This window comes from Ruegeria sp. L11, assembly GCF_056531755.1.
In genome coordinates this window covers 1-57,671 of record NZ_JBQFMI010000014.1, presented here as the reverse complement: position 1 = coordinate 57,671, position 57,671 = coordinate 1, and the positions used below count along the sequence as shown (strand labels likewise).

The 57,671-nt window shown below is 55.3% G+C and carries 44 protein-coding genes and 4 pseudogenes (1 of these 48 running past the window's edge); 23 read left to right on the top strand and 25 right to left on the bottom strand.

Going from position 1 to position 57,671, the window contains the following annotated elements:
- Window positions 1-156, bottom strand: partial view of a MipA/OmpV family protein gene (locus ACR0CE_RS16950; RefSeq protein WP_480535156.1) — the start only. The gene continues 600 nt to the left of window position 1, outside the view; the window shows 156 of its 756 coding nt (coding positions 1-156); its start codon is at window positions 154-156; its stop codon lies off the left edge, out of view.
- A 484-nt stretch (window positions 157-640) separates the two neighbouring features.
- Between ACR0CE_RS16950 and ACR0CE_RS16945 the strand changes: the two genes are divergently transcribed.
- The 5 genes from ACR0CE_RS16945 (at window position 641) to ACR0CE_RS16925 (ending at window position 8,509) form a co-directional block, all read left to right on the top strand.
- Window positions 641-1,498: a LytTR family DNA-binding domain-containing protein gene (locus ACR0CE_RS16945; protein WP_480833271.1), complete on the top strand. Its 858-nt coding sequence runs from the start codon at window positions 641-643 to the stop codon at window positions 1,496-1,498.
- A gap of 37 nt (window positions 1,499-1,535) precedes the next feature.
- Window positions 1,536-2,222 (top strand): Crp/Fnr family transcriptional regulator, encoded by a 687-nt coding sequence (locus ACR0CE_RS16940; RefSeq protein WP_480833270.1) that lies wholly within the window; start codon window positions 1,536-1,538, stop codon window positions 2,220-2,222.
- A gap of 348 nt (window positions 2,223-2,570) precedes the next feature.
- Entirely contained in the window at window positions 2,571-3,608 is a 1,038-nt protein-coding gene (locus ACR0CE_RS16935) for a zinc-binding dehydrogenase (RefSeq protein ID WP_480535159.1), read from the top strand.
- Window positions 3,609-4,312: 704 nt separating this feature from the next.
- Entirely contained in the window at window positions 4,313-5,425 is a 1,113-nt protein-coding gene (locus ACR0CE_RS16930; RefSeq protein ID WP_480596595.1) for an efflux RND transporter periplasmic adaptor subunit, read from the top strand.
- Between the two features lie 21 nt (window positions 5,426-5,446).
- Window positions 5,447-8,509, top strand: coding sequence for an efflux RND transporter permease subunit (locus ACR0CE_RS16925; RefSeq protein ID WP_480833269.1), 3,063 nt, complete (start codon window positions 5,447-5,449; stop codon window positions 8,507-8,509).
- 293 nt (window positions 8,510-8,802) lie between these two features.
- Here the strand turns inward: ACR0CE_RS16925 and ACR0CE_RS16920 are convergent.
- The 4 genes and pseudogenes from ACR0CE_RS16920 to ACR0CE_RS16905 all read right to left on the bottom strand — a co-directional run bounded on the left by ACR0CE_RS16920 (window position 8,803) and on the right by ACR0CE_RS16905 (window position 12,623).
- Window positions 8,803-9,486 (bottom strand): annotated as a pseudogene (locus ACR0CE_RS16920) (IS6 family transposase).
- A 123-nt stretch (window positions 9,487-9,609) separates the two neighbouring features.
- Window positions 9,610-10,869 (bottom strand): DUF6522 family protein, encoded by a 1,260-nt coding sequence (locus tag ACR0CE_RS16915; RefSeq protein WP_480833268.1) that lies wholly within the window; start codon window positions 10,867-10,869, stop codon window positions 9,610-9,612.
- The gene (locus ACR0CE_RS16910; RefSeq protein WP_480596589.1) at window positions 10,862-12,028 is read right to left on the bottom strand and encodes a P-loop NTPase; all 1,167 of its coding nucleotides are present in this window, start codon (window positions 12,026-12,028) and stop codon (window positions 10,862-10,864) included. The genes ACR0CE_RS16915 and ACR0CE_RS16910 overlap by 8 nt, the downstream gene beginning before the upstream one ends.
- Window positions 12,015-12,623: a MarR family winged helix-turn-helix transcriptional regulator gene (locus tag ACR0CE_RS16905; RefSeq protein ID WP_480833267.1), complete on the bottom strand. Its 609-nt coding sequence runs from the start codon at window positions 12,621-12,623 to the stop codon at window positions 12,015-12,017. The genes ACR0CE_RS16910 and ACR0CE_RS16905 overlap by 14 nt, the downstream gene beginning before the upstream one ends.
- A gap of 80 nt (window positions 12,624-12,703) precedes the next feature.
- Here ACR0CE_RS16905 and ACR0CE_RS16900 point away from each other — a divergent pair, with 80 nt between their 5' ends.
- Complete coding sequence (locus tag ACR0CE_RS16900) at window positions 12,704-13,567, top strand: sigma-70 family RNA polymerase sigma factor (protein ID WP_480833266.1); 864 nt, start codon at window positions 12,704-12,706, stop codon at window positions 13,565-13,567.
- Window positions 13,568-13,794: 227 nt separating this feature from the next.
- Here ACR0CE_RS16900 and ACR0CE_RS16895 read toward each other — a convergent pair.
- From ACR0CE_RS16895 to ACR0CE_RS16880, 4 genes and pseudogenes are all read right to left on the bottom strand, one after another.
- Window positions 13,795-14,555: pseudogene (locus ACR0CE_RS16895) on the bottom strand (IS5 family transposase).
- Window positions 14,556-15,053: 498 nt separating this feature from the next.
- The gene (locus ACR0CE_RS16890) at window positions 15,054-16,100 is read right to left on the bottom strand and encodes a TniQ family protein (protein WP_480833265.1); all 1,047 of its coding nucleotides are present in this window, start codon (window positions 16,098-16,100) and stop codon (window positions 15,054-15,056) included.
- Between the two features lie 4 nt (window positions 16,101-16,104).
- Window positions 16,105-16,980, bottom strand: coding sequence for a TniB family NTP-binding protein (locus tag ACR0CE_RS16885; RefSeq protein ID WP_480833264.1), 876 nt, complete (start codon window positions 16,978-16,980; stop codon window positions 16,105-16,107).
- Between the two features lie 4 nt (window positions 16,981-16,984).
- Window positions 16,985-18,604: a transposase gene (locus ACR0CE_RS16880; protein ID WP_480833263.1), complete on the bottom strand. Its 1,620-nt coding sequence runs from the start codon at window positions 18,602-18,604 to the stop codon at window positions 16,985-16,987.
- Between the two features lie 155 nt (window positions 18,605-18,759).
- Between ACR0CE_RS16880 and ACR0CE_RS16875 the strand changes: the two genes are divergently transcribed.
- The 7 genes from ACR0CE_RS16875 (at window position 18,760) to ACR0CE_RS16845 (ending at window position 25,565) form a co-directional block, all read left to right on the top strand.
- Entirely contained in the window at window positions 18,760-19,815 is a 1,056-nt protein-coding gene (locus tag ACR0CE_RS16875; protein WP_480833262.1) for a tyrosine-type recombinase/integrase, read from the top strand.
- Between the two features lie 364 nt (window positions 19,816-20,179).
- The gene (gene repA / locus ACR0CE_RS16870) at window positions 20,180-21,364 is read left to right on the top strand and encodes a plasmid partitioning protein RepA (protein WP_037317392.1); all 1,185 of its coding nucleotides are present in this window, start codon (window positions 20,180-20,182) and stop codon (window positions 21,362-21,364) included.
- Window positions 21,364-22,332 (top strand): plasmid partitioning protein RepB, encoded by a 969-nt coding sequence (gene repB / locus ACR0CE_RS16865; protein WP_480833261.1) that lies wholly within the window; start codon window positions 21,364-21,366, stop codon window positions 22,330-22,332. The genes repA and repB overlap by 1 nt, the downstream gene beginning before the upstream one ends.
- Window positions 22,333-22,508: 176 nt before the next feature.
- Window positions 22,509-23,570 carry a helix-turn-helix domain-containing protein gene (locus ACR0CE_RS16860; RefSeq protein ID WP_480833260.1) on the top strand — a complete coding sequence of 354 codons (1,062 nt, stop codon included), beginning with the start codon at window positions 22,509-22,511 and terminating at the stop codon, window positions 23,568-23,570.
- Between the two features lie 129 nt (window positions 23,571-23,699).
- Window positions 23,700-23,984, top strand: a complete 285-nt coding sequence (locus ACR0CE_RS16855) for a hypothetical protein (protein WP_170456398.1) — start codon at window positions 23,700-23,702, stop codon at window positions 23,982-23,984.
- The gene (locus ACR0CE_RS16850; RefSeq protein ID WP_480833259.1) at window positions 23,981-24,262 is read left to right on the top strand and encodes a type II toxin-antitoxin system RelE/ParE family toxin; all 282 of its coding nucleotides are present in this window, start codon (window positions 23,981-23,983) and stop codon (window positions 24,260-24,262) included. Before ACR0CE_RS16855 ends, ACR0CE_RS16850 begins: the two co-directional genes overlap by 4 nt.
- Window positions 24,263-24,405: 143 nt before the next feature.
- Window positions 24,406-25,565, top strand: a protein-coding gene (locus ACR0CE_RS16845; protein ID WP_480833258.1) for an IS3 family transposase whose coding sequence is annotated in 2 segments (ribosomal slippage) — window positions 24,406-24,655 and window positions 24,655-25,565 — 1,161 coding nt in all. Because the reading frame shifts where the segments join, the coding sequence is not laid out codon by codon here.
- Between the two features lie 237 nt (window positions 25,566-25,802).
- Here the strand turns inward: ACR0CE_RS16845 and ACR0CE_RS16840 are convergent.
- The 4 genes and pseudogenes from ACR0CE_RS16840 to ACR0CE_RS16825 all read right to left on the bottom strand — a co-directional run.
- Window positions 25,803-25,991, bottom strand: a pseudogene (locus ACR0CE_RS16840) (Tn3 family transposase); the annotation flags it as partial.
- Window positions 25,992-26,044: 53 nt separating this feature from the next.
- On the bottom strand, window positions 26,045-26,728 hold the full coding sequence (locus ACR0CE_RS16835; protein WP_480833257.1) for an IS6 family transposase: 684 nt from the start codon (window positions 26,726-26,728) through the stop codon (window positions 26,045-26,047).
- Between the two features lie 515 nt (window positions 26,729-27,243).
- On the bottom strand, window positions 27,244-28,170 hold the full coding sequence (locus tag ACR0CE_RS16830) for a nucleotidyl transferase AbiEii/AbiGii toxin family protein (RefSeq protein ID WP_480833256.1): 927 nt from the start codon (window positions 28,168-28,170) through the stop codon (window positions 27,244-27,246).
- Window positions 28,160-28,981: a type IV toxin-antitoxin system AbiEi family antitoxin domain-containing protein gene (locus ACR0CE_RS16825; protein WP_480833255.1), complete on the bottom strand. Its 822-nt coding sequence runs from the start codon at window positions 28,979-28,981 to the stop codon at window positions 28,160-28,162. The genes ACR0CE_RS16830 and ACR0CE_RS16825 overlap by 11 nt, the downstream gene beginning before the upstream one ends.
- Window positions 28,982-29,828: 847 nt before the next feature.
- Between ACR0CE_RS16825 and ACR0CE_RS16820 the strand changes: the two genes are divergently transcribed.
- The 6 genes from ACR0CE_RS16820 (at window position 29,829) to ACR0CE_RS16795 (ending at window position 38,329) form a co-directional block, all read left to right on the top strand.
- A complete protein-coding gene (locus ACR0CE_RS16820; protein WP_480545681.1) occupies window positions 29,829-30,878 on the top strand; it encodes a sugar ABC transporter substrate-binding protein in 1,050 nt (349 codons plus the stop codon).
- Between the two features lie 167 nt (window positions 30,879-31,045).
- Complete coding sequence (locus tag ACR0CE_RS16815) at window positions 31,046-32,578, top strand: sugar ABC transporter ATP-binding protein (RefSeq protein ID WP_480481486.1); 1,533 nt, start codon at window positions 31,046-31,048, stop codon at window positions 32,576-32,578.
- Between the two features lie 12 nt (window positions 32,579-32,590).
- Window positions 32,591-33,751, top strand: coding sequence for a sugar ABC transporter permease (locus tag ACR0CE_RS16810; protein ID WP_480833254.1), 1,161 nt, complete (start codon window positions 32,591-32,593; stop codon window positions 33,749-33,751).
- An 83-nt stretch (window positions 33,752-33,834) separates the two neighbouring features.
- Window positions 33,835-34,902, top strand: coding sequence for a substrate-binding domain-containing protein (locus ACR0CE_RS16805; protein ID WP_480486020.1), 1,068 nt, complete (start codon window positions 33,835-33,837; stop codon window positions 34,900-34,902).
- Window positions 34,903-34,962: 60 nt separating this feature from the next.
- On the top strand, window positions 34,963-35,946 hold the full coding sequence (locus ACR0CE_RS16800; protein WP_480481482.1) for a carbohydrate kinase family protein: 984 nt from the start codon (window positions 34,963-34,965) through the stop codon (window positions 35,944-35,946).
- A gap of 34 nt (window positions 35,947-35,980) precedes the next feature.
- Window positions 35,981-38,329 (top strand): glycoside hydrolase family 65 protein, encoded by a 2,349-nt coding sequence (locus tag ACR0CE_RS16795; RefSeq protein ID WP_480486019.1) that lies wholly within the window; start codon window positions 35,981-35,983, stop codon window positions 38,327-38,329.
- Between the two features lie 51 nt (window positions 38,330-38,380).
- On the opposite strand, the gene ACR0CE_RS16790 is transcribed toward ACR0CE_RS16795, so the two are convergent.
- A complete protein-coding gene (locus tag ACR0CE_RS16790) occupies window positions 38,381-39,538 on the bottom strand; it encodes a sugar-binding transcriptional regulator (RefSeq protein WP_170451110.1) in 1,158 nt (385 codons plus the stop codon).
- 137 nt (window positions 39,539-39,675) lie between these two features.
- Between ACR0CE_RS16790 and ACR0CE_RS16785 the strand changes: the two genes are divergently transcribed.
- Window positions 39,676-40,338 (top strand): HAD family hydrolase, encoded by a 663-nt coding sequence (locus tag ACR0CE_RS16785; RefSeq protein WP_480833253.1) that lies wholly within the window; start codon window positions 39,676-39,678, stop codon window positions 40,336-40,338.
- Window positions 40,339-40,803: 465 nt separating this feature from the next.
- Here the strand turns inward: ACR0CE_RS16785 and ACR0CE_RS16780 are convergent, their stop codons facing one another.
- Window positions 40,804-41,436 (bottom strand): tyrosine-type recombinase/integrase, encoded by a 633-nt coding sequence (locus ACR0CE_RS16780; protein ID WP_480833252.1) that lies wholly within the window; start codon window positions 41,434-41,436, stop codon window positions 40,804-40,806.
- Window positions 41,437-41,510: 74 nt separating this feature from the next.
- Here ACR0CE_RS16780 and ACR0CE_RS16775 point away from each other — a divergent pair, with 74 nt between their 5' ends.
- A complete protein-coding gene (locus ACR0CE_RS16775; RefSeq protein WP_480833251.1) occupies window positions 41,511-43,262 on the top strand; it encodes a tannase/feruloyl esterase family alpha/beta hydrolase in 1,752 nt (583 codons plus the stop codon).
- Window positions 43,263-43,785: 523 nt separating this feature from the next.
- Here ACR0CE_RS16775 and ACR0CE_RS16770 read toward each other — a convergent pair.
- From ACR0CE_RS16770 to ACR0CE_RS16740, 7 genes are read right to left on the bottom strand one after another with little or no spacing between them, the layout of a single operon-like run.
- The gene (locus tag ACR0CE_RS16770; protein ID WP_480833250.1) at window positions 43,786-45,171 is read right to left on the bottom strand and encodes a M20 family metallopeptidase; all 1,386 of its coding nucleotides are present in this window, start codon (window positions 45,169-45,171) and stop codon (window positions 43,786-43,788) included.
- 12 nt (window positions 45,172-45,183) lie between these two features.
- Complete coding sequence (locus ACR0CE_RS16765; RefSeq protein ID WP_480833249.1) at window positions 45,184-46,590, bottom strand: amidohydrolase; 1,407 nt, start codon at window positions 46,588-46,590, stop codon at window positions 45,184-45,186.
- A gap of 20 nt (window positions 46,591-46,610) precedes the next feature.
- Window positions 46,611-47,615 carry an ABC transporter ATP-binding protein gene (locus ACR0CE_RS16760; RefSeq protein WP_480833248.1) on the bottom strand — a complete coding sequence of 335 codons (1,005 nt, stop codon included), beginning with the start codon at window positions 47,613-47,615 and terminating at the stop codon, window positions 46,611-46,613.
- Window positions 47,612-48,589, bottom strand: a complete 978-nt coding sequence (locus ACR0CE_RS16755; RefSeq protein ID WP_480833247.1) for an ABC transporter ATP-binding protein — start codon at window positions 48,587-48,589, stop codon at window positions 47,612-47,614. The genes ACR0CE_RS16760 and ACR0CE_RS16755 overlap by 4 nt, the downstream gene beginning before the upstream one ends.
- Window positions 48,586-49,509 (bottom strand): ABC transporter permease, encoded by a 924-nt coding sequence (locus ACR0CE_RS16750; protein ID WP_480833246.1) that lies wholly within the window; start codon window positions 49,507-49,509, stop codon window positions 48,586-48,588. Before ACR0CE_RS16750 ends, ACR0CE_RS16755 begins: the two co-directional genes overlap by 4 nt.
- Complete coding sequence (locus tag ACR0CE_RS16745) at window positions 49,506-50,483, bottom strand: ABC transporter permease (RefSeq protein ID WP_480833245.1); 978 nt, start codon at window positions 50,481-50,483, stop codon at window positions 49,506-49,508. Before ACR0CE_RS16745 ends, ACR0CE_RS16750 begins: the two co-directional genes overlap by 4 nt.
- Window positions 50,484-50,543: 60 nt before the next feature.
- Window positions 50,544-52,124, bottom strand: coding sequence for an ABC transporter substrate-binding protein (locus tag ACR0CE_RS16740; protein WP_480833244.1), 1,581 nt, complete (start codon window positions 52,122-52,124; stop codon window positions 50,544-50,546).
- 180 nt (window positions 52,125-52,304) lie between these two features.
- On the opposite strand from ACR0CE_RS16740, the gene ACR0CE_RS16735 reads away from it, so the two are divergent.
- Window positions 52,305-53,216 (top strand): LysR family transcriptional regulator, encoded by a 912-nt coding sequence (locus tag ACR0CE_RS16735; protein ID WP_170387145.1) that lies wholly within the window; start codon window positions 52,305-52,307, stop codon window positions 53,214-53,216.
- On the opposite strand, the gene ACR0CE_RS16730 is transcribed toward ACR0CE_RS16735, so the two are convergent.
- A complete protein-coding gene (locus ACR0CE_RS16730) occupies window positions 53,213-54,754 on the bottom strand; it encodes a M81 family metallopeptidase (protein ID WP_480833243.1) in 1,542 nt (513 codons plus the stop codon). The two genes, ACR0CE_RS16735 and ACR0CE_RS16730, sit on opposite strands and share 4 nt — an antisense overlap.
- 67 nt (window positions 54,755-54,821) lie before the next feature.
- Here ACR0CE_RS16730 and ACR0CE_RS16725 point away from each other — a divergent pair, with 67 nt between their 5' ends.
- A complete protein-coding gene (locus ACR0CE_RS16725) occupies window positions 54,822-55,406 on the top strand; it encodes an RES family NAD+ phosphorylase (protein ID WP_480492790.1) in 585 nt (194 codons plus the stop codon).
- 217 nt (window positions 55,407-55,623) lie between these two features.
- On the opposite strand, the gene ACR0CE_RS16720 is transcribed toward ACR0CE_RS16725, so the two are convergent.
- Window positions 55,624-57,183 (bottom strand): acetolactate synthase large subunit, encoded by a 1,560-nt coding sequence (locus ACR0CE_RS16720; protein WP_480833242.1) that lies wholly within the window; start codon window positions 57,181-57,183, stop codon window positions 55,624-55,626.
- Between the two features lie 121 nt (window positions 57,184-57,304).
- A pseudogene (locus tag ACR0CE_RS16715) lies at window positions 57,305-57,490 on the bottom strand (hypothetical protein); the annotation flags it as partial.
- Window positions 57,491-57,671 lie beyond the last annotated feature (181 nt).

The following is a 57,671-nucleotide window of genomic DNA, read 5'->3' as shown; positions in this document are numbered from 1 at the left end:
GACCTGCGTTCCTTCACCGATATAGGGGTTGTTTGCGACACCGGCGATTACACCGATCTGCCAACCATCTGGCGGACCGCTGTCCTGCGCGGCACCGGAAGAGGCCAAGGCGGCAACGGCCAACGGGGATAGGAACACTGCTCGACAGTTGATCACGGAATCTTTCCTCTGCGTGAGATTCAATTTTTGGGCGTTTGTGTTGACCGATCTTCTGTGCCGGCATCGAACGTGGTCCAGACTCAAGCAATCGGTCGAGGGGTAGAGAACTCTAAAGTGGTGGGTTTGGCGACATAAATGACAAACGGTCAGATCCAAGTTGAACCACCCGACAAATGCAAAAACTCAGCCCGGGTATTCGAAGACTAATTTTCATCTAGATTAACCTTGTTTTGGCACAAAGACCTGCGAGTGCGCGTCGTCAGCCATCGCCGCGTTGAGTTGTTTAGTTCTTGGCGTCAGCTAGTTGCATCAAATACTCAGTGCACGTGCAAGTTCGTCAACACGCGCCAAATATACGCGAATGGTCTGTGGTATTCGTAAGCGGTATGTGTGCAACCGTTGGCGATTAGGTGCGTTGTTTTCCTGTTTCGCAACACTTAAATATTCACGCTGAGACTCTTGATCCAGATCCAGCGATTCCATGACAAAACCCGTTCAACTCTACGGCACTTTACCTCAGACCGTTCAAAACGCGTTGATTTCAATCGTGTCGTTTGAGGGTTTGACAATTTGGAAGCTCATCCACTTCGTGGGCTGGTTCGTGGGCGGCATGGGTCTTCTTTTGACAGTGTTCGAGACTGGGCCCTATTCAGATTTGCAGATGTGGGCGGCATTCCTGATGTGGTCGGCGCTGCTGTTTGCAGGCAGTGCAATTTTGATCGGGGTCGCCGTTGCCAGCATCCTTGCCGGCCTTAGCATGCCCTGGCCTTTAATCTGTGCGGTGCTTTTTCTACCTTTGTTGCTGGCCCCCTTTTCTCTGCTGATTGGTCTCATGTCGGGAACAGATCGGCTTTCCGGCTCTCTTTCCAATGGTATTGTGATCAGCCTGCTTGACGAAGCCACCAATCTGGCGCTGCCATCAGTATTCCTGTCCTCAGCGCTTTGTGTGTTTGCTGTCTGGTTCGGCAAACTTCTGCAGGCCAATAGTGACAATAGCGGTGAGAAGTCAGAGGAAATCGTCCAACGACCGCGTCTCAGAGAAGCAATCCCGACTTTGCCAACCCGCCTTGGTGAAGATATTGTTCGGGTCGAAGCGCAGGACCACTATATCAGCGTGTTCACATCATCCGGACAAGCGACGTTAAAAATGTCGTTCTCCGATTGTGTTGACCGATTGCAGGATTTCAGCGGTGCGCAATGTCACAGATCGCATTGGGTCAGTTTCAGCCATATCCAGGAAATCCACCGCTCAGGAAGCGCTTATACCTGTATCCTACGCGACGGAACCAGCATACCGGTCAGCCGCAGACGCCGATCTGCACTAAATGTTTCGCCTTAATTTTGTAAGCTCTCAAAACATCTGTTGTTTGTCGGGCTTGTATGCCGCTTTCTGCGCGGATCCAGGCAGCCCGGTGTGGATTCTGCATCTGGCGCAGGCCGTCGCCATCATCCTCTTTGAAACTCTCTTTCCTTATCGTATGTTGAAAGGTAACTACCCACGCTTTGAAAGAAGACAGCGAAGAATGCGAATTTCGCCAGATATACGGACGAAATATCTCCAATCGCTTCGTCGCATTGAAGTAGGCAAAAAGGAAACTCTTCTTTTGCAGGGGGAAATTAGCAATCTTGCCTACATCGTTGAAGAAGGGTGCCTACGTATTTGGCATAACAATGATGGGACGGATGTTACGCTTCAGTTCTTCTTTGAGAATGATATTGTTTCTTCGCTTGAAAGCTTTTTTCACGGTCGCCCGAGCAAATTCGGGATCGAGGCCGTTACGCCGACGGTTGTCAGAGCTATTGAGCGAACCACATTTAATAAACTGATGGCCCACTCGACAGAGTTCAGAGAGTTCATGTTCCGCGCGCTCGTTGATCGCCTTACTGACTACCAAAACCTTTTCCTCAATCGGATTATGGATAACCCAGAAAACCGATATCGCCACCTTTTGGAACACTCTCCTGAGCTTTTGGAAACGGTGCCGCTGCACTATTTGGCATCGTATCTGGGGATCACTCCAGTATCACTCAGCAGAATCAGAAAAAAGGTTGGCTTTCCTTAACAAATGATAACGCGGGTCGGGTTGAAATTTGGCATATTCCCTTAGTCGGAGATTTTAGATCTGACTATTTGGACTTGCACTCACTTGTAAACTGAAGAGCAAAACATGCATGAGCCCATTCAGCATGCGAAGCAGCTAAAGTTCCCGGAAAGAGGCATCTCATTCAGTGCGACAATTAGGATCGTCGCCTGTAGCGCATCGAAGTTGTTCACACGGTATCGCACCGGGGGGCGGGGATACTTGGTATGGTCAGCCTTTTCCTCTGTTTCTCGCGTGAAGCCTGAATCCGTCTCGTGCCAAACGTCATAAAAAATCACACGTGAACTTTCTTGTAGGAGACTTCATAGCATGAACACCATGCATGCATGGGTTGCCCGTTCTTACGGCGAGCCAAAAAATGTTCTTAACCTCGAAGAGGTGACAATACCCGAACCTAAGGGGAACCAGGTTCTTGTGCGAATTCTGGCATCCTCGCTAAACCCTATCGACCTGAGAATGGTACAGGGTTACGGATCACGGTTGCGGCGCCTGGCCGCGCCGGAAGAATTTCCCTTTATCGCCGGTCGTGACATCGTGGGAGAAATCGTTGCCATGGGTCCGGAAGCAATCAAGTTCAAAGTCGGTGACAAGGTCGCTGGGGTAAATGATATCAAGGAATCCGGCGCCCACGCCCAGTTCTCTGCAATCACCGAAACTTGTTTGGCGGCGGCACCGTCCAATGTTTCTCCTACCGAACTGGCTTCAATTCCGTATGTTGCCATGACAACCTGGAGTGCCTTGGTGGATCGGCTGAAACTCGATCCCCAAAACGCATCCGATAAACATCTGTTTGTCCACGCGGGTTCAGGTGGCGTTGGTAGCTTTGCAATACAATGGGGAAAATCCCTTGGAATGAAAGTTTCGACGACTTGTGGACCCTCCAACATTGGCTGGGTCAAAGGCCTGGGCGCGGACGTTGTTGTTAACTATCGCACGCAGGACTATCGCGAAATCGTCAAAGACGTAGACTTTGCCTATGACACGCTCGGCGGGTCATATGAAAAGGACACAGCAGCCCTGGTTAAGGAAGGTGGCGGTTACGTTTCCATCGTACACCAGCTTATGCCCTATACAGACCGCAGCGGGCTCGTTATCGGCGGGCTGCATGCTCTAGGGCGAGTTTTGAGCAAGAAAGTTCGCTATGGCCTGTCAGGTAAAAAATACGCTTGGTCCATCGCACAGCCCAATGAAGAAGGTATCGAGCATATAATGACTAAGGTAGCTAGCGGCCAAATAAAGCCTGTAATTGATCGCGAATTATCGATGGCGGATATCATTGACGGCTACGAGCACCTTGGCACTGGTCGCGCCAAAGGAAAAACCGTTTTGAAATGGCAGTGTGCCTGACGCGGTCCGCTCTGAGCTGACACTCTTTACGCTGCGGACAATGGCTCTTCTCTTCCGCGGGGCCATTCCTATACCGGTGGTCTCCATTCGATGGATAATCCCACCCACCAAAAAGTTTCAGAATGAGCAGTCAAACCCTTAAGGAGCAAAAGACCACCAACTGATCTTCCTACACCATTGCATAAAAGGGGGATCACCATCGATTCTATTTGATCTTGGTGCCGGAGCCATCGCCCGAAGTGAAATCGTCAATGCATCGCGATACTTGGACTGCGATGTTTGGCAACGATGGATCGGATAAGACCGCCGACGCCGTGTCGTGCGCCAGATAGACTGTACCATGTCACTCAGGCAGTCACTTCCGGCGAGAGGCTTTGAAAGGTAAGTTGCAGAAACCCAGATTCGGGATGCCCTCATAAACAATTCCCTGATCTTTGGTAAACCTGTCACCTTGGCTTTCGTCTGAGAAAAGAGGCAATCGGCCGGTCAACGGCTTCGCGCAACAAAGCCGTTTCAGTTGAAAATTCAAGAAATTTACAATTGTTAATGTTGCACTCTTTCATCTCTGCTAGCGCAGTTTTCGAACTGCGACGTTTCAATGCGCTGAAGCGGCCGGGTGAATGCAGCCTGCCCTAATAGAACTTACCGGAGCAGAACAACTGCAGCTGCTCACTTACAACACTCAACAAGGGATCACTCATAAAATGGTGCGCTACCTCAAACTTGTACCCATTCTCACCCTTGCCGTTCTGTCTGCCTGTAAAGAAGAGGAAGTGGACCAAAGCGCCATTGTTCGCGGGGTAAAGACCTTTCTGGTCACCGACACACAGTCAACAACCGCACGCCACTATCCCGGTGTTCTGGAGCCTGCCACGATCACGACCCTGTCCTTCGAGGTCAGCGGAACGCTTGAAGAGATGAACCTGTCGATCGGTCAAGCGGTCGAAACAGGCGATGTGCTGGTCGAACTGGATCCGACCCTGCTGCGCATTCGGCTTGAAAACGCACAAGCCGCCGTCGAGCAGGCCGAGGCGCAGTTCACCAATGCCGAACGGACACTGAAAAGGCAGCGCAGCCTGCTGGACCGTGGGGCAGTAACGCAGGTCTCGGTCGACAATGCCGAAACTGATTTCCTGGCCTCAAAAGCCTCGCTGGCACAGGCGAAGAAGGTTGTCGAGGCGGCGCAGGAAGACCTGACCAAAACCACGATTCACGCCCCCTATTCCGGGAACGTCAACTCGGTCGACGCGGATTCCTTTGCCACAGTCAGCGCGGGAACGCCTGTCGCCTCGATCTATGCTAGCGACAGTTTCGAGGTCTCGTTCTCGGTTAATTTCGAAGCTGCCAGCCAGATCGAAATCGGCGGGCCCGCAATCGTCAAACTGGTGGACCGTCCCCGGGTCAAGCTTGAGGCCGTCGTGACAGAAATCGGCAGCAGGGCCGACGTTGTTTCGGCCTATCCGGTCGTCGTTTCCGTGACCGACAATAACCCGATCCTCAAGGCCGGTATGGCCGTTGAAACAACGCTTGAATTCCCGCTGCCCGAAGCCGTTGGATATCTGGTTCCGCTGACGGCGGTCAGCACGGACCTGACCAACCTTGATCACGACGCAAACGAACAGACCGAAACGCTGGTCGCCTTCGTCTATGACGAAGACAGCGGCACGATCCGGCAACAGGAAATCGTTGTTGCGGGCCTTCGGGATAACTCTCTGATCGTCATTTCAGGGCTGCAGCCCGGTGATCGAGTGGCCTCGGCCGGGGTGTCCTTCCTGCGCGACGGGCAGCCCGTCAAACTTATTGACAGCAAAAATTAATTGTAAGGCGAGGGTTTTCCCATGGGGTTCCTGACTCGGTTCGGCATTGAAAAGTCGCGACTGACTGTACTGGTCATGATCGGGGTGCTTTTGCTTGGGGCAATTTCGTATATTCAACTTCCCAAACGCGAAGACCCCGAAATCTCTCTGCGCACGGCGATTGCGGTGGCCCAGTATCCCGGCATGTCGCCGGAACGGGTCGAAGAGCTGATCGCAGAACCGCTGGAACGCGCGGGCCGCGAGATCGAAGAAGTCGAAACCATCGTCACGCTGATCACCCGTGGCCAAGCCGAGCTGAAGTTCGAGGTCTACGACTCGGTCCCCAATTCCGAGCTTGAGCGGGTCTATCAGGACATCCGCAACAAGATGAACGACTCGATGGGTCAGTTGCCGCAAGGCACAATTGGCCCGTTTGTGAACACCGATTTCGACGCGGTGGCCATCGCCACAATCGCCGTTACCGGCGAAGGGTTCACCTATGAAGAGATTTGGGATGCGGCGGAAGACCTGCAAAAGCAGATCTATACCCTTAGCGGGATCACCAAAGTTGCCATTGAAGGCCGTCAGGAAGAACGCATCTGGCTGGAGATTGACACCCGCAAGCTTGCCTCGGTCGGGGTACAACTGGATCGCCTATTGTCGGACCTGAGCGCCCAGAACGTCATCGTTCCTGCGGGCAATCTGGATGCAAATGGCGTCAACATCATGCTTGAGGCCAATGGCGATCTGAAAACCGTTCAGGACATCCGCGAGGTTCTGACCAAGGTTCCTGGGTTAAGCGGGCTGGTCCGTTTGCAGGACCTGCTGACCGTTCGGCGCGGCTATGTCGATCCGCCGGATGCTCCGATCTATTTCAACGGTGAACCGGCGCTATTGCTGTCGGTCGAGATGGATAACAGCCGCGATATCCAGACCATCGGCGATGACCTAAAGCAGCGCCTGCCCGAGTTCGAAGCGACGCAACCCATCGGAATTCAGTTTTCGATTTCGACCTTTCAGGAAACTAACGTCACCCAGGCCATCAATGGGGCGCTGACAAATGTCGGTCAGACCTTTCTGACCGTCTTTGTGGTCATGCTGGTGTTCCTCGGGCTGCGTCCTGCGTTTGTGGTGTCCTGCATCGTGCCATTTTCGGTGATGTTCTCGCTGATCCTGATGTCACGGGCAGGAATTCCGATCGAGCAGGTCTCGATCGCGGCCGTCATCATTTCGCTGGGTCTGCTGGTTGATAACGGCCTTGTCGTGATCGAAGAGATTCAAAGCAGGCTGGATGCGGGTGAGACCCCGAGACGCGCAGCTGAAAAAGCTGGCACCCAGTTCTTTATTCCGCTGGCCGTGGCCTCGGTCACCACAGCGTCAGCCTTTATCCCGATGCTGATCCTTGAGGGTGCTGAGGGGGACTATGCCTTCTCGCTGGGTGCCGTGGTCGCCTTTATGCTGCTTGGGTCGTGGATCACCGCCCATTACATTCTGCCCTATCTGGCGACCTATCTTCTGCGCCCGTCGAAAAAGGCGCAGGCCGCGGAAGAAACCTGGCTGATCCGCTCCTACGGCAATCTGACCCGTTTCCTGCTGCATAAGGGCCTTTTGGTTGCCGGGGTGATTTACGGGATCATCCTTGCGGGCACGACAGTGTTTGGCTCGCTCAAGGGTGAGATGTTCCCTCTGGCCGAACGGGCCGAGTATCTGATATATCTTGAGATGCCACGTGGCACAGCGGTCACCGCCACGCGGGACGAGGCGCTGGCGGTTGACGCATGGCTGCGCGATCCTGAACGGAACCCCGAAGTCGTCAGCACCACCCTGTTTGTGGCCAGCGGCGGTCCCCGGTTTTTCCTGACACTGGACCCGGCAGATTCTGATCCGGCTAATGCCTTTTTCGTGGTCAATACCAAGGATTTCGAAAGCGCCGTCGCTGCGGCCGAACGCGCGCGCAACTATCTGGTCACCCAGCGCCCTGCCGCCAGCTATCGCATCACGCGCCTTGCCATGGGCGGCGAGGAATCGGGCATTGTGGATGTTGAAATCACCGGCCCTGACGCCGATGTTCTGGTCGGCCTTGCGCGCAAGGTTCAGGATGCGTTCGACACGGTGCCCGGCGCAATTCTGAACAAGAATGACTGGGGCAACAAAACCCTCAAATTCACTGTTGAGATCGCCCAGGACAAAGCGCGTGAATTTGGCGTGACCTCAAAAGATGTCTCGGAAGTCATGGAGGTCTATTTCTCGGGCGTTCCCTATTCCGAGTACCGCGATGGCGCCGATTCCATCCCGATTGTTGTACGTGCGCAAGAACCGTTCCGGGACAGTCTGGAAGACCTGGAAAACCTGTCGATCCCGGCGGATGGTCGGTTGATTTCATTGGCGCAGATCGCGGATTTCGCGCCCAAGTTCGAATTCTCTCAGCTGCGCCGGGAAAATCAGGTGCGCAAGATCACGGTATCGGGCAAAAGCGCCTATCTGTCCGCCGCCGAGGTCGAAGCATGGGTGGCCGAGGATCTTTCGGAGCTATCACTACCGCCGGGATATCGTCTCAACCTGGGTGGGGAGACAGAGCGTAGCGCCGAGATCAACGGGCTGCTGCTGGCGGGCATGCCTGCGGCTTTGCTTGTGATGCTTGCTGCACTTATGTTCCAGTTCAATTCGGTCCGACGGGTTACGCTGACGTTTCTGACAGTCCCAATGATCCTGATCGGTGCACCTACAGCTTTATTTCTAGCTTCACAGCCGCTGTCATTTTTTGCGATTCTGGGGCTGATCTCTTTGATGGGCATAATAATCAACAACGCAATTGTGTTGATCGACCAGATCGACATTGAACGCGAAACATTGGCTCTGGACGACGCGATTGTGGTCGCTGCAAAGAAAAGGGTCACGCCGGTGATGCTGACATCGCTGACCACAACCCTCGGTCTCGTGCCGATGGCGCTCAATGGCGGCGCCCTGTTCGAACCGATGGCAACACTGATGATCGGCGGCTTAATCGTCGCTTCACCACTGACCCTGATGTTTGTTCCATCTGTGTACCGACTAATGTTCGCCATGGATGAGCGGAAAAGGGTAGCTGCAGCAATGACGTCTTGATCCACAGCTGTAATTTTGCTGCCCTGGCTTACTCTCGGCCAGAAAGATGAAGAGTAAGATCGTTGAAGTCAAAATCGGGCACGGTGTTTGGGGCTGCACAAGCTTTCAGTTTGGACAAAGCAGCTAGGGATCTTTTACGAAGTTTCTTTCTGCGCAAAGAGTTTACACCGAACTTACGGCCTACGCCGCCAGTTCTGCAAATTGACGAAAACGGACAGATTCCGAGCGTGAGTGGTTGTGTCGCAATTTTCTGAAACGACCAAAGTCCGCGATCTGGTCTAAAATGGGCGCATTTATCCTGCGATCTCAACAAACATCCGAAAGCCCGAGGTCGTAATGCTAAAGAATTGCAGTTTTCGGATCATGTTAGCCACTTCAATATCATTCAATGTGGCTGAGGCGGATTCGAATGACTTAATCTCACACATGTGCCGAACACGCCGCTTGATGAACCGATGATCCTGTTTGATCATGTTGTTCAGATACTTGGACCTGATTGTCTGTACTTTGGCCGGGCACCCGAAACGCCTCAGAATTCTGTTCGCTTCTCGAGCACCGGCCGCGTTAGCGCCGCTTTTGTCAATGACGATCTTGCTCGGGGTTCCATTTGACGACAGCGCTCTGGCAAAGTATCAGGCTGCTGTTGGACGGTTCCTTCGCTCAGACGGCTTGAAATCAGGGGTGTTTCCTGCTTTGTCGACTGCTCGATAGAGATACTACCATTTGCCGCGAACACGTATGTAGGTCTCGTCCATGCGCCAGGATTTCTGCGTTGGGCGTTTCTTCGATTGCGCTTGCGCGGCGACCTTGGGCGAATATTTGACAACCCATCTGTTGAGAGTAGCGTGGTCAACCTGCACACCACGTTCGGCCATGATTTCTTCTAGATCCCAATATGACACCGTGCACCGCAGATAGAAGCATATTGCGCACAAAACCGCATCCTGGTGGAAATGGCAGCCTTTCAGTGTGATCATACTGAAACCTGTATGAGAACCATACGCAAAATCAAACGTCAAAAACCGCGTGCCCGTCAATACAAGCCTAAAGCTTGCGACACATCCGTTCGCGATCCTGTTTCAAGTCGCCCGGTTGTTTGCTCATTCCGCATGGCTGTCACCATCAACAAGTGTTTGATTTAGCTCACTAAGCTCCCGGTCATGAAACGCTCGGTCGCTTTCGTCGTCTCGCTTTAGCCGTTTCAGGTTTTGAGCCAGCGTAAAAAACCCGGCTGCTGGCAGTTTGTTCCGACCACGGCTCACTGCTCGGGCGGCGATGAATGGACGATCAGCTGCGACGTCCTCCCGCATCGTTGCTTCAAGCGCCCGCGTAGTACGGCCCACCGATCCCGGCGCCCATAGACCGAGGGCTCGTGCCAATGCCCCATAGGTGATGGGCACCTGATCCGGTGCAAGGCCTGAAAGATAGGCCCGCACCCGCATTACCAATTCGCGTTCACGGCCCAGTGCGTCACCAGCTTCCCGCGGCGGCGGGATCTCTCGTGCCGCGCCGTCAGCCAGAATCTCGGCTGCCCAAGCGCGCGTCGACGAACGCATGACGACCCGTGTCTTGCCAATGTCCGCGTCTTGCCCGACTTCAGTGACGCCGATCACATCCCCGAGGCGCAGTCCGGTCCGCAACGCGTCCACTGTAAGGCCAAGTTTCGGTGCGAGATAGTCTGGATCGATAACGACCTGGTCCTGTTCCCAACTGATCACATCCCTTGGCACCATTCGGTTCAGAAGCGGAGACTGGCTGCTATTCCTAGAATAGAAAGGGTTGCTGCCCTCCGCGTGATTGGTCACATCCACGATCTCGCGAATTTGTGGAAGTGCCGCCCGCAGCATCCGCTCGACCCCGTTGCGAAGCGTGACTGACGACGCGGCGCAACCCTGGCATCCGCCGGACATGCGCAAATAGACGCTGCCGCGCTCAACTTTGTCTGCTGAAATCTGGCCGCCGTGCGCTGCCACTGAAGGGTTGATCTGCCGGTTGAGCAGATCGGTCACCGCCATAAGCAACTCTGCATCGGGATCGTCCTCTCGACCCTGACCTGCATCTAATCCAAGCGGCGCCTCGGTTTGGTCAAGAACCTGACGGATCGCAGCCGCGACCGTGGGTTTTAGGACGGCCCAGTCTGCCTTTGCCAGCTTCTTGACCCAAATGGTGTTTCCGTTCACCTCGACCCGGCTAATGCCGTGAATTGAAAGCAGCCCGCGCGCAAGTGGCGCCTCTCCGGCTTCGTCGAACCGGACGGAAGCGCCTTTTTGCACCGGTTCATCCAAGAGAAATCTCACAATATCGGTGTCATGCGTCGAACTCTGCGCCCGGATGCGTCGGCGCGTCGGCACTTCAGACATCTTCCAGCTCCGTACTTTGCATCGCACGCAATGCCTTGAACGTGTAGATGCCCGTCCCGTGGCCATCTGTGAAAGACAGACCCAATGCATAGTTACCGACACTCCAGATACGGGTGATTGAAATATCCAGAGGCACTGTTCCGGGATCAAGCAATGCTGCACCCGTCATCTCATCGCGGCATTGTGCGCAGCGGCAGGCAAGACGCAAATCGCGCGGAGAAAGGCGTTGTTCGACGCCATCCGCCCAACGCAAGGTCAAACCGCTATCATCGTGATCGAGTGCCGCCAACTTGTCATCCGCGCCACCGTCGACAGGGGGAACGGGTGCGGGTTTGCCGGTTCCGCCTTCGATGGTCCATGCAAACGGCGTGCTGATACCGCCGCCGTCGCCTGCGGTCTGCGCCAATGCGCTCGCGATTTGACGATAGGCCATGGCCGCCGGACTACCCGGGTCTGCATCGACCAAAGGTTTACCGTCATCGCCGCAATCCACCACGGCCGGGTCAAGGGGGACTTTTCCCAGAAAGGACACGCCAAGTTCCGTTGCAATGGCTTCCCCGCCGCCCTGATGGAAAATATGGGTTACCGTTCCACAGGATGGGCAGGTGAAACCGCTCATGTTTTCAATTACGCCCAGAATGGGCACGTTCACCTGTTCCATCATCCGCAAGCCACGGCGGGCAATCTTGAGGCTCACGTCCTGTGGCGTGCTGACGACAACAGCACCCGCAAGGGGGAAGGCCTGAGCCAATGTCAGCTGGATATCTCCTGTTCCGGGCGGCAGGTCCAACAACAGGACATCCAGCGGCCCCCAGTCCACCTGACGGACGAACATCTGCAGGTATTTCGTCACCATTGGTCCGCGCAAAATCGCTGGCTTATCGTCATCGGTGAGCATACCCATCGAGATGACCTTGACACCATGCGCTTCCGCCGGGATCACCTTTTCATCCGGAGTCATCGTAGGCTTTGCGCTGGCGATCCCCAGCATACCCGGAATGGACGGGCCATAGATGTCTGCATCGACAACGCCAACGGACAACCCAGCCTCGGCCATGGCAACGGCAATGTTGGCCGAAACTGTTGACTTGCCGACCCCACCCTTGCCGCTGCTGATTGCGATCATGCGGGGGGGTGCGGCTTGCTCAGGCTTGCTCATCCCGTTGTCCTTCTGTCCGAGTATCCATGATTGGTTTTCGATAGCTTGCGCATAGCTTGTCTATTTCATCTGTGGCCAGCTGGGCCGAGATACAGGCGCAATAAGATGTGCCGCCATCAGATGAGAAATGGCTGCAGTCTCCGCAGGTGCCGAACGATGGCACCTCTCTCAAGACTGCAAGTGCCGTGGCCAGGCGCGACAAGGTAACGAGGAAACGATTGCGTTCTTGCTGTCCGAGCGCTTCGATCACGTCCATCAGATCACACAAGGGATCCTTTGCCAGCGTCTCCTGACCAAGTTCCGTGAGGTCGAAGCACACGCTGCGCCCGTCCGTTTCCGAGCGGCGTCGAACAATCAGGCCCTTGTTCTCAAGCGTTTTAATGATCTGAGATGCAGTGCCGCGCGTGGTCGCCTGGAAGCTGGCGAAGCTTGACGGAGTGCGCGTATTGCCGTTGGCTCGCGCAAAAAAGCGCAGGCAGGTCCACTGGGCGGCCGTCAGTTCCGAGCGCCCGTCCTCGCTGCGCGTGGCGCGACCCACGTGGACAAGCAACTCGGCAATTCGATCCGGTGTATTTTGAATGTCGTTCATACTCATTTGATATAGATTCGAAATTACTTTGACAACATTAGATCGATCTGTTTAGTTTCGCGTCGACACTAAAAGAGCCTGAATCGATGAACAAGCCTCTCCCCAGTTTCGGACGCCGTCCGCGTCGCACACGTACAGCCGATATGCTTTCTGCAGAGGAAGAAAGACATCTAATCCGCGCCTGGCAGTGTCGCGGAGACGTGCGCGCACGGGACAGGCTGATCCAGGCATTTGCCCCTCTGGCTGCATCGGTTGCCAAGCGTTTTAAACCCGGGCCTGGTGAGGCCGACCACGATCTGCTTCAGGAGGCCAATGTCGGTCTAATGAAGGCCGCCGATCGCTTTGATCCCGAACGCGAGAACCGCTTTTCCACCTATGCCGTCTGGTGGATCAGAGCGGAGGTTCAAGCCTACTCGCGGGCCAATTCCTCGATTGTCCGCCGCCCCAATTCGGCACAGGCGCGCAAAACCGCCACACAGATCGCAGCCCTCGACGAGGAAATTAAAGCGGACCCAAAGATCGATCGCGCAGAGGTCGAAGCGCATCTTGCGGAGAAGATCGGCGTAAGTATTGAGCGACTATCGGAACTGCGCGACCAGACCATGGGCAGGGACTATTCGCTGAACACACCGGCGCTGGGCGACTCGGGTGAGGAACGGATTTCCTTGTTGGTTGATCCGAACAGCCTGGACGATTCGGTCCCTTTGCGGGAACTGGAAGCTGAGGTCCTGCGCCGCGAATTGGTCGAAGCCTTGTCGATCCTGCCAATTCGCGAACGAGATATTTTGATCGCGACCCAACTGCATGACCCTCCTGCAACGCTGGAGCGTCTTGGAGAGGGGTATGGTATTTCGAAGGAAAGAGTTCGGCAGCTGCGCGAACGTGGCTTCGAACGGCTGCGTGAGAACATTTCCCTAAGAAATCTGAGCGAAAGCTATTTCACCTTATGACCCATCCCTTGGCTGTATGCCCTTTCGACCAACCCGACAACTCGGTCGACGGGCTGGTTTATGCCGCTATCTTTTGACATCACAATTGGACAGCGCTTCAATCATTCGGTGGGTCGGAAACGCGAACGCCGAAATTAGACCACCATGCCTGCCCTAAATTACACAGACTTGGACAGCAGATAATTCACTTGGAAAGACAACATGCCAAAGAACCCTGTACTGCTAGGTCATGTTGACAAATGGCGGATCCAGAGGCGGATCGAAGTGATATCTACGAAGCCGAGGAAGCTTTCGGCTGTTTTATCATAGCGGGTTGCCACGCGCCGAGCGTTCTTCAGTTTGTTGAAGCATCTCTCGACCAGGTTTCTCAGCCGGTAGAGATGCCAATCCAACCCAAGGCGCCTCTTTCGGGACTTTCGCATTGGGATCACCGGTTGAATGTTTCGGTTGTGCAGTTCGGCGCGAATGCGGTCGGCATCGTAACCTTTGTCGGCTAGCAGCACGACTGGCTCTGGCAGGTTGTCGTCCATGACCCGATCAAATCCAAGATAGTCCGATGTCTGGCCGGGTGTGATGTCAGTTCTCATAGGCAGCCCGGCGGCATTTACCCTGAGGTGGATCTTGGTCGTGAAGCCGCCTTTTGAGCGGCCAAAACCCTGTCGCGGAGTCCCCCTTTTGCGCCCGCTGCCTGATGATGGGCACGAACCACGGTGCTGTCGACCATTTGAAGGGCATCAGGAACGATCCTGCTCTCGGTCAGGGCTTCCAGAATCTGTTCCCAGAGCCCCGCGAGGGTCCAGCGCAGGAACTGTCGGTAGACACTCGACCACTTCCCAAACTCCTCAGGCAAGTCTCGCCAAGGGGCACCTGTACGTGCAATCCAGAAAACGCCATCAAGAACAAGGCGGTGGTTGGTCGGTTTGCGCCCGTTCGGGGCGCGAACTGAAAGGATGAGCCGTTCAAAAAACGCCCACTCCTCGTCCGGCATTAGGTTTCGTGCCAAGCTGGTCTCCATCGCAGATACCGGCTTGAATCACGATCGACGGGCGCTGTGAATCTCTTTTGTCAACACGACCTAAGCGTAACATTTCTGGAAACCGGCCTGGACATAGGCAGAGTCTAAACCAGTTGCGCAGCAGGTGCCCGCGAAATCTCCTTGCTCGTGGTTTTCTGCAAAACAACAGAACATGTTGGGTTGAGGCACCGCTGCCCCGTTGGGCTGAATGGCAGGTGTCAGATGTCATACCAATGTGATGGGAGGCGCTACCAGATTAATTCGAACTAGTCTCAGATAGGGCAATGCGACGCAACTCAAGTTCTATTGTCACGCAAGTTCCCTACTCGCTTAACACGCAAAATTCGAAACTTTTGATCGTTACTTTTATCTCTTGTTCAAATCACCATCACTTCTGATAAGTATCCCTTATCATGATTGATTGATTTCGCCGGAAAATGCGCACAGAATGTGCCTCATTGTCGGTTTTCCTTAACCACTGGACTCGCGACTGCATTGGTCCAAAACCCGTAGATTCCTGCCCTGCCCGACACTCTGCTTCCGCAAAATCTGATCTGCCCGTCGCCGCAGTGCTTTAGCTGTGACCGGTTGGCCTTGAGCCGTCAAATCTGTGCGGGCTTGCGCAAGGGCCTCCACTACGCGGTCCTTCAGCCCGTCGAGAACAGAGACCGGCTGCGGAGGTTTTGGTGTCACCATGGCTGTGCGCGCCTGTACCACAGGTGCCCTGCCCTGGGTTGGAGACGCCTCGCGCGCCGCCAAGACCGGCATATTCGCCAGCCCAACGTTTCGTTCCGAGGCCGCGATTGCACAGGCTTCCAAGGCCGCCCGCCAGTCTCGAACGGATGTGCCTGCCGCAAGGTGATGTCCGTATTGCCCGGCCAGTTGTCCCAGCGCGGCCCAATCCAGAGCCCCGGTCATCGCCCGGACCCGTGTCCGATCAGGGTCCGACACGATCTTCACGATACGCCGATGGATCGAGGCCAGGCACGCCATTGCCCTGGGATCGACCGGATCGACCGGGGTGACGCGGTAGGGCGTGGCACAGCGGGCACAACAGGTAAGTGGCAGGCCGGTCACAGGCAAGGGCTCCTGGCAGTGGCTGCACGCCCGCTCAAGCCACACGTGATGCGTCAGGCACACCGGACCGCCCATGCGCCAGTGCAGTGGCCATAGCGGCGTGGCCGCGGCCAGACACAGGGGACAAAAGCGCCGGGTGCCATCTAACAGCCGGAACGGCCCGATCCGCCATGGAGCAGCTGTGACCCGAAGCCGATCCGCAAGCCTGGGCGCCTCCTCGACCCACGGCAAAACCATTGCAGATAACCGCGCAACATCGATGCCATTACACCGAGCCAGCGCCTCCAGGTGGTCGCGATCGGGACGATCGCTATCCGTGGGACCGTTTTGCAGCCCCATCCACCGCCACATGCGCCGTTCCGTCCCGAAATACAGTGCCACCAGTTGACCCAGCCAGCCCGACAGGCTCTCCCCCGACCGCGGGGCCGGGACAAATGGCAAACTGTCAAGCAAAGGCCTGCCATTCCCCGGCAGCTGCGGCTTCGAGGCCCTGTGACGTGATACGCTCTTCGCCCCCGACGGCTGTTGCCGCGGCCGTCGTCAGCAGATGGAACACATCCCCCGTGATACCCCCCGACAGGGCCACAAGCGCCCGCATCACAGCCCTGTCCTGCACCGGGCTTGGGGCGCGCAACGGCATTGCAGCCACGATGCTGCACACCAGATCCGCAAATGCCTCATTATCTCGCCAGACCCGCAGGTCATGCTTGTCAAACCGGCTGTCGACCTGGGTGTCCAGCTTCAGAACATGCAGGGAGGCATCGGTGCCAAAGGCGATCACGGGCATTTCAAGCTCGTTGGCCAGAAACTTGATCAGGTTCAGCAGCGCCTGAACATCCCGAACCCCTGATGCCCCCACATGCTGGAACTCATCCAGCAGAAGCGCCGCCGGCTGTAGGTGCCGCAACAGCCGAATGGCGGCAATCTCGATCTGGTCCAGCGTGTCCCGCGGGCGCGCAGGGGCGCCCAGCCGGTCCAGAAGATGTGCGTAAAACCGCCGCTCATCGGGTCGGGCCGGCAGTTGCATCGATACCAGCGGATGCGGCCTGTCGCTGCCCGGCACGGCAAAGCCGTCCGCATGATCCCGTTCCAGTTTGCGCCGGATCAGGGTTTTGCCCATGCCGGACGGGCCATGGATCAACAGCGAGCGCATTCGTGACACCCTGGGCCGCTGCAACAACTCCTCGACCCGCCGCACCGTCTGCATTGCCAGCGGGTAGCTTACCCAACGATCAGACCGGATAATCCGCCTGCGCTCCGCGTCGCCCAGAGCCGCCAGCGGGCGTATTGCGGGCGGTAAATGCGTGAAAGATGCGTTCATGGCCTCACCAGAGTTCGGAATCGTAGATTTTCGGCACATAACCCGGGTTTGGCGCATCGGTCCCAGCACCGGATTCTGGCGCTTCCAGCCCCTCATGCGCATCGGTTCGGCGCTGCTCAGCCCGCCGCGCCGCCCGGCTCTTCCCGGCGGCGGCCGACACCAGATGGCGGCCTGCCTCAATGGCGTCGAACACAGCGGCCTCATTTGCCGTTCCCTGCCCCGCCTCGCGCAAGACAGCAAGGGCCACCCGGTGCTCCCAAAGGGTGATTGGTGGGTGATCCGCATGTTTGGTGGTTAACCGCTCCAACCGCCCTTCCGGCGTCTCAAGCCAGACACAGGACAAATCCCGGGGATCATAGCGCACCGGCAGTTTACCGGGCTTTGACGCCGCCCAGACCGCCATTTCCGGATGCCAGTAAGCGATATTGAACAGCTGCAGCCCATCTCGGCGTGGCGTGCGGTATGCGAAGGGCAGGAAATCGAGCAACACCCGGTCCGGATCTTTTGGAGTTCTGGGCACCCACCCTGTTGCCTCGGCCGCTCTCCAGGCGCTCAACGGCGTGCGTCCAAGCGCCGTATGTACCCGGTTGTGGTAGACACCGGTGATCCGGCCCGCGAGCCAGGTTTCCAGCTCAGCGCGCGTCATGACGGCTCGGGCCTCGCTGTCATACGCCCCTTTTTCGACCGGATTGGAGAACGTCGTGCCTGGCAACAGATGGCATTCGGTCATCAATGTGCCCATCAAGCGCTCGATATGGCCACCCCACCAGGGCGCACCCGGCGGGCGGAAATCCAGTGCCATACCGTATTGTTCGCACCCGCGTTTCAATGCAACAGCCCGAAACTCTGCCGCGTTGTCGAGCTTGATCGTGTCAAAAAGCCCTGTACAGGGCCAAATATGTGCGAGATTGCGATCCGCCAGCCATTCCGCTTTGTCCCCGACAGCCTGCGCAATCGCCAGCGCGACCGACAGGCGGGACGGCGGGTCCAGCGAGACGACAAACCCCAGCACCATGCGGGTGGCAACATCCAGGACCAGCGTCAGCCAGGGCCGGCCGATCGGTTTGCGCCGAATATCATCGACCAGTTGGACATCAACAAGCGTATGATCAATCTGCACGACACTCAGGGGCATAGTGGCCTGGAGAGACCCTCTGGACGGCCCGACCTTTGACTGAGCAGCCCTGTACCCCTCCCGTGACCGTGTCAGTTTGACCTGATTCAGGCGTAAGGCACGGGTTCTGACCGACTTTAAACTCGGTGGCTTCAAACCCTGCGCCTTGCAAAGCCTCGAAATCTCCCGGTGTACGGCAGACAGAACCGGCTTTTGTCGTGACGCATAAAACCTTTCCAGCTGATCGGCGATGATGACCTCAACCGCATCCGAGAGCAAACGATGCCCCTTTGGACGACCACCTTTTGCAGGGACCAGTGACACCGTCCTGGGATCTTCCGAATATCTGTTCAGCAGCCGGTACACCCAGGCCACGGAGAGGTTCAGCCGTCGAGCCGCCCGTGCAACCTCGGCCCGGTTGCCCCGTCGCTGACTCAGGGGGCGGATTTCCCGCTCACGCCGCACGGCCTCCGCCCAACGAGCTTCGTCAATCGCCTCAACACCACCCATTCGTCTCCGCCGCGCTGAAATCTGCAATTTTGTAAACAAGTATTGGCACAAATCCAGTGCGAGTCTACACTTAAAGGACCAGCACAGCACAAGGCCAACCATGAAAAATGGTCGAAACAAGCAAGAGCAGTCTACAGGTTTGGGAAAATCGACACATGAAGCCCCCTGCCCCATACCTCCCTGCCGCCGCCCCTACCCTTTCGGAAACAGATCAGGAGGCGCTCACTGATCTTTATGTGCGCGGCACACCGGAAAACACATTGCGGGCATATGAACGGGATCTGCTTTATGTCACCGCCTGGAAGTCCGCGCGGTTCACAGAGACGCTGAACTGGCCGGAATCCGAGGCCACTGCGCTGGCCTTCATTCTCGATCACGCCCGCGATCTGAATGACGCACCAGAAACGGATGTGGCGCGCGAAGCCGCGGAAGCGCTGATTGCTCAGGGGCTGCGCAAGTCCCTCGCCTGCCCGGCCCCATCAACGCTGGATCGGCGCATCGCCTCTTGGCTGGCGTTTCATCGGATGAAGAACCTGAACAGCCCCTTCGGCGCGCCCCAGGTGAAACAGGCCCGCGCCAAGGCGCGCCGCGCCGCCGCCCGGCCCCCGGCCCCGAAATCCGCCCATCCCATCACCCGGGACGTGCTGGAGCAGCTGCTGGCCACCTGCCGCGGCAGCCGCCGGGATTGCCGCGACCGGGCGCTCCTGATGCTGGGTTGGGCCTCGGGCGGGCGGCGAAGGTCCGAGATCACCGGGTTGATGCGGGAAGATGTGTCCTTGAAAGAGTTCGAGACCAAGGGCCTAGTGTGGATCTCACTGCTGGAAACCAAGACCACCCAAAAGGGGGAAACACCGCGGCTGGTGCTCAAGACCCGCGCGGCACAGGCGCTGGTGCATTGGATCGAGGTGGGCCAGATCGGGGATGGGCCGCTCTTCCGCCCCATCTCCAAGGTGGATCGGGTGCTCAAGCGCCGGCTCAGCCCGGATGCGATCTACCAGATTGTTCGGCACCGGTTGAAACTGGCGGGACTGCCCGAAGGCTTCGCCTCGCCTCACGGGCTGCGCTCGGGGTTTCTGACGCAAGCCGCGCTGGACGGTGCCCCGATCCAGGCCGCCATGCGCCTGTCCCTGCACCGCTCCATGGCACAGGCGCAGAAGTATTATGACGATGTCGATATTGCGGAGAACCCGGCAGCGGATTTGTTGGGGTGAATTTACACTCATTTGCTTCAGGTAGCCCCCTACCCTTTCCCACTGCCTGTCGTGTAACGCGAGCCGCTACTTTTTTGTACCAACTGCTCGCTATGAAAGCTCAACTCGAGGCGGAGCATTCAGAAGAGTTCTGTGCGCGTGCCTACTTTTTGCGCGGCAGTACTTCGTCGGCTATAGTGGCCCGAGAACTGCATCAATAAGGTTTACAGCTGTAAACCACTTTGCTCTGACGCAAAGCGTATGTAGTTTGAAGCTTTGCAGAACCCACAATATAAGCGAATATCCTTGACTTAGGGCAGTGAATCACGGCTGTTTGTCTCAAGTGGCGCGAAAATGACCACATTCTTTAATTTGAGGCAACTACATGATTCCCGTGACACCACTTACGGCAGATCGACCATCGGCACTCGCCACGGAAATTTCCGAGAGATTGAACTCGGCTATCCGAGAGCATCTTCTTGCTGCCTTTGCACCTGACAACACCAAATCGTTACGCACATTCGCAGCACCAGAAGCGGCCGAACTTTTGGGCGTCTCAGGTCAATTCATGCGCAAGGTCCACTCAGAAGGTACAATTCCTGAACCAAAAGACGTGCGCAGCGGTCGACGTTACTATACCGCCCAAGAGCTTTGGGAGGCACGCGAAACGCTCGAGAAGACGTCGCGCAAACAAGGACGCTACATCCCTCGCCGGACGGAAGGAGAAAAACTTCAAGTCTGGCAATTGATGAACTTCAAAGGTGGCAGCAGCAAAAGCACTACAACGATTCATCTGGCTCATTTTTTCGCGCTTCGCGGGTACCGTGTGCTGGCCGTTGACCTAGACCCCCAAGGCTCGCTTACATCCATGTGCGGCATTAGCCCTGAAATCGAGTTCGATGGGCTAACGATATACGATGCCATTCGCTATGAAGACCCAGTTAATATGGCAGATGTCGTTCTTCCGACATACTTCCCCGGATTGTCTGTGGCACCGTCACGGCTTGTTCTTTCTGAATTTGAGACGGAATCCGCCGTCCACTCAAACCCCGACCATCCGTTTTTTACTAGAATACGGAATGCCTTGGCCCAAGTGGAAGACGATTTTGATCTTGTACTGATTGATAGCCCACCTCAACTCGGATTCCTGACCATCGCGGGAATGGCTGCCGCCAGTTCGTTGCTCGTGCCACTAACACCTTCCATGTTGGACGTGTCTTCGACAGCTCAATTTCTCGAACTTGCTGGTGCTTATATGGCTGTCATTGAAGACGCCGGCGCCACTCTCGAATACGACAGCTTCAAGTTCCTGATAACACGTGACGAACCTACGGACGTTCCGTCACAACAGCTTGCCTCGTTTATGCGAGCGCTATTCCAGGATCGCGTTATGTCAGCAACAGCTCTGAAGAGCACTGCAATTAGTGACGCCACAATGCTCAAGCAATCGATCTACGAGGTTGTACGTTCGGAAATGACACGCGCTACCTATGACCGGGCAAAGAACTCAATGGATGCGATCGGCTCTGAGGTAGAGCAAATGATCCACCAAGCATGGGGACGTAGCTAATGGCTAGAAAATCGCTTCAAGAGATGTCTGGTATTGCGAACACGATTGCGCGTTCTGGAGTTAAGACTGTAGACAAGCCGGTAAAGGCAAACGCCCCTGCCCTCGGCGCGCTTCAAGGATCCCTTGCCGCAATTAGAGAAATTGATCCGGCTCTTATAGACGATTGGGGACCGATCGATCGGCTTAGTGAGTTTACAGCTGTAAACCATGATGAAGATGACGATAGTTTTGAAAGCTTGATGTCGAGCATACAAGACGGTGGCCAACAAGTTCCCATTCTTGTCAGAAAATCGAAATCCGACGGTCGATACGAGGCAATTTATGGGAGGAGAAGACTCAAAGCCTGTCGTGAACTCGGTATTAAAGTCCGCGCTAATGTTCAGGATATCGACGATGCTTCAGCGCTTCTCGCCAAGGGGCTTGAGAATGCTGCGAGACGCAATCTTTCCTTCTACGAGAAAGCACGTTTCGCCGAGGCGATCCTGACTTCAGGGCATGACACTGCAAAGGTACGACAAGTATTGAACCTTTCGAAATCAGGGCTGTCCCACCTGACAAAAGTTACGCAACATGTTCCTGCAACGATTGGTGACTTGATAGGTGCAGCCCCAAAATCTGGCCGCCCAAAATGGACCGTGCTTGCAGAACACTTCATTGCAGGCAAGCTGGCGGAAGATGAAGCGGCAAACCTGCTTGAAACCATTGAGCCATCGATGTCGTCAGATGATCGGCTGGAAATGCTCCTTAAAGCAGCTGCCAAACGTGGTGCACGACAAAGAGAAGGTGCAGCCGAAATCAGCCCAATCGAAGGCGTTACAATCAAATCCTCCAACGGATCACTAACTGTTTCGGTCAAAAGGACCGGAGCTAACGCTGGCTTCGCTAGCTGGTTGGACAAAAACATGGCTGAAATCATCAAGCGCTCACACGCTGAGTTTACAGCTGTAAACGCCAAGAAAAAGAACTGAGGACGAGCAGAAAGGAGGAAGGCAAACAAAAAAACCCCCGAAACCGGAGCTTCGAGGGCTGCCGCGCAAAGCGCAATTCTTAGATTAGACACCTAGAATCTAGCAGCACCCGAATCGCCACACAAGAAAAAACGCTCTTGAGCGAACGGGTAATTTTTGTCTGCCGATAGATAATCATGAAAACAGTAACAGCATTAGCTCCAAATGGAGCGACCTTGTCGGCAACGGCAGGGCAGGGGAGTAGTACGCCCAAAAAATGGAACCTTCTTCGCGCCGTTGAAGAGGCCAGAGAACCTCTTGGGTTAAAATCCACAACTCTCAATGTCCTGAGAGCGATGATTTCCTTTGTGGGCAGTGATCAGATTGCTGCGGACCAAGATGATCATCACATCTGCTTCGCTTCCAACGCGGCGATCGCCAAACGAACGCATGTCAGCGTGCAGACAGTTGAGCGTCATATCTCGATGCTGGTTGAGCTTGGACTTATCCGCCGCGTCATGAGCGCAAACGGCAAACGATGGGCGCGTCGGGATCGACAGGGCAGGGTGGTCACCGCAACTGGGCTCTCCTTGATGCCATTGTCTGAACGGCACGCTTTGTTCATTCAGGAAGCCCAGAAGCATGCTGATCGAGTTCTGGAGTTCACAGTACTCCGCGACAAGGTTTCCGCCGCTCTGGCGCGCCTTAGGGACCTGGTGGCAGACGACACCACAATCTCTGATTTGATGGTCACCGTACGCAATGCTCTGCGTCGCAAACCAGATGCAATTGTATTAGACGAACTCCTGGCAGAAATCTCTGTGGAAATTTCCCAGATAACACAGGCAGATACAGAAAATTTGAGGGCCAATGACCATGAAAATGAGGGGCACAAAGAGGACTCTTCGAATCCGATAGTTAAGAATGAAAAACATTCTCAGATTCAAGTTTCTCCAGATCAAATGGAGCGCAGCTTTCCACGTTTGTGCTCGGAACTTCGCTTTGCCCGGGATCAGACGCATTGTGACCGTCTTATGGACGATATCGCCGAATACCTACGATTTGGTCAGACCTGGTATGCTATGAAATCGACACATAGCCCAGCTCTCCGTTTCGTTGTTTTGGGATATATTTTCCAACGCGCGGAGAACATAAAATCTCACCAAGCCTATTTGATTTCTCTGACTGCGAAAATCGATCGGGGAGACATACAGCCAACCGCATTGTTGACGCAAAATTCAAAGCAACCGAAAAAGTAAAGGCCATACCTATGATATCTCGTCTTGCTCATGAGCTCAGAGCAACAGATATAGTTCATGCCATCGCTCTATTGTGATTAGAATGCGGATGTATTACATTGTACTACACAGCGGAAACAGGTGATTGCGATGAGTACCAGCCCATATTCAATCCGTCTCGATGAAGACTTGAGAAAGTCCCTGGAACGAGAAGCCGCGATAGAAGATCGGCCGCCTGCGCAGCTCGCTGTACGGGCAATTAGAATGATGTTGGAATCCAAGGCCGCAAAGCGTGCAGCCATTGATGCAGCTGTCGAAAAAGCAGATCTAGGTAAGTTCATCACGGCAGACGAAATGAATGCCTGGATAGACAGCTGGGATACCGAGAATGAGCTCTCGGCTCCGGTCGCAAGCGGGCAATCCAATAGCCAATGAAAATTGTATTTCTCGAAGATACGGCCCGGGACATTCAATGGTTCCGCTACTACTACACGTCAGTTTTTCCTGAAGGCAGCGAAAGGGCACGAGCACAGCTCAAAGCCATTCAGCTTACTCTTGCAGCCAACCCGTATGCAGGTCACCCAAGTGACACACGCCAAGACGTACGGGAGCTTTCAGTACCGCGAACTCCATTCACGCTAATCTATCGTGTAATGCCCACTCAAATAGAAATTCTGCGTCTCTGGGATACCCGGCAGGGCACGGATTACTGAAACCCGGAGTCTAAACTGGCGGCATCAGGCGGGCAGGGTAGGGGGCAAGCAACCGAACATATTTTGTTGTTCGACTGACCTGCCCCCCGAAATTTCCCTCGTTCTGATGTAGAGTTTGCTCAACCTTTTGAAGAAGCAAACGAATGCGAAAGAGCCGTTTCACGGAAGCCCAAATCATCGGGATGATCAAAGAGCAGGAAGCTGGGATGCCAACGGCGGAGGTGTGCCGCAAGCACGGCCTCAGCCAGGGCACGTTCTACAAATACAAATCGAGGTATGGCGGCATGGAGGTGTCCGACGTCGCGAAGCTGAGGGCGATGGAAGATGAGAACGCCAGGCTCAAACGCCTGCTGGCCGATACGATGCTGGACAATGCTGTTCTGAAGGATCTTCTGGGAAAGAACTGACGACGCCGAATGAGCGGCGAGAGGCAGCGCTCAGGGCGATGCGGGATCACAATATCTCGCAGCGTCGGGCCTGCCGACTTGTCGGTGTCGACCCCAAGACGGTCAGGCGCGAACGCCCGCCTGATAACCCAGAGATACGCAAGAAGATGAAAGCCGTCGCGGCCAAGCGGCGCCGGTTTGGCTATCGCCGGATCGGGGTGATGCTGGAGCGTAAAGGGATGATCATGAACCACAAGAAACTGTATCGACTGTACACAGATGAGAAGCTGGGCGTCAGGCGACGACGGGGCCGGAAACGGGCCCGTGGGTCGCGGACACCGATGCCAGAGGCCACACGCCCCAATCAGAGGTGGTCACTGGACTTCCTGTCCGACACCTTCGGGACCTCACGCCGGTTCCGCATTCTGGCGGTGAACGACGATTGCTGCCGAGAGAACCTGTGCCTGCTGGCCGATACCAGCATCTTGGGCGCACTGGTGGCGCGGGAATTGGATGCACTTGTCCGGCTCCATGGCAAACCGGCCAGCATTGTCAGTGACAATGGGACGGAGTTCACCAGTCGTGCGATCCTGATATGGGCCAACGAAAACGGCGTGGACTGGCACTACATCGATCCGGGCAAGCCGCAGCAGAATGCCTTCATTGAGAGCTTCAACGGCAGCCTGCGCGACGAGCTCCTGAACGAGGAGATGTTCGACAGCTTGGAGGATGCCCGCCGTAAGCTCGCGTTGTGGCGCTACGATTACAACAACGTCAGACCGCACTCGTCGCTGGCAAACATGACCCCCGCAGAAGCGCGCCGGACGCTTGAGCTAAATGAGGGCTCCGCGCCCGGCGCGCTTGCTCAAATCAAAACCGAAGACTATGAAAACCAAACCCGTAGACTCTCGTTATGAATAAGGGACCATCGGGGGGCAGGTCACGACCGCTAGCTGCTGCACAGAGGGCTTATTTTGTTGAAAACTCTTCCTTGATCGACGCATGAACTGCTGATTCAATTCTTCCAATGGGCGGGAGGATTGGCGATGATGGGACCGAAGCTGGAAGCGCAATCGTCGCTGTTCTATGAGTTCTCATTGGAGAACCAGGGGTCTGCTCCGGCTGGGGGCAGAATGACACCCTAAGGTTGGGCGTCATCGATTTTTCCACCTGTATTCGCCTGTGAGCAGGATATGCGCCCACCCGAGCGGCGAGATGTGCGCTAGAAGTTCTGGCGAACAGTCGAGGCCGGTGCCCTTTCGGGCTTCAACTGCTTGGCCAAGATGTTTGGTGTTCCAATAAATGACGATCGCGGCCAGCAGGTTCAGCCCGGCCATGCGATAGGGTTCTGTCGCAAATTCCTTTGAAGGCTGAGGAGATGGCGCAGGCGGGTTGATTATCCTGCCAGTTGAAAAAACTGCTGAAACGGACGGAGTCCGGGTGTGAATTGACCTTTGCGGATCATGTTAAACAGTTCGATACCGGCTAGGGCAGATGCAGCTGAAGAGAAAGACTTGAAACCCAACATGGGCCTGATCCGACGTTTGATGAAGCGATGGTCTTGTTCAATAATGTTATTGAGGTATTTCCGTCTGACCATCTCGATCGGTATCGGACAACCAAAGCCTTTCAGCATCTTGTTAATAGCTTTGATGCCAGCAGTGTTGGCGCCGCTTTTGTCGATGACAATCTTCCGTGGCAAACCGTTCACCTCAAGAGCACGAGCGAAGAACTTCGTTGCAGCAGCTTTATTCCGGCGTTTGGATAGCATGAAGTCCAGGGTCTTGCCGTGTTTGTCGATGGCGCGATAAAGATAAACCCATTCACCCTTCACTTTAACATAGGTCTCATCCATACGCCATGAACGGTCGGTAGGACGCTTCTTGTGCCGCGAAGCATCAGCTACCAGACCGGCGTATCGGCTCACCCAGCGGTTCAGCGTCGCGTGATCCAGTTCAACGCCTCTTTCCGCCATGATTTCCTCCAAATCCCGATATGACACGCTGTATCGGAGGTAGAAGAAAACAGCGTACAAGATCACGTCTTTCGGAAAGTGCGCACCTTTGAATGAGATGGTCACGGTCTGCTCCTATCTTATCTGAGCATGCGCTATCAAAACGACACTCAGTCTGACAGGTGGAACAAAGTTTGCGACAGAACCTTTTCAGATCTGGGCTTCGACCTGACTTTGAATGACCTGTATGGCGACATCGGCTGCATTGCAGCGACAAGTGTGCGGAACCGGCCAAAGGATGCTCTGTTAGCAAACACCCGGAAGGGAAACGGCCGCAAAGTCCCACCACAGCTGTCGCTGGCGACACAAGGAAAACGCCCGTTATTCTGGCGGTGACGAAGTGCTGTGGATTTCTGGCTTCACTGCACAAGAAAACCCGATCCGGAAACCTATGACCGCATTACCCCAGAAATTTAGCTTTCCTGCCATCGGTCTCATGACGCTGATCTAAGTCTCAGCAATGTGAGCCCGTCTTAGATAATCTGCGCCCAGTCGCAAGCATTGTGAGCCAGTGGAAAATTATGGTCTCTGCCAATCTGAGCCGAAAATAGCGATGATCTCGCGCCCGAAGATTTATGATCTCAAGCCGCTACACCTAGGAGTTTCTTGAGTTCTTCCTTTTGCTCAACGTGCTTTTTCGGGTTGTTTCGGATCAGGCGCTCCAGATTGAGAAGCTTCCAACGCACGGCGGGAAGATTGGCGGCTTGCGGTCGATCTATTACGGCGAAATCCGGCGCGCCATCCTGCAGACTGAGCAAGAATTGTCTGGTGGGTTTGTCGAAGCGAGATTGGATATCCGCAATCAGGTGGTTGCGCGTCGTCAGTAGGTCATCCAGGCCGACGGCTGACTTAGTCATGCCCTCGAACTCACGCACATAAGGTTGATCTAGGGCGATCAGGTTGGGATTCAGCAATTCGTGTGCCGGACGTGCCGAACAGGCGATGTAGATCAGGAAAGTCCGGAACAGATCATCCGTCAGTCCTTCGTGTTCGTAGAGCAGCTTTACATCATAAAGATCGCGTGGATGCTGGCGATCCACGGCTGCGTGGAGCTTGCCGCCGAACAAATCTTCGAATGAGACGATTTGCATTTCTGCATAGCCAAACGCGTCTGCTACGGCGTCGGAGACCGCCCGGGTTTCGGGGTCATGAACAACGCCGCGTGTGACAGGCGAGGTCTCGATTTTGACTTCTGCACCTTCCAGACGCGCAAGCACGCGGGTGGCGCCGCCCCCACCTCCTTTTATTCTTTGAGCCTTCGCCCCGCTGATACCCTTTTCGATCGACTTAGCGATACGATCCATGGCTTCGTTGATCTCGGCGAGGCTCTGTTCACGCTCTTTGATCGGCAGATATGTCAGGTCGATATCAACCGAGAGTCTCGGTAGATCGCGATAGAAGAGGTTGATTGCTGTCCCGCCCTTGAGCGCGAATATCTCTTCCTTCGCGACGTAAGGCAATACACGCACGAGAAGGGCGACCTGGGATTCATATTTCCTACGCGCCATTTTCTGCCCCTGTCGTGACGAACTCTTCGGGTACCATGATGCGATATCGCGGATGTATCCGGCCACCTTTGACCAATGCTCGATCCCCCGTCCCGAGGTTGAAGGCGTCAGCATCAAGTCGTTTGCGCCAAGGGTGGTTGTGGCGATCCGCAAAAACGAAGAAGAGGCGCTTGACCTTTATTTTCTTGCAGCTCAGCAAAAGTGCCGAGAGCAACTTAGGTCGTAGCGTCGTCAAGCCCTCGAACACCATGTCGAGGTTGTGAAAACTCTCATGGTCCGGCAATTCGTCCATGGCTTCCATGACCGCCCGTTCGGGGACCGACATGCGCAGTTGCCAGTCCCGCGGGAGGGAGTTTTCGGATTTTAGGTCGTCATTTGTAACGCCAAGTGCCTGGTCAGTGAACAGCGACGTATTGCGCGTTTCTATAGGTGCATTGAGTGGCAGCTTCGTGAGCCAGTTGGGTATTTTGTAGCCATAGATCCAGACGGGGGCGTTGTTTCCCAAACGCAGGTAGTGGTCGTAGCCCTGTTGAGAGAGAGCAGTTTTGCCGCCGACATGAATATCGTAGCCCATGATATGTTGCACCGAGAGCAGGCAGGCCTTCCAGTCAACGGTGTTTGATGCGGACGGATTGGGAACAGGTCGGCGAAAAACGCCGCGGTGAACGCGTTCGAGCCAGCCCCGTTTTACATAGTCGCGAAAGGTTTCGTAGGCTATGCCATGGGCGGTGAGCCAGTTGGCATCGACGAGATATCCAGCGGGCACCGAGTCGAGAACTTTCTTCAGATTTTGCGATCTTTCAGCGTTCATGACGCCCTAAATCACATAATTTCAAAGAGAAGGCAAGAGGACCTCTTTGAAAAGTACATCTTTAAAGCTTCTATAGCGCTGAAAATGACACATTATTAAAGACACAGCGCCACGCGGAAACCCATCGGAATACTCGGGATAAATGGAAGATTCCGGCGCCAAACGGGCGTATTTCGTTGAAAACCTCTTGCTTGATCGTGAGGTAAGTCGCTGATTCAATTCTCCCCGAGGATGGGAGGACTGAGCGAAGATGGGGCCGAAGCAGGAAGCGCAGGCGGCGTTGTTCTACGAATTCTCTCTTGAGGATCATGTTCCCCAACACGTTGTTTTTCAACAAAATCGGCGGAAAGCAGACCTTCGCTACTCTCGCGAAATAGCCATTCGCATTCTTGGTTAGCGGTCATTCGACAACGTTTGCATGAATTGGCCTATTGGTCCGCTTCAGCGCGCCAACAGAGAAAACACCAGACGTTGTTGGACTGGCTATCTCATCAGGGTGTTCGATTGCCGATTGCGAGGCTTTTTAGCCCGCTTCGCGATTGCGGCACAACTCTGGCGCGGCCTGCCCGAGAGATTTCAATGACTTCGATAAGTGAGTAGAAGCACATTATGCTATTGTTAAATAAAGTAAAATCACTTTAGGCGCAGAGATCTAAATGGCACTGTGAATATGTATGCTATCTAAATATACAAATTCTCCCCTCAGTCTTCACTGTTATGTTAGCGTTATCGCTTTGAGATTGACGCTTGTTCTCACCGGTTAGCCGGCATCCAGCACAATTTGCGAAGCATTTAGCGTTGCCGACCCAAGTGGCCCGGCAACCAAGGAGCATACACTGGAGGAATTATGTCCCTATTGCAGACCATCACCCGTAGAGCTGCCTTGCTTTCTGTCGCCGCCGTTGCACTAACCGCGGGGACAGCATATGCGGGCGATGTCAAAATTGGCTTTCTGCTGAAAACCATGCAGGAAGAGCGCTACAAGCGTGACCGCGCCGCGTTTACTGCGAAAGCTGAGGAACTGGGCGCCGAAGTTATCTTTGATTCAGCGAACAATGACGAGCTGACCCAGCTGGCTAAGTTTGAAAACATGCTTGCCAAGGGCGCAGACGTCATCGTGTTGCAGCCTGTGAACACCGGTACCGCCGGAAGCATGGTCAGCATGGCAAACAGCGAAGGTGTGCGTGTCGTCGGGTATGACTCGATGCTCGTGGACGGGCCGCTGGATGCGATGGTGATGCAAGACAGCTGGGCCGTGGGCCGCTTGCAAGGCGAAGCCATGGTCGAATGGCTGCAGGAGAAGAATGGAGAGGTGTCCGGCAAGATCGCCTTGATTCAAGGTCAACCGGGCGACTCCAACGCGATTGCCATGAGCAGCGGTGTGTTGGAGATTGTCGAAGCGAACCCGGGGTTGGAACTGGTAACAAATCAGGCGCATGAAGGTTGGTCATCTGAGAAGGCCATGGCGACTGCGGAAAACACGCTGACCTCTAACAGCAATAGCATCGACGCGTTTATCGCCAACAACAGCGGCATGGCCCGTGGTGTTATCGCGGCACTGGAAGCACAGGGGCTGGCGTCATCTGACAAAGTATTTGTAGCCGGATCCGATGCCGACCTGGCAAACATCCAATACGTGGCGCAAGGCAAGCAGGCTGTAGAAATTTGGAAACAGATCGATCCACTTGCGGAAACCGCGGCAGAAGTTGCAGTGGCGTTGGCTAAGGCGCCGGACACTGCTCCTGCTGATCTGGTCGAGGTGGACAAGGTTATCAACAACGGCTTCACCGATGTGCCAACAATCGTGACCCCGATCACGCTTGTGACACAGGATAACATCGATGACACGATCATCGCTGGCGGCTTCTACTCCAAGGAAGAAGTCTACGGGAACTGATCCTCGGGACCTTTTCCTGAAGGAGGGCGTTTCGCCATCTGGCTCCCTATGCGTGTACTCCCCGCGCGCAGCTTTATGGTGCCCTCCTTCCTTAACCCGTCACGGAGAAACTGCCGGTCAGGGTGGGGAACGTCCGAAATACCTTTCTGAATGTGATGGGAAAAAGCATGTCTGAAGTCGTCCTGAAAATGCAGGGTATCATCAAGGATTTTCCCGGTGTCCGCGCCCTGAACAATGTCAATTTCGAAGCCCGCTCGGGTGAGCTTCTGGCGCTGATGGGAGAAAACGGAGCGGGCAAATCCACGTTGATGAAAGTGCTCAGTGGAGTTTGGCCCTATCCGACCTACGAAGGCGATATCTATTTGCGCGGCGAAAAGGTCCGATTCGCGAATACAAAAGAGGCCGAGGCAGCAGGCATCGGTATCATCTACCAGGAACTCAACCTGATCCCCGGTTTGTCTGTCGCCGAAAACATCTTTCTGGATCGCCAGTTCACCGATGCCAAGGGCAGGATCAACTGGAACCAGACCTTTGCCGAAACCCAGAAGCTGCTGACCGAACTGGGCATCAATGACATTCGCCCGACCGATCTGGTGCAGAACATCACTGTGGGCAAACAACAGATGGTTGAGATTGCCAAAGCTTTGTCGCTCAAGGCCGAGATACTGGTGCTGGACGAACCGACGTCGGCGCTGACAGATAAGGAGGTCAAGGATCTCTTCCGTATCATCCGCAAGCTGAAAGCCGACGGTGTCTGCATGTGCTACATTTCGCACAAAATGGAAGAGATTGAGCAGATCGCCGACCGGATTGCGGTTCTGCGCGATGGCCAGACCATCGGTGACGTCACGCCTATCGCGGATATCACGCTTGATCAGATCATCGCCCGAATGGTTGGACGCGACATCAAAGATATGTTCCCCAAGGTCGATTTCACACCGGGTGAGGTGACTTTGGAGGTCAACGATCTGTCCGTCACAAACCCCGACCTGCCTGGCAGCTATCTGGTCAAGAACGCCAGCTTCGTTGCCCGCAAAGGCGAGATATTGGGCATCTCCGGGCTAATGGGCGCTGGCCGGACCGAACTGGTTGGCGGTGTATTCGGTGCTTATCCGGACCAGACCACCGGTGAAGTGAAGCTGAACGGGCAAAAGCTGGACATCAAATCGCCGAAGGACGCCATTGATGCCGGCATCGCGCTGCTGACCGAAGATCGTAAGGCTTTGGGGCTGTTTTTGGACAAATCCATTTCCTTCAACACGACGATTTCCTCGCTTGAGACGATCAGTTCAAAGGTTCTGGGCATTATCAACACCCAGCAGGAGCGCAAGATCGTTAAGGAATATGTCGACCAGTTGGGCGTTAAAACACCGTCGATTGACACGGTCATCGGTACGCTGAGCGGCGGCAACCAGCAGAAAGTCATCTTGGGTAAGTGGCTGAACTCACGGCCGGATGTGTTCATTTTGGATGAACCCACACGTGGGATCGATATCGGTGCCAAGGTCGAGATTTACAAGCTGCTGAACGAACTGGTCCTACAAGGTGTCACCGTCATCATGATTTCTTCGGAACTGCCTGAGGTCTTGGGCATGTGTGACCGGATTCTGGTGATGTGCGAAGGCGAGATCGTGTCAAACTTTGGACGGGACGATGCGAAGAAAGAAGCAATCATGGCGTATGCCACCGGCAGCGCATAAGGGAGGAAGCAAATGAGTGCTGACAGCAACGTTGCAGGTGTTGGCGTCAATGGCGCCAAGGAAAACCACCTGATAAACTTCATAAAGGATAACGCAACACTGATTGCGTTGATCGTGCTTGTCGTTGGGCTCAGCTTTGCCGACGACGCGTTTTTCACCGCGAGGAACCTTAGCAACCTATCCCGGCAGGTTACCATCATCGGGATCATTGCCGTAGGCATGACCATGGTCATTCTGATTGCGGGCATTGACCTATCCGTTGGCTCTGTCGTCGGGTTATCAGCGGTCGTCTGTACGCTCATGATGCAATGGGGCGTGCCGACCATAGTGGCGGTACCTGCAACCCTTTTGATCGTGGGTGTTGGAATAGGTCTGTGGAACGGGTTCTGGATAGCCAAGTTCAACATACCCCCATTCATCATAACCCTTGGAATGCTGACTATCGCACGCGGTTTGGCACTGACCCTGACCAATGGCAGTTCTGTACCGGTAACGAGTAATGTGTTTCCATTGATTGGTGGTGCTTATATCCCGCCGATGATGTCCAGTATCGTGCTGATCGTGTGTGCTGCGCTTGCTGTTTATTCGATCTTCCGAGATGTTCAGCAAAGCAAGGCGCATGGCGTCGAAGTGAATATGCAGGAGCTGCTGGTCAATGGGGCGGTGATGATTGGTGGTTTTGCTTTGGCCTTCCACGTGTTCACCAGCTACAAAGGGATCCCCGTTCCTGTTGCGATCTTTGCAGTCATTGCATTTGCCGGGATCTATACGCTGAACAGCACCCGTTTTGGTCGCCGCCTCTATGCGCTTGGCGGAAACGAAGATGCGGCTCGCCTGTCCGGCATCAACGTCGTCCGCACCAAGATGATTGTCTATACGGTCATTTCAGTCCTGTCGGCCCTAGCTGGAATTATCCTGGCCTCGCGTCTGAACGGTGCCTCGCCCAATCTTGGAACGATGTTCGAACTTGACGCGATCGCCGCGGTCGTTATCGGCGGTACCAGTCTGGCGGGTGGTTCTGGCAAGGTGAGTGGAACCATCATCGGTGCCCTGCTGATCGGGGTCCTGAACAACGGCATGAGCCTGCTTGGTGTGGTCACGTTCTATCAGTTGATCATCAAGGGCCTGATCATCATCCTCGCCGTCTGGTTCGATGTGATGCAGAAGAAATAATGTTGCTGGCCTGCCCCCGGTCACACGCACCGGGGGCAAAGCCAAAATCCCCGAAAACTTGAATGACAGTTGGGAGGTAAGCGATGGTCCAGTCCATTTTAGCAACCTTACGCACAAACGGCCTCAGAGCTTTGGGTTTGGCCGGCCTTCTATCCGCATCGCTGCCAATGATCGCGGCAGCGCAGGACAACGCTACAATCGGGTTCCTGCTCAAGACCATGCAGGAAGCCAGATACCAGACTGACAAATCCCTATTCATTGCACGCGCGGAATCCCAAGGCGCAGATGTGATCTTTGATAGCAGCGGCAATGATCCATTGCGTCAGTTGCAGCAGGTTGAGGAAATGCTGGAATCGGGGGTGGACGTTCTGGTCCTGCAACCCGTCAACACCGCAACCGCTGGTGCCCTTGTTGATTTGGCCCACGATCAAGGCGTCAAAGTGGTCGGATACGACTCGATGCTGCAGGACGGGCCGCTTGACGTCATGGTCATGCAAGACAGTTGGGCTGTCGGGCAGCTTCAGGCCGAAGCCATGGTGGACTGGCTGAACGACACCCGCGGTGAGGTCAAAGGCCGGGTCGCCCTGATCCGCGGTCAGCCTGGTGATGCCAATGCCGAAGCGCTCAGCAGCGGTGTGCTGAAAGTGATTGCCGATCATCCTGGGCTCGAGCTTGTTGCGGATCGCAGCCATGTAGACTGGTCTCCCGATATGGCCAGAGACACTGCCGAAAACCTTCTGGTCGAATATGACAACGACATCGATGCATTCATTGCCAATAACAGCGGGCTTGCTTTCGGGGTTCTGGCAGCATTGTCGGACGAGGATCTGGCATCGGCGGATCAGGTCTTTGTTGCCGGTTCAGACGCTGATCTGCGGAATGTCCAGATGGTCGCAAACGATGTGCAGGCGCTGGAAATCTGGAAGCAAATTAAACCTTTGGCCTATGAGGCGGCGGATATTGCCGTGAAAATTGCGCAGTCTCCGGATGCGGAAGTTAGTGATTTGATCGGAGACCATACGCTAATTGACAACGGTTTCACGGAAATCCCGACGGTTATCACTCCTGTTTTTGCAGTGTCAAAAGATACGATCGACAGCACGTTGATCGACGGCGGGTTCTATACCAGCGAACAGATCTATCAGAACTGAAGCTGCTATAATCACGCATACGCCCGTCGACAAAACAGCGAATAAAAGCAAGGGACCGAAATGTCTGACAAGATCAATGTCGCAGTCCTTGGCCCGATCCCAAGGGACAACATCACCAGCTATCAGGGTGAGAAATTCAATAAATTTGGCTGCGCGGTCTATACAGCGGTCTGTATGTCCTCGCTGGCCGGTCCGGGTTCGCGGATCAACGTCGTCAGCCATGTACGCCGGTCAGACGTCGATAATGTTCGCAACTTGCTGTCTGAGTTTCCGTATCTGGATGTCGGCCATGTTACGGGCGACGCTGATCAGGGCGCGGTGATCGATCTTGTCTACGTCGATCAGAACCATCGCAACGAAAAGCAAACGGGTTTCATGAACCCGATCCTGCCCGACGACATCGAAGACCTGATGGATTGCGAGGCTTTCGTTTTCGTTCCGATCACGGATTTCGAGGTTCCGTTGGAAACGATTCGATACATCAAGGCCAACAGCGATGGTCTGGTTGTATTTGATGCGCATGGCCCCACCAGCGGGTGTTCTGCACATGGCGAACGGTATCATAAATTCTGGATCGACCGAGATCGCTGGCTTCCACATATCGACCTTCTAAAGATGAATTTGGAAGAGGCTCAATGCAGTTGGTTCAAGGGAGAATACGGTTCTGACGAGTTGCAGGAAATAAGCGAACTCACGATGGACCAGTTGCCCAAGTTCGCCCAACACTGCCTGGATCTGGGCGTCAAGGCGCTCTACGTCACGCTGGATCAACACGGCTGCGCCGTCTACCACAAGGATGCAACCGGCCGGATGCGGGAACATCTGGTCAAGCGGGTGCTTGTCGAGGATGTGGTCGACACCACGGGCTGCGGTGACAGCTTTGCTGGTGGCCTGGCCTTTGGCTACCTCAAGACCCGCGACTTCGTCAAAGCCTGCCAGTTCGGCAACTGTGCCGGGGCGCAGCGCTGCTCGAGCAGCGAGCTGGATGTCTACGGATCACTGGAAGAAACCGAACGTCAGATTGCCGAAACCTACGGCGACTGAATTACCCGAAATATCACCCGAATGGAGCCCTGACATGCAGACAATGCTGAGCAGTAGCGACTGGCTGATTGAAGAAACCCAATTCAATCTGGATGAAGCGAACTTCAAGGAGACCATTTTCACGGTCGGCAACGGCTATCAGGGCACACGTGGATCGCTGGAAGAGGGTCACAAAGGAGAGCTGTCTGGCACCTATCTGGCTGGTGTTTACGATCACCATGACTCGACGGTGATCGATCAGGTCAATGTGCCGACCTGGCTGCCGCTTCGGGTTCGTGTCGAAGGTGAAATTCTGGATGTCCAAACGTGTAAAGTGGTCGAACACAAGCGCGTGTTGGATCTGCAGACCGGATTTCTCCACCGAGATACGGTCTTTGAAGATAGCAAAGGCCGTCGCACTCGCATCACCAGCATCCGATTTGCGAGTTTTGCCGATCAGCACATCTGTGGCATTCGCCTGACGGTTACGCCTGAGAACTACTCCTCGGAGATCACTGTCGAAAGCGCCCTTGATGCCCATCGATACAATCTGGACCGCCTGCCAGCTTATCAGGGAAATCCCGTCTTCCACCCCGAAGTTAAATGGGAGAAGTGGGCCAAAAGCCGGCACATGAAGGTCACTCAGTCACATGCAAGCAGCGATGCGTCCTATATCGAAACTCTGACACTGGACACTGGCATTTCGATTGGCATGGCGTCTGCCTTGGATTGTCCTGCCTTCAGCGAGTTCAAAGTCGCAAATCGTGGCTATGAGCAGGTTTCACAAACCGTTTCTGTCGAGGCGCTCAACGGGCAAAGTCTGACTTTCGAAAAGCTGGTGTCGATTTATACATCGCGAGATCTGAACGGCGCGGAAATGGCGGCCAAGTGCGAAGCCTCCCTTGAGACCGCGCATGCCAAGGGATTTTCCGCCTGTCTGAGCGAAAGCGCCGCAGCCTGGCGCGAAAAATGGGACGCCTGTGATTGTGTGGTGACGGGTGATCTAGAAGCAACGCGTGCAATGCGTTTCAACATCTATCATCTGCTGATTGCCGCAAACGAAAACGACCCGCGCGCGAACATCGGCGCCAAGTCCATGTCAGGCGAGGGGTATAAAGGGCACGTTTTCTGGGATACCGAGATCTTCCTGCTGCCATTCTACATTTTCACGCAGCCGGATACAGCCAAAGCCCTTCTGAAATACCGTTTCAACACGTTGAACGGCGCACTTGAGAACGCCCGAATGAATGGGCTTAAGGGCGCGCAGTACGCGTGGGAATCTGCTGATACCGGAGTAGAGACAACGCCAAAATGGACAGCGGACGGTGCGAACCGTATCTGGACCGGAGAAGAAGAGATTCACGTCACCGCATGCGTGGCATATGGCATCCTCAGTTATGTTGCGGCGACCGGAGACAGAGATTTCCTTCGCGATTTCGGTGCCGAGGTTTTGTATCAAACCAGCCGGTTCTGGATCAGTCGGCTGGAATGGAACAAAGACAAGGACCGGTACGAGCTGACAAATGTTATCGGGCCGGACGAGTTCCACGAACATGTCGACAACAACACATTCACCAATCGGATGGCGAAATGGCACCTTGAACAATCGGCTCGCGTTTTCGCAGAATTCAGCAAAACCACTTCAGCAGTTCATGACGAATTGCTGATACGGTTGGATTTAACCCGAAAAGAAGTGGATCAGTGGCTGGAAACAGCGGAAAAAATCTATGTTCCATTTGATCCCTCCCGCAATCTGATCGAACAGTTTGAAGGGTATTTCCAGCTCAAGGACATTCCCATCACCGAATGGGACAAAAACCGTATGCCAGTCTACCCCGAGGGGCATGATCACTTTTCACTGAATGGCTCGATGCTGCTCAAGCAACCTGACGTGATCATGTTGAATTATCTCTTGCCCGACGAGTTTTCAGACGAAATCAAAAAGGCGAATTACGCGTTTTACGAGAAACGCACGATGCACAAGTCATCACTTAGCCCGGCCATTCATTCGATCATGGGGATTGAAGTTGGCGACATTTCCTCGGCCCATCACTATTTCGAACGTTCTGCCTTTGTTGATCTGGTCAACAATCAGGGAAACACACAGGACGGGATGCATATCGCATCGGCCGGTGGCACCTGGCAGTCGCTTGTTTGTGGGTTTGGCGGGTTCCGGGTCAAGCACGGCAAGATGACGTTCAAACCCTGGCTGCCCGAGGCATGGTCCGGCATCCGGTTTAATCTGAAGTGGCAGGGGAATGACGTCGAAGTTCTGATTTCTCATGACGAGTGTCGGTTTAAGCTGATTGCTCCGTCCGGCACGAAAGAGGATATCGAGGTGATGGGCCATCCTGTTACTTTGATTGCCGGAGAGGAAGCGGTCTTAGCACCGCAGCCTGCGTGACAACCAAGATTTTTCTCGCAGGAATGGTCAAGGTGTGCCGAGGTGCTATCGTCAGTCTGCAAGAGCCTCAGCAACGCGCGTGTGCAGTTGTTCCGCTGCCGCGTGATCGATGAGCAATTCGTTAACAAGTCCCCGGGTGATCAGTTCGAATACCGTATCGCCTCGTTCCTTCTGAATCGCGACGACCACAACACCACTTTGATCAGGATCGTCAAATGCCCGATCTGCGATGGCTTTGACATGCTCTGTTTTGATCCCGGTCCACAGCCCATTCAGCTCGTCAATCAGGTCCATCTTGGCCTGTGAAATTTCGGTTCTAGGGATCAAAATACCGCCAAGGTCCCCGACGACCAATTGCCGGAGATCGTCAGCCCTTAACCCGCCAGCCTGAACCAGCTCTTCAAAACTGCCCAGAACCGGAGTGCTTGAAGACCCGACGCTGGAAATCAACATATCCATTTTATCAATCAATGCGTCTGGACCCGAAAACACGCGGTGAAATCCCGGGGTGTCAGAGATGTACTGCCAAATGGAACGGCGCATGGTCTCATCGTAGTGACGGGGTATGTATGCCGGGAAACCAGTGAGCTGAGGGCTATCCTCCGGCTGATCGTTAAATAGCTCATCAAACGTTCCGGCAAGCCGGCTGGCAGAGTATCCATGCTGAGCCAGCGACATCAATTCTGCGCAAACCGCTGCAAACTCAGTCTTTTGCGACTTATCTATGGGCTGCCTTGAGGCTGCAATCCCTTCTGCCAGAGACTTGATTGTTCGACCCCACGCAACGCCGATGACGTTCGATTTCTCGATCAGTTCTATCAATCGTCCGGATGCGGTTCGTCCAAACCTGGTACGGCGCTGTGACAGCGCAGCCTCGGTGTTCCCCGGGCCGCTTTCAAACACCCCAAGCCGAGGCGGTCTAAGCTTGTTCCTGTTGCAATATCGCTTCAGATCAGAATTCAACCCTGAAGGAGCCAGCATTTCGTCCATCTGGGCAATCCACTCGTCTGAGAATTGTTCTTTGACGAAGCGTTGTTCGATGACCAAGTAGTTTTGGCGTTCAGCGTGTTTCAGTAACCGCGATACATGCGGTTGAGACAGGCCACCAAGAATTGCTCCTATCTCTACCTGCGACATGTTGTGCGTTGCGCGCATATAGGCAGCGCACTGGGCGCGTTCTTCAAATGGAAGTTTTTTAACGTCGATCATTTGTTCAATATTGTTCGTTAGCAGGATCCTGACAGCGTGAATAACTATGCCATATAAACATTCACATGCCAGCCGATTGAAGAAAAATCCTTACATGCTACGTGTTTCTTGCACAGGCTCGAACCAGGAGATTCAGCATGCCGATCAAAGGACTGATCTTTGACCTCGATGGTGTTTTGGTCGACACCGTACCGGCGCATTTTGCTGCTTGGAAACGCATGTTCGAAGAGTACGGATATGAGTTTGGAAGGGCGGAGTACCGGCGGCTGGTCGATGGACGCCCCCGTTTTGACGGGGCGCGCGCGGTCATGACCCGGCATTCGGAAAATGAAGTCAGAACCGCCGCAGACAAAAAAAATGACTATTATGTTGAAATGATCGAGCGAGGCGAGTTCCAGGTCTTCGATGCTGCTGTGCGCCTGGTTAGACAATGCCAGTCAGAGGGCTATGGGCTAGCGGCCGCTTCCAGCAGCGCCAATGTCCGAGCCGTTCTTGAAAAAGCTGGTTTGTTGGATGCCTTTCCGGTTGTTATCGGGGGCGACGATGTCGAAAAAGGGAAACCCAACCCTGATATATTCCTCACCGCCGCCAGCGGGCTGGGGCTGAAAGTGGATGAATGTGTCGTGATTGAGGATTCCTCCTCCGGGGTTGAAGCGGCAAAGAATGGTGGTTTCTACTGCGTTGGTCTCCTTCACGAAGATCACGAGAGTGAACTAACCGCCGCGGACTGCGTCGTTTCTTCGCTGGCCGAGATCGATATTGAACAGATAGATGGATCTAGGTTTGAGCGGTCGGTTTGAGTACTGTGTAGCGATATAGAATTGGATTTCTTGGGGGCAGATAGCAAACTGCACCCAAGATTCAGTATCGTGTACTCAACCTCTCGTAACTTCGGTGTCCGAACTGGACTATTGGCCGCTTCAGCCAAGCTCCGATGCGGCCTTGAAACTGCTGGGACTGTTTGCGCGCGTGTAAGGCGTTTGGCTGAAGGCCCGGAAAATCCGCGAACTGTTCGACTGGCCTTCCCCCTGTCTCGCGCTGGCAGCGAACTGCAGGTTTGACGAACCGCAACGCAGCATCGAAGTTGTCCAATGGACGGCAGCTCCGGGCCGTCCTCAATATCGCTAACGTCGGGTTTCAATGGTTGTCCGGCAATTACGTCTGCGCAGCATCCGGCACTCTGGGCTCGATCCGCCCCGCCGCTGCGCCGCGAACGCAGGTCCGCTCAGGATTGGCGAACGGCATGAGCCGCCCGCCAAAGTGGATCAAATGTCGATTTGCTCGGCAATGCTCAGCGCATCTTCGAGTTCGACGCCAAGATATCTGACTGTGCTGTCAACCTTGGTATGTCCGAGCAGAAGTTGAACCGCTCTGAGGTTTCCAGTTTTGCGGTATATCTCCGCTGCTTTGGTCCTACGCAGCGAATGGGTGCCGTATCCACTGGGTTCCAGCCCAATCGCGGCCACCCAATCCCTCACAAGCCGACCATATTGGCGCGTTGAGATATGCAAGCGGTCATGAAGCCTGCTGAGAAACATGAAACGGCAGCCGATCATTTCTGGCGACTTGACCCATGCGGCAATGGTATCTCTCGTGTTGTCAGAGAGTTCGAACTGAACGGGCCGCTTGGTTTTGCTCTGGATCACGGACACGCGTTCGCGAACGCGATCATCCCTAACCAGATCGGTGACGGCCAGTTTCACCAGATCGCATCCGCGAAGCTTGCTATCAATTGCAACATTGAACAGCGCAAGATCGCGCAGGTTGCCCGCCAGTTCGAGCCGGTCGCGGATTGCCCAGACCTGTTTCGGCAACAGTGGTCGTTTCGGGCCGATGATCCGACCCTTGTTCCAGGTTCTTCGTTTCGGGGTAACAGCGGGAAGTTGGACTCTTGACATAGTTTGCTCTCCAATCCTCCCGCCAATCCCAGACATCAGCACAGCGCTGACGCCTCAGTTTACTGGTGGTTTGAATGGCCGTTGTCAGTTTGCTGTTTCATTGGCGAACGACGCAAACGCATTGGGCAGCTTCGAGCCCGAAACAGACCTTGATCTTACCCTTGACGTCTGTTGTTAGGTTCCTGTCGCGTGTTAGGGTGCCGGAGAAATCACCATTTTCCAAAAGGTATGTGATGCGGGTATCTCTCTGGCAGCTGTTCTCGAATCCCAGTTTTATACAACGGACCTGCGGGCTCATTCTTGCCTGGATTGTGTCGACGGGAGCTCCGGTCCTCGCAAGTGAGGCTGAGTGCGAGAGAAAGCGTTTTGATCCGCTTCCAGAACTTCGCCTTGTTTCGGTGGAGCCGTTGGCAGACCCCGTGCCGCATTGCAGGGTTGAGGGTGTGATCGGTAGCAAGATACATTTCGAGCTACTGCTTCCAGACAATTGGAACAGCAAATTCGTCATGGGTGGCGGGGGTGGTTTTGTCGGTTCCGTGATGAATACAGCGCTTCTGTACGGAGCACTTCAATCTGGCTATGCGACGGTTGGTACCGATACAGGGCATCAGGGCCACCCAGCAGACGCCAGCTGGGCCCTCAATGATTTGGAAGCCTTGGTCAACTTCGGGCATCTGGCGGTACACCGAACGGCGGTCACGGCCAAACCCCTTATCAACTCATACTACGAGACATCGATTGCCCGCAGCTACTTCACAGGTTGCTCGCGGGGCGGGGGTCAGGCAATCATGTCCGCTCTACGCTATCCCGAGGATTTCGACGCGGTTGCCGCTGGCGCCTACGCCATTGATTGGACGGGAATTGCGGTGCAGGCGACCAGCATCAATCAGGTGATGTACCCTGATCCCAAGGACTTGGAACAAGCGGTTCTGGGTCCGAAGGCCCAGAAATTGGTTGAGACATCCTATCTGGCCGCCTGCGATGGGTTGGATGGACTCGAAGACGGTATTCTCAATGACCCGCGCCAGTGCAAGTTCGACGTGTCCAGCCTCCAATGCGATGCTGAAAAATCCGAAGACTGCTTGAGCGCCGAGGAAGTTGCAGCATTCAAGGTCGTTTACGAAGGGCCAAGGGACACCGACGGCAATCAACTTTATTACGGGTTTCCGTTTGGCGGTGAGACTGCCGAAGGCGGCTGGAGTCGCTGGCTGACAGGCGGCCTAAAATATCAGGAAGATGATGGAGATTTTCAGGAAGGCGTTGGATCCGGCGGCTTCGAGGCTCCGGTCTCGCCGAACGCCTTCTTCAGCTTTGGCAACGGGATCATGCAGAGCTTTGTCTATCACGACCCGACTTGGACATACGAGAATTTCGATTTCAGAACCTACGCGAAGGATTCATCAGCAGCAGCGGAAACCTTGAATGCAACTAACCCTGATCTTTCTGAGTTTCGTGGGCGCGGGGGCAAGATGCTGTTGTATTCCGGCTGGTCCGACAACGCGCAATCCGGGCTGGCGATGGTTGGCTACTATGACGACGTAATCGCGCATGATCCGAGCGCCGCCGAGGATATCCGCCTGTTCATGATGCCCGGAGTGGAACATTGCTTTGGAGGCCCCGGCCCGTCGTGGGTGAATTTCCTTACCGAGATCGACAAGTGGGCGGAAACGGGTGAAGCACCTGACGAGATCATCGCGTATTGGCTAGACGGTCAGGCTCAACCAGCCGGGGCCAGACCCATTTGCGCCTATCCGGAAGTCGCAAAGTATGACGGCAATGGTGACCCTCGGGACCCATCGAGCTTTTCGTGCCGTTCCGGCAATTGACGCTGTTCGCAAAAATATTGAATGGCCGCAAAGTCCGCTCCCTGCGAGTTCACTCATTAAAAAATGCTGCGCGGTCGACGAATGGCCGAAATCTTTGCCGCGCCGCGTCACGGACCTTCGCGCATTCGCAAAAAATTCGGTGCTGCGAGCGCAAGCAGCGAGAAAATCAAATTCACAGTTTGGGCTCGGAGCCAGGTTTCGCCGCATACGACCCAGAGGTCGGCTCAATATTCACGAACGACCACGCTGCGAAAGATACAGCCAAAATTTAAGGGGTTAGCCCATTTCGCTGATGGCCGGTTCCGTCCCGCCCCTAACGCGGTGCTTGCTGCGTTGGCATTTGGCAGCTCGGAGCCCAATGGCGACGTCGTTTTCTGTTGCAGCATCAGCCGGAATGGGCAGACAGCTGATTTTCGCCGAATATACGATAACAACTCCCCCAATCCGTGAAAGCGGTCATTTACAGTCGGGAGTGCGATACCTGCCCGACCCAGGTATGGATGATATCCTTTGTGGCGCGCGGTCAGAGTGGCCTTGCAAGGTCACCAATATCCCAAAACAACCCGGCCATTGCCCGCATTGCATCACGCGATACCGACTTCAACACATGTTCGTTCGGCGCGTGCTGCGAACAACCACGATAGGAATGAGGCACCCAAACCGTTGGGAGGCCGAGCACATCGGAAAAAACCTCATTGGGCAGGGAACCGGCGAGATTTGGCAGAATATGTGGCTGCTTTCCGGACGTTTCTTCCAGCGAACGCGCGACAAACGACACCCAAGGATGCTCCGGTGATGTCCGCGTCGCATCGAAGAATCCGCGGTCGTGGGGTTTGATGTTAACGATCTCAAATCCTCTTGCATCAAGGTGGCGACGAAGGGCCGGCAGGATACCGGCTTGATCGGTGCCAACAACGAAGCGGAGCTGGCAGGCGGCCTTGGCATATCCCGAGATCGCGTTAACCGGCGCTTCGGGGACACCGCTTTTCATCGCGAGCACCGCAAAGCTGTTCCAGCCGAAGACCCGTTCGGCGGGTGTCAGACTTTCCTCGCCCCAGTCTTCGTCAATCTCCGGGCCGCCATCTCCGCCTACCGACAGGTTGCGCAGGGCATACCGGATGTCTTCGGTTAGGCTGGTCGGCCGCCACTTTGGTATTTTGATTTGGCCCCTCTCATCGGTGATCGTCGAGAGGGCATGTGCAAGGATCATCGCGGGGTCGGCAAGCAAACCGCCCCAGTTACCGGAATGATGCGCGCCGTCTCGAAGGTCAACGATGAGGTCGAACGAAATGCCGCCCCGTGCACCCATGAACATCGTCGGCGTGTCTGACTGAAGGCGTGGTCCGTCCGATGCGATCAGGACATCCGCGGCAAGGTTTTCTTTGTGCGCGGCGCAAAACTCAGACAGCCCCGGCGACCCCATCTCCTCGCCCATTTCAATAAGGATCCGAATGTTGAAGCCGAGTGACCCACGAGCGTCGATGACGGAGCTCAACGCAGCCAAGTTGATGAGGTGTTGTCCCTTGTTGTCAGCGGTACCGCGTCCGTAGAGGCGATCGCCCTCATCCACAAGACGAAATGGGTGAAGCCCGTCGCGCCATTGATCCGTTTGCGCACGGATCACGTCGCCATGCCCACAGGACAGGATCGTCGGACGCATGTCGTCCTCGATGCGTTCAGCGACAAGGATCGGACCTGCATCTGGCACAGGGTTCTGGTGTATTGCACAGGAGAACCCAAGACTGCGCAGGCGCGGAACGAGGGCTTCTTCAAGATAGCGCGGAAGTTCCGCGGCTTTCTCTGGTGTCTGGCTCTCTGTCTCATGGCCAACCAGTTCGCTAAGATCGGTTGCAAATCGACCGCTGTCAAAATATTCGGCGGCGTTGTCTATGGCAGCAGCGCGGGTCATGGTCACTTTCCCTCAGACAGGTGGGCGCACGTCGTCAGGGATCGGACATGTATACGGCGTTTCGCCCAGATGGTCTTGATGTGTCGCGCGCGCCGCGTCGATGCGTGACGGGTCCTCAACCAGTCGACAGGCCGTCGCGGCCATTGCTTTTGCCGCGTAGACCATGCCTTTGTGAGCCGCGGGTGCCTTGCCTTGAGCAACTGTTTGCCACGTATGAAACGGTGTTCCTATGGCACAGGTGGCAACTCGTGCCTGAACCGTCGGAACTGCCCAACTCACATCCCCTACATCTGTTGAGCCTTCGCCACCATCGCTGTGGCGATCAAGAGGTGCGATGAAGTCGCAGAGTGCGAGATCCTTTTTGGGCTTGGCTCCGATCCGCTTGAAGGTCGTGTTGATGTCAGCCTTGGTCAATGTAGTCTGAATCTCACGGGCAAAGCTGAGGTCTGACTCGTCAAAGGCGACGGGTCCGAGTTTCTCTAGCTCGTGCTGCATGGTTTCTTCCAAAGGACGGTTTCCAAGCAGGTTTGAAACGCCGGAAAAGACCTGACTTGTGACCTGCGTTCCGGTCATCAGCGCCGCACCGTCTGCAATCTTTCTGACACGCGTAACCAGATCGGCGAGGTCGGGTAGCGAACTGGCCCGGACAAGCTGGCGCACCGTGGCCTTGGCCTGCACCACGTTCGGCGCAACACCACCTGCATCGAGATAGGCGTAATGCACCCGGGCGCTGTCGGGCATGTGCTCGCGCAGATAATTCACGCCGATGTTCATCAGTTCAACCGCATCAAGCGCGGACCGGCCCAATTCAGGCGCGCCAGCAGCATGGGCAGCTTTTCCATGAAAAGTGAAGTCGATCCGGGTGTTCGCGAGCGATCTCGCCTCATTCACGCCTGTGAAGGTCGCTGGATGCCAGGAGATGGCCGCGTCGACATCATCGAACAGTCCTTCACGCACCATGTACGTCTTGGCCGCGCCCCCTTCTTCAGCGGGGCAGCCATAGTACCGCACACGGCCCTTGATGCCGTTTTCGGCCAGCCAGTCTTTCACCGCTGTCGCGGCCAAGAGTGCGGCAGCGCCCAGCAGGTTGTGACCACACCCATGCCCGTTGCCGCCCTCTTCAAGCGGCTGATGTTCAGCCACACCTGGCGCTTGGCTCAGATATGGCAGCGCATCGAATTCGCCGAGGATGGCGATCACCGGACCCTCGTCTCCCGCTTCGCCAATCACGGCCGTAGGAATGCTAGCTGCATTCTCTGTTATCTTGAACCCCTGAGCACGTAACATCTGCACATGCTCAGCGACGGACTTGTACTCGGCGTAAAGCGTCTCGGGCGTGTCAAAGACGCGGTCAGACAATGCGATAAAATCATCACGATGGCGGTCAACGTGGTCCCAGATCGGATCGGCGTTTTTCAAGGGGCTCTCCAGCTTCTCGTTCAAACGGTTTCGGTGTGTTCCAGCAGGCAGGCTGTTTCGCGCCCGCCGCGCCCGGCTTTCAGTTCAGGAACGGAGGTGCGACACTCAGCGGTCGCCACCGGGCAACGCGGGTGGAAGGTACATCCAGATGGCGGATCGAGTGGCGACGGAATTTCCCCCTCAATCGGGGCAAACTCACGCCGACGCTGATCAAGGCGTGGAGCCTCTGCAAGCAGCGCTTTCGTGTAGGGATGGCGTGGGTCCGAAAAAATCTCCTCAGTCGATGCGCTCTCGACAATGCGGCCCAGATACATGATCGCCACGCGGTCGGCGATGTGTTCGACGACGCTCAGGTCATGGCTGATAAACAAATATGTCAGACCCAGCTCCTCGCGCAGGTCCATGAACAAGTTGATAACCTGCGCCTGGATCGATACGTCCAGCGCAGCGATGGCTTCGTCGCAGACAAGGAACTTCGGCTTCACGGCGAGCGCACGGGCGATCCCGATCCGCTGCCTTTGCCCACCGGAAAACTGATGTGCGTAGCGCCGCTTGAGCGACGGGTCGAGGCCGACCTTACGCATCACGTCGTCTACGTAGTCAGCACTCTCCGCCTTGCTGACAATCCCGTGCATGCGCGGCGCTTCACCGATGATATCTTCGACACGCATACGCGGGTTGAGGCTGGCAAAGGGGTCCTGAAAAATCATCTGAATTGCGAGGGTCGCTGCGCGTTTATCGGCGCCGCTCAATGTCGCGACATCTTTGCTGTCATAGAACATCTGTCCGTCACTTGCAGCGTGAATGCCGGCAACAACACGTCCCAAAGTGGACTTGCCGCAGCCGGATTCGCCGACCAATCCCAGAACCTCACCCTTTTGAATCGACAGGTTCACGTTATCGACAGCATGGACCGTTTCTTCCCGGATATTCGCGCCAAGTCGCTGCGCGATTTTCCCCGCGACGTCCAAACGCTTGGTGAAGCGCTTGGAAACGCCGCGGATTTCGACGAGCGGTTCTGTCATGATGCCTTCTCCTCCGCGCGTTGCGGGTTGAAACAGCGAAGGCGGCGACCGTCTACGTCCTCTATCGGGGGTCGCTTGGAACACGCTGCCGTTCGGGCCTGACAACGCGGTCCAAAGGCGCATCCTTCAGGCAGGGCGAGCATGTTTGGCGTCATCCCTTCGATCTGAAACAGGCGTTGCCCACGCCGGTTTGCGGTCGGAACCGATCCAAGAAGCCCAACCGTATAGGGATGCAGCGGGCGGTCTATCACATCGTCGATGCCGCCCTGCTCAACGATCCGTCCGGCGTACATGACTGATATCCGATCCGCGAGCCCCGCCACAACGGCCAGGTCATGCGTGATCCAGATCATCGCAGTTCCCGTGCGTTTCGTCAGTTTCTGGGCCTCGTGGATGATCTGCGCCTGAATTGTCACGTCGAGCGCGGTTGTCGGCTCGTCGGCAATGATGAGGTCCGGCTGGTTCAGGAAGGCTGTCGCAATCGCCACGCGCTGCCGCATCCCACCGGAAAGCTGATGCGGATAGGCCTGCAAACGTTCTTCCGGTGATGGGATGCCGACCAAACCAAGCGCATCGCGGCTTCTTTCCCAGGCGGTTTTGCGGCTGACGTTTTCATGGGCGAGAATGGCCTCGATCATCTGCGTATCGACGCGCAGAACCGGGTTGAGCGTCATCATCGGATCCTGAAAGATCATCGAGATTCGGTTGCCACGCAAGGTTTTGAGTCGCTCTTCCGGTGCGTTCGCGATCTCGTCACCATTAAAACGGATTGACCCTTCAACGATGCGCCCGGGAGGATCGATCAACCCTAGGATGGAAAACCCGGTGATCGACTTGCCCGACCCGGACTCACCCACCAGCCCCATGACCTTGCCCTTGGAGACGGTGAAATCCACACCATCTACGGCCTTGACCACACCCGCGTGCGTGAAGAAGTGGGTCTTTAGCCCGCTGACTTCGAGTACTGCCGTCATTTCTTCAACCTCGGGTTCAGAACATCGCGCAAATGATCGCCAACAAGGTTGATGGACACCACCGTCATTAACAGCGCGACGCCGGGAAAAACGGAAATCCAGTAGCGTCCTGAAAGCATGTATTCGAATCCATTTGCGATCAGCACTCCAATCGACGGCTCAGTCTGCGGTAGGCCTACGCCAAGGAACGAAAGCGTCGCTTCCAAAGAGATGGCACTGGCGGTTTGTACCGTGCCAACGACAATCAGAGGCGCCATGCAATTCGGGAGGATATGGCGAAAGACGATCCGCGGCCGCGATATTCCAAGGCATTGCGCGGCTTCGACATATTCCTTGCCACGCTCGACAAGCGCGGTCGCGCGAACCGTGCGGGCGTAGTAGGCCCATTGCGCGATCACGAGGGCGAGGATGATCTTGTCGACACCCTTACCAAGTGCCGCAACCATCATCAGTGCAACCAGCGATGCCGGGAATGACAGTTGAAGGTCCACGATGCGCATGATGAACGCTTCGGTCCGGCCTCCGGCGTAGGCCGCGACCAGACCGATCGCCATACCGATCAGAAGGGCAATCACTCCAGATGCAAGCCCAACGGTTAGAGAGATACGCAAACCGTAGAGAATTGCCGAGTAGAGATCGCGCCCAGACCCGTCCGAGCCGAGCCACATTGTGTATCCGTCGAATGCTTCGGAACCCGGCGGCAAGCGCCCATCCATGACGCTGACCTGACCAAGATCGTAGGGGTTTTGCGGCGTGATCCAGGGTGCCAGGATGGCCAGCAGAACGATGATTAGGAATATGCCGAGCGCCGCTGTCGCGATCCTGCTTTCGAAGAACTCGGCCCGAAATCGCTGGAACGGCGTCTCGACCTTAGGGGGCTTGGCGGTGGTCAGCGATTGATCTGCGACGGTGTCGGTCATGCGCCCTGATCCTGCAAACGAACCCTCGGATCGAGGATCGAGTAGAGTATGTCGACGATCAGGTTGATCAGCACGAAGAACAGTACGATGATCATCAGATAGGCGACGACGACGGGCCGATCCAATTGCAGTATTGCGTCGATCAGCAGTTTGCCCATTCCGGGCCATGCGAAGATCGATTCAGTCACCACCGAGAACCCAATCAAACTGCCGAATTCGAGGCCCATGACGGTCACAACCGGGATCATGATGTTTTTCATCACATGCATCAGAATGATGCGTCGGGTCGAAAGCCCTTTGGCCCGAGCGTACTTCACGTAATCCTGCCCCATCGCTTCACGGACACCTGCTCGGGTAAGGCGGATTGCCAGTGAAATCTTCAGAAGTGCCAGGTTGAGAGCAGGCAGGAAGATGTGGCTCAACCCATCGAGCGTAAAAAGGCTGCTGTGAATCCCAAGAAACGAACCGATATCGCCACGCCCTGTCGCCGGGACCCACCTGAGTTCAACTGCAAACAACATGATAAGCATCAGTCCGACCCAGAAGGTCGGCAGCGAAAACCCGAGAATCGAGCCAGCCATGATGCCTTTGGAAAGCGGGCTATCGGGATAGAGCCCGGCATAAAGGCCCAATGGAATACCGATCACGATGGCAAGAAAGAGTGCACTGAAGGCCAGTTCCATTGTGGCAGGCATATGGTGCAGGATCAGTTTGAGCGCGGGCTCACCGAAGACAAAACTGTCACCGAGGTCACCCTGTGCCGCACCTTTGAGGAACAACCAGTACTGTTCCCAAATAGGCCGATCCAATCCAAGCCGTCGAATTGCAGCTTCGATGTCGGCCTGATCCGCGTCGGGACTGACCAGCATGTAGACCGGGTCACCAACAATGTTGACGCCAAAAAAGACAATCACCGACATCAGGAAGACAACAAGCATTGCTTGTAGCAATCGGCGAATGACGAAAACGGTCATGAGGACATTCCCTGGGCAAAGGTTCCGGGCCGCTGCGAAGGCGGCCCGGATGCATTGCGGTTACTCTTTCACGACGCCTGTCGCGAGAGTGTACTCGTCGGTCCGAGGGATGTAGCTCAGACCTTTTTTGGCCGCCCAGGTGTTGACCTGGAAGTGAGTCGGAATGATCGCCACATTCTCGATCGCGCGCTCTGTCGCCGCGGCGAGTAGTTCCTGCCGCTTTGCGTCATCGACTGTTCGCAGGGCTTCTTCGATCAACGCGTCGGTTTCAGCATCCGAGTGCCGGCCACGGTTCGATGATCCAAAGCCCGCATCCTTGTCATGGGTGTGGATCAGCGATTTGAGAGGCGAGGACGCTTCGCCGGACCCCGCGCCCCATCCGACGAGGATAAAGCTGAACTCCGGCAGACCCTCCGGGCTGCCTTTGGACGCGCGTCCAAAGTATACCGAACGCGGCATTGTTTCGACTGCTGTCTTGATGCCCACACGGGTCAACATTTGCGCAATTGCCTCGGCAATTTTGGCGTCGTTGATGTAGCGGTCATTTGGCCCATGGATTGTCATTTCAAATCCATCGGGATAACCGGCTTCAGCCAGAAGTGCTTTAGCACCGTCCGGGTCATAAGTCACCACGTCCAGATTGTCGGACACGCCAAAGAATCCCTCGGGCAGAAGCTGGCCAGCGGGCAGCGCAACCCCCTCCATGACACGCTCAACGATCGCGTCGCGATTGATCGCCATGCTGATCGCCTTCCGGACTCGGACGTCCATGAGCGGGTTCTTTATATCGCCACCACCGTTGGCCTTCACAAAGGGTGAATCCTCACGGAATTGGTCCATGTGAAGATAGATCACTCGGTTGGACACGCCCTGGCTCAGCTGGATACCATCGTTGCCCTTAAGTGTTGTGATATCGGTCGTCGGAACGCCCGATATCATGTCGACGTCACCGGCAAGAAGCGATGCAACACGGCTCGGACCGGACGTGATTGGGCGGAATTCCACCTCGGACCAGATCGGTGCATCACCCCAGTATTCGTCGTTCCGTACCAGCACGATGCTTTCACCCGGCGTGTAACTTTGGAACTTGAACGGCCCTGTGCCGATGGCGGCCGTACCCGCGTTGAAGTCTTCCGTCGTTGCTTCGCAGCCCACTTCTGAGATCACAGGGATCGTGGAAATGTCGTTGCCCATCAACGGATAAGGTGCGGCCGTTTTGAAGTGCACCGTGTAGTCATCGATCTTGACGACTTCCTTACCCTTAAGATAGGTGCCGTATCCCGATGGAGAGTTCGGTACGTCCGGCGCGCGCGCCATGGTGCAGACGACGTCGTCCGCCGTGAAGTCGCTTCCGTCGTGAAACTTTACGCCCTCACGCAGCTTGAACTCCCAAGTCAATTCATCAATCGGCTCCCATGACACGGCAAGACCCGGCGATAGGCGCTGCTTCTCATCCTGCGCGATCAGCCGGTCAAAGATGTGCACGGACATCGCGTTGTTCGGACCCAGGTTGTGAAAATGCGGATCGAGTGACGTCGGCTCCGAAGCGAGGCCGATCGTTAGTTTTTCGGCCGAAACAGCACCGGCGCCGAAAGCCAAAATGCTGACAGCGACGGCTGTCGCAGATGTGAGTTTCCTCATCAAAAAGACTCCCTGTTTGTTTGGCGCTTGTGAATGGGCGAATCTTTGGCCGATCCCGCGCCCTATAAAAAAAACTAGCTACCGCAAAAATCATTGCCAATACTTATTGCTATGCGACTTTGCATAGACCAATCCAAGAGTTTGGATGTTCAGCCGCTCGTACCGGGGGAGTAATGTAGCATGACGGAACACAGACACAGACTGCGCGAGTTCGAGTCGCTAAGAGCCGTGATCACGACTGGGACAACCATCGGCGCCGCGCGGCGTCTCGGGATTTCGCAGTCTGCCGTGAGCCGGTCCTTGTCACAACTCGAGGCCCGTGTTGGGCGATCGCTCTTTCTCCGGCGATCGGGACGTATCGACCCAACAGACGAAGCCTTGCGTCTCAACGAAAAACTGGACCCAATTTTCGAGACGCTGGCGGACATTGAGGGCGCAGAATGGGCTACTCCGGATAACGAGCCGTTACGCCTGATCGTGCCGCCGACTCTGGCACATCACTTTGTCATCTCCAGGGTGGCCAGTTTTCTCAAGAAGAATGAAGGAAAGCAGCTTCAATTGGATATTCAGGCCACGGACGTGCTGGTCGCCGGCATTCTCGACCTCCGCTATGATCTTGGTTTGACGAGTGCGATGATCCAACGAACGGGTGTTCATCTCATGCCTTGGCGCCGCAGTCAGGTGGTCTGCGCCATGCCGAGCAACCATCCGCTATCGGAAAAACGAGTGGTGACGCCGCACGACCTTGAAGGCGTCGCGCTGATCGAGTTTCTGCGAAGGCTGGGGACGCGAGCGATCACCGAAAAGATCTTTGCGCGCGCTGGAATTCGGCCGAAACAAGTCGCAGAAACGGCAACGAACATGGCCGCACTGGAGCTCGTCCGCGAGGGTTTGGGCGTGACGCTGATCAATCCCTTCCCGTTGTTGTCGTCAGGGATGGAAGGTGTCGTCGTCAGGCCATTTGACGCCGCCATTTTTTATGACACGAGCTTTGTACTTCCATCAGGCAGGCCACCTTCTCAGCTTGCCCGCCAGTTCATGCAATTTGTCAAGTTGACGACGCCGCAGGACAAATACTCAGAGCCCGTCTAGCGCAGCATCTTAGCCGACCACGAGGTGTCGACGTCCATCGGAAAGTTCGGTCGTGGCAAATTCGCAAACGGCCAGCGGTCGTGAACTGGCGACGTAAGCCCGCCCGTGTCGACCTCAAATACCTGGTTTGGCCCAAACCAGTTGGAAAACCCGGCCCGAAAGTGGCCTCGGGATTTCACAACAACAGTCCGGGCAGCCGCAATATCCAGCCCGAACATATGAAAGAACACGGGGTCGGCAGTCTGTGTGCGATCGGTGATCACCACCACGGTGATACCACCAATACGAAGCGCAGCGGATGGCCCTAGGGCCAATCTCCGACCAGCCGTCATGCCCAGTTCACCTACCACATCTCCATTATGGAGACCCAAGACCTCTGCATCCGCCTCAAAAGGCACATCCCATTGCGCCCAGAAAGCGCTGGAATCGGAAGACCGGTTGAATCGTGCCCTGAATTTGCCGCCGACACCGATGCCATGGGCTTCGTTCGCAAGTTCCGGATCACAAAAGGAACCGAATAGGCATTCTTCGACTTTTGCCGCATGAAGAGCGGCTAACAGTTCCGTCGTCCTGCCACTGCCGCCGCCACCAGGATTGTCACCGGCATCGGAGAAAATCACAGGCGTGCGCGCTTGGTCAGCGGAAATTGAGATCGCTTCCGTCACGGATGTCAGTTTCCGAACGAAATCCTTCCTCAATGACCAGGCCATGTCTGCCAATTCTTCCGCCAGTGCATTGGCCGCCTTCTGGTCCTCACGCGCGGTGACAACGATGCTCAGACCGTTGTCGGGCGTGTCGGAGAAAAGAAAATTACCGAAGATCGATACGTTTAGAATCTCACCTCGACCTTCGGCTTGTCGTCGCTGACCATGGTCGATCAGCGCGCCATACGGGTGCTCGGCACTTAGCAGGGTCACGGGTGCCGGAACAAGAGGCAGTTTAACATGCGCGGTTTGGGGCCGGACGCCCGACGCCAAAACCCGGCGCAACGAAAAGGCGGCTTCCTCGCCACGTTCTATTTGATCGACGTGAGGATTGGTCCGATAGCCGACGATCAGGTCACAGGCATCGACCATCCGTTGTGAGATATTTGCATGCAAATCGAGTGTCGCGATGACAGGTACGTCCGGTCCGACAACTCTCCGAATGCGTGACATCAACAAACCGTCGGGGTCGTGGTCGTGCTCGGCAACCATCGCGCCGTGATTGCAGATGTAGACTGCGTCGACAGGGCCAGCTGAGCGAAGCATGTCTTCCGAAGTCACCATGATCTCTTCGATCACGGTTTTTCGTACTGGACCTGCGGGATGGCTGGCTGCCAAGATACAGGGTACCGGCGTCCAGTCGCCCGTAGCATCCATCGCCCGGACAAAGGCCGCAAATTCTATTGCCAGCTTTGGTGTCGCGGATCTGGCTTCAGACATCAAAGCATCGCTTGTAAGCCATGTCAGAGACTTAAAGTCTGACAAATCAGCCGGGGGTGCAAAGCGATTTGACTCGAGAATTGCGCCAAGGAGGGCGATCTTTGGAGCCGTCATGCGAGAGGCCTTTGGAAATGCAACACAGTGCGAGGAAACATGAGTAAGTGATTTCAATCAAGATATCATGCGTCTTCTCTGTTCTAGGAAAACCACTGCCGCCTTGCGTCTTTCCTATAACGCGACGCGCAAACGATCAGTGCCACCCGTTATGCTGACAGAAGTTTCCGGAGAATTCGTAAAGATTGTTTGGGCCGATGACCCAGACGTTCACCTCATGCGCGGCGCACCGGATCGCCCACCCGCCCGGTTCAATCGCCGGGGGCAGGACGCTTTGTATCTGAGCCCTGATGTCGAAAGCGCAAAAGTCGCTATTGGTCAGGACGTTAGGAAGGATGATCGCCCGCGGGTTGTGCTGACCTTCGAGGTGGAACGATGTGCGTTATTCGATCTGCGCAGCCCCGAAGCCGCGGATATCTATGCACTCGCCAGTCAGCCCTGGCGCAAACTCTTAGCTGCGGGCGGAGAGCCGTCTTCATGGCTCGCTGCTGATCGGCTCAGAACAGATCGGCATATCGGGTTGATTGACCCTTCGCGAAGGCGTCCGGGTCTTTGGCACATAACTTTATTTCGATGGAGCGAGCCAGGCGCACCTGGCGTGTTTCGGCGTAGTGAAGTGAAGCCGGTTTCCGTCCTGCCGGATTATCGGTGACGTTTAAGGTGCGACCAACTATCATTTCGCAATTATGGTCATCGCGAAAATTGGCTGTGTGGAGGACATTGTCATGAGTTCTCTTCTGGCACGCCAATGACATTTTTTTGCATGTTGTTTGAGCGCTCGTGACAGTCTGCTTTCAGTGCCAAAATGTAGCTTCGCTTTGGGTAACGAAAGGCGGCTTTGGGCCGCCCGTTTCAAAAAGAATTTGTGTTCAAGATGCTGGCGGGCACATGACTTCGATCAAGGAAGTGCCGTCACGTGATAGCCCCGCGGAAAGGGCTTTTGCAAAGCTATCGGTGTCTTCAATTCGTATTCCGGGAACCCCATGCCCTTTAGCGAGCGCAACCCAATCAAGCGTTGGGTTTTCCACATCAAACATTGCCTCCGCATTCTTGCCAAAACTCTCAACACCGACACTTGCCAGCTCATCTCGAAGGATTTGATAGCCGCGGTTTGCAAAAACAATCACCGTAACGTCCAGGCTTTCGCGTGCCATCGTCCACAAAGATTGCAACGTATACATGGCTGATCCATCGCCTGTTAGAGCAATTACTTTTCTATCTGGACATGCAATTGCTGCGCCGGTTGCGCACGGTAGGCAAAGCCCTATCGCACCACCGGTTCCCCCAAGCAAGTCATGTGGTCGCGCGGTTGCAGTCGGAGGAATGACGTGAAACCCGGACGTCACGGATTCATTGCAAACGATAGCATTCTCGGGAATGAGGGCCGCTAACGCTTGGCCGACTTTCGCTAGGGTGAGATCTCCGGTTGGGATTGGAGGCAGGTCGAGAGCGTATGTGTTCAGCTGTGTCTTGCTCGAAACACCAACCGCATCTGCCAGTGTTTGAAGAGTCCAGGCAATATCATCCGTCGGAGCACACAGGCTTGAAACCGTGCAACCGGCGGGCTCGGGTGTGCTCGGTTTGCCCGGGTATGCAAAGAAGGCAACGGGTTGGTCGGCGCCGATCAAAGTGATTGACGATGTCTGTTCAAGCTGAGCAATCTTGGGTGCAATTGGATACACAAGTTGATCCAATTTGGCAGCCCCGGCCCCCTTCGAAATTCGAGGGATTAGAGTATCCGCCAACAGGCGGCATCCGGTTTTGACGGAAATTTTTCCAGCCAGTACACGAAGTGGACCAAAAAGCGCGGAACCACCTATCATCAAAGCCGCGTTTGCAGTCTTCAGACGCATGGCTGCGGCCTCGATGCCTTCCAAGGACGGGCGATGAAGTGGTTGGGCCAGAATGCTATTCGTCGCAGGGCCAGTCGCTGCATCCCAAGCAGTATCGGCGGGAAGAACAAGAGTGGCGATCTGGCCGTTTTGAGATCGGGCGGCCTGGATGGCTGCGGCCCCGTCCGATGCGACGCTTGTGGCCTGATCAGAAACTCGTGTCCAATGGCTTATGGCCTGACTTACGCCAATAATGTCGCCTCTGAGTGGGCTTTCATAGCGCAGGTGATGTGTTGCGTGATCTCCCACCACATTCACGATCCCGGACCCTGATTTTCGGGCGTTGTGTAGATTGGCAAATGCGTTGCCTAGCCCCGGTGCAAGATGCAGCAGAGTGCCGGCGACGTCCCGTTTCATGCGGTAATAGCCATCAGCGGCGCCCGTCGTTCCACCTTCGAACAGGCACAGAACACAGTTCATCTCGGGATGTCTATCAAGAGCCGCAACAAAGTGCATTTCAGACGTGCCTGGATTGGCGAAAACCGTATCCACACCATTGTGAAGAAAGGTTTTGACTAACGATTCTGCGCCATTCATTCGATCACCGCCAACTCTGATTTCAACGAACTTTATGGGAGAGACAATCTAAAAGTAACTGAAAAAGCTTTCGATGATGTGCAGGCCGTCAATCGTCATCGATGCCCTCGCCCGTAAGACATGCCATGTTGAACAACGCGAAATCGCGGTGGTTTTCGGCCAGTTCAAGTCGAACTCGGGTCGCCCAGACATGCTTGGGTTTTGGCGGCCGCTTCTGACCGACGATACGTCCTTTGTTCCAGGTTGGGCGAAGCGCGCGAACGGCAGGTATGTTTGGGTTTCCATGACTGATCTTCCGATCCGCCATGCCCTCCCACAACGACAACCCGACATTGACGAGAAACAATATTACAGGATGCTGCGTCGCCTCAGAGGCCTGCTGGGAGCTCGACGTAGCCATCCATCGTTGCTTGAGCAGGACAATAAATTGCGCATTTGACAACAAGTATTTGCGGCCCACATGCTGAAACGTGAAAATCGAGGTGTAA

Excerpts from the sequence above, each read along its gene's own strand:
- ACR0CE_RS16825 (WP_480833255.1), bottom strand. The coding sequence starts at position 28,981 with ATGAACGCTGAAAGATCGCAAAATCTGAAGAAAGTTCTCGACTCGGTG.
- ACR0CE_RS16745 (WP_480833245.1), bottom strand. The coding sequence starts at position 50,483 with ATGACCGTTTTCGTCATTCGCCGATTGCTACAAGCAATGCTTGTTGTC.
- ACR0CE_RS16880 (WP_480833263.1), bottom strand. The coding sequence starts at position 18,604 with ATGGGTGGTGTTGAGGCGATTGACGAAGCTCGTTGGGCGGAGGCCGTG.
- ACR0CE_RS16770 (WP_480833250.1), bottom strand. The coding sequence starts at position 45,171 with ATGACCCGCGCTGCTGCCATAGACAACGCCGCCGAATATTTTGACAGC.
- ACR0CE_RS16775 (WP_480833251.1), top strand. The coding sequence starts at position 41,511 with ATGGCCGTTGTCAGTTTGCTGTTTCATTGGCGAACGACGCAAACGCAT.
- ACR0CE_RS16830 (WP_480833256.1), bottom strand. The coding sequence starts at position 28,170 with ATGGCGCGTAGGAAATATGAATCCCAGGTCGCCCTTCTCGTGCGTGTA.
- ACR0CE_RS16760 (WP_480833248.1), bottom strand. The coding sequence starts at position 47,615 with ATGACAGAACCGCTCGTCGAAATCCGCGGCGTTTCCAAGCGCTTCACC.
- ACR0CE_RS16910 (WP_480596589.1), bottom strand. The coding sequence starts at position 12,028 with ATGAGCAAGCCTGAGCAAGCCGCACCCCCCCGCATGATCGCAATCAGC.
- ACR0CE_RS16900 (WP_480833266.1), top strand. The coding sequence starts at position 12,704 with ATGAACAAGCCTCTCCCCAGTTTCGGACGCCGTCCGCGTCGCACACGT.
- ACR0CE_RS16790 (WP_170451110.1), bottom strand. The coding sequence starts at position 39,538 with ATGATCGACGTTAAAAAACTTCCATTTGAAGAACGCGCCCAGTGCGCT.
- ACR0CE_RS16785 (WP_480833253.1), top strand. The coding sequence starts at position 39,676 with ATGCCGATCAAAGGACTGATCTTTGACCTCGATGGTGTTTTGGTCGAC.
- ACR0CE_RS16740 (WP_480833244.1), bottom strand. The coding sequence starts at position 52,124 with ATGAGGAAACTCACATCTGCGACAGCCGTCGCTGTCAGCATTTTGGCT.
- ACR0CE_RS16735 (WP_170387145.1), top strand. The coding sequence starts at position 52,305 with ATGACGGAACACAGACACAGACTGCGCGAGTTCGAGTCGCTAAGAGCC.
- ACR0CE_RS16725 (WP_480492790.1), top strand. The coding sequence starts at position 54,822 with ATGCGTCTTCTCTGTTCTAGGAAAACCACTGCCGCCTTGCGTCTTTCC.
- ACR0CE_RS16935 (WP_480535159.1), top strand. The coding sequence starts at position 2,571 with ATGAACACCATGCATGCATGGGTTGCCCGTTCTTACGGCGAGCCAAAA.
- repA (WP_037317392.1), top strand. The coding sequence starts at position 20,180 with ATGATTCCCGTGACACCACTTACGGCAGATCGACCATCGGCACTCGCC.
- ACR0CE_RS16855 (WP_170456398.1), top strand. The coding sequence starts at position 23,700 with ATGAGTACCAGCCCATATTCAATCCGTCTCGATGAAGACTTGAGAAAG.
- ACR0CE_RS16860 (WP_480833260.1), top strand. The coding sequence starts at position 22,509 with ATGAAAACAGTAACAGCATTAGCTCCAAATGGAGCGACCTTGTCGGCA.
- ACR0CE_RS16850 (WP_480833259.1), top strand. The coding sequence starts at position 23,981 with ATGAAAATTGTATTTCTCGAAGATACGGCCCGGGACATTCAATGGTTC.
- ACR0CE_RS16780 (WP_480833252.1), bottom strand. The coding sequence starts at position 41,436 with ATGTCAAGAGTCCAACTTCCCGCTGTTACCCCGAAACGAAGAACCTGG.
- ACR0CE_RS16815 (WP_480481486.1), top strand. The coding sequence starts at position 31,046 with ATGTCTGAAGTCGTCCTGAAAATGCAGGGTATCATCAAGGATTTTCCC.
- ACR0CE_RS16905 (WP_480833267.1), bottom strand. The coding sequence starts at position 12,623 with ATGAGTATGAACGACATTCAAAATACACCGGATCGAATTGCCGAGTTG.
- ACR0CE_RS16730 (WP_480833243.1), bottom strand. The coding sequence starts at position 54,754 with ATGACGGCTCCAAAGATCGCCCTCCTTGGCGCAATTCTCGAGTCAAAT.
- ACR0CE_RS16820 (WP_480545681.1), top strand. The coding sequence starts at position 29,829 with ATGTCCCTATTGCAGACCATCACCCGTAGAGCTGCCTTGCTTTCTGTC.
- ACR0CE_RS16915 (WP_480833268.1), bottom strand. The coding sequence starts at position 10,869 with ATGTCTGAAGTGCCGACGCGCCGACGCATCCGGGCGCAGAGTTCGACG.
- ACR0CE_RS16750 (WP_480833246.1), bottom strand. The coding sequence starts at position 49,509 with ATGACCGACACCGTCGCAGATCAATCGCTGACCACCGCCAAGCCCCCT.
- ACR0CE_RS16755 (WP_480833247.1), bottom strand. The coding sequence starts at position 48,589 with ATGACGGCAGTACTCGAAGTCAGCGGGCTAAAGACCCACTTCTTCACG.
- ACR0CE_RS16720 (WP_480833242.1), bottom strand. The coding sequence starts at position 57,183 with ATGAATGGCGCAGAATCGTTAGTCAAAACCTTTCTTCACAATGGTGTG.
- ACR0CE_RS16800 (WP_480481482.1), top strand. The coding sequence starts at position 34,963 with ATGTCTGACAAGATCAATGTCGCAGTCCTTGGCCCGATCCCAAGGGAC.
- repB (WP_480833261.1), top strand. The coding sequence starts at position 21,364 with ATGGCTAGAAAATCGCTTCAAGAGATGTCTGGTATTGCGAACACGATT.
- ACR0CE_RS16805 (WP_480486020.1), top strand. The coding sequence starts at position 33,835 with ATGGTCCAGTCCATTTTAGCAACCTTACGCACAAACGGCCTCAGAGCT.
- ACR0CE_RS16810 (WP_480833254.1), top strand. The coding sequence starts at position 32,591 with ATGAGTGCTGACAGCAACGTTGCAGGTGTTGGCGTCAATGGCGCCAAG.
- ACR0CE_RS16930 (WP_480596595.1), top strand. The coding sequence starts at position 4,313 with ATGGTGCGCTACCTCAAACTTGTACCCATTCTCACCCTTGCCGTTCTG.
- ACR0CE_RS16945 (WP_480833271.1), top strand. The coding sequence starts at position 641 with ATGACAAAACCCGTTCAACTCTACGGCACTTTACCTCAGACCGTTCAA.
- ACR0CE_RS16925 (WP_480833269.1), top strand. The coding sequence starts at position 5,447 with ATGGGGTTCCTGACTCGGTTCGGCATTGAAAAGTCGCGACTGACTGTA.
- ACR0CE_RS16795 (WP_480486019.1), top strand. The coding sequence starts at position 35,981 with ATGCAGACAATGCTGAGCAGTAGCGACTGGCTGATTGAAGAAACCCAA.
- ACR0CE_RS16885 (WP_480833264.1), bottom strand. The coding sequence starts at position 16,980 with ATGAACGCATCTTTCACGCATTTACCGCCCGCAATACGCCCGCTGGCG.
- ACR0CE_RS16875 (WP_480833262.1), top strand. The coding sequence starts at position 18,760 with ATGAAGCCCCCTGCCCCATACCTCCCTGCCGCCGCCCCTACCCTTTCG.